Consider the following 54,668-nt stretch of genomic DNA (forward strand, 5'->3'; position numbering starts at 1 on the left):
CCGAAAGATCCCACGGTCGGGACGAAGAGCTGGCCTGCAATCGAACAAAGAGCTGATCATAAATCTTGACACACCAAACCCCCATGTGAGCAATCCAGAATCCTTCCTTGGAGGCAGCCTGATTGCTTCGTCGCTTCGCTCCTCGCGATGATGAGGAGAGATTTTACGCCGGCGTCAGCTTCGCAACTTCCCCCTTCATGTCCTCCAGCACACCCGAGATCGCCGCGGTCAGTTCGTCGATTTGGGCCCTGGTGGCGATCAGCGGCGGGCAGATGGCGATGGCATCGAGCATGTTGCGGGAGATAACGCCGCGCTCCTGCAGCATGCGGCTGGCGATGCCGCCGACGGCGCCGGGCGTAGCGGCTGCGGTCTTGCGCTCCTTGTCGAGCACGAGCTCGAGGGCGGCAATCATGCCGACGCCGCGGACCTCGCCGACCAGCGGACCGCTGGCGAGCTCGCGCAGCTTGCCTTGCATGTAGCCGCCGAGTTCGGCAGCATGCGCGACCAGGCCGCGCTCCTCGATGATCTTCAAATTCTCAAGCGCAATCGCCGAGCCGACGGGATGACCGCCCGCGGTGAAGCCGTGGCCGAGCACGCCGATCTTGTTGCTCTCGTCGGCGATCGGCTCGAACATGCGGTCGTTCAGCAGGATCGCCGACAGCGGGAAATAGCTCGACGTGATCTGCTTGGACACCACGATCGCATCGGGCTTGATGCCGTAGGTCTCGCAGCCGAACATCTTGCCGGTGCGCCCAAATCCGCAGATCACCTCGTCGGCGACCAGCAGGATGTCGTACTTCTTCAAGACCTTCTGGATCTTGTCCCAATAGGTCGCCGGCGGAACGATGACGCCGCCCGCACCCATCACCGGCTCGCCGAAGAAAGCCGCGATCGTATCCGGGCCCTCCTTCTGGATCAGCGCGTCCAGTTCCTCGGCCCGGCGCGTCGCGAACGCCTCCTCGCTCTCGCCGGGTGCGCCGTCCTTGTAGAAATGCGGCGAGCCCGTGTGCAGGATGTTCGGCAGCGGCAGGTCGAACGAGCGGTGATTGTTCGGCAGGCCCGTGAGGCTGGCCGAGGCGATGGTGACGCCGTGATAGGCGCGCAGGCGGCTGATCACCTTCTTGCGCTGCGGCTGGCCCAGCGCGTTGGAGCGGTAGGCGATCAGCTTCAGCACCGTGTCGTTGGCTTCCGAGCCGGAATTGGTGAAGAACACCTTGCTCATCGGCACCGGCGCGAGCGCGACCAGCTTCTCGGCGAGATCGATCGAGGGCCCGTGCGATTTGGCCGAGAAAGTGTGATAGAACGGCAGCGCCTGCATCTGCTTGTGCGCGGCGTCGACCAGACGCTTCTCATTGAAGCCCAGCCCGACGCTCCACAGGCCGGCCATCGCCTCGAAATAGCGATTGCCCGCGGCATCGAACACGTAGGGACCCTCGCCGCGCTCGATCACGAGAGGACCGGCCTGCTGATGGGTGCGCGCGTTGGTGTAGGGATGGAGCTGGTAGGCCACATCCCGGGCCTCTTGCGAATTCGGCAGCATGGACATTTGCAGGGATCCCTAAAGTCGTGACGTCGCCAGCACAGCCAGCATCATCACTTGATGATCAAGTTACTTGGCTATTTCGATGAGACAAAGCTTGCAACGCCAATCCGTCGGCAGCAAGCGCTCAGCAGCGTTGCACAAAGCCGCATATCGGGATTGGGCGGCTTTTTAGGCCGCGTCGTCGTCATCCCCGTCTTCAGCGGTGGCGGCCTCCCTCACCTCGACGAGCGCCATCGAGAGCAGATAGACCGTCGTGGGCAAGCCGACGCGGCGCGCCGTCTCGACGGCACGCGACAAATCGCTTGCCAGCTCCTTGAGGTGTTCTCCCCGGGACAATGTCTCAACCCCACCCCGCCGATCGCGGCCGCCTACACCGCAACGGCGCCGCTGGTTCTGATCAGTTCGGCGCTGGAATGGATTGTAGCAAAATTCCCGATGACATTCACTACGGCACGCTTGTAGGCGGCGGCATCACCCGTGCCGGGCTGCCGGCAGGCCACGGCGTCAGTGATCACCTCGTAGCGATGGCTGCGGTGAAACCCGTCCACGGCGGTGGCCAGGATGGTCTCGTCCAGGGAAAATCCGGCCAGCACGCAGCGCACATTGTGGATATTGGACATAAAGTCCACAAACCGCGACGAGCTGTAGGCGGACGGCAGCGGATGCTCGAACATCATTTCTCCCGGACGCGGCTTTGCCTCCGCGATCCAATCGGTCAGCCTCGATGCCGGATTGAACCAGGCCGCCTGCGCGATGCGCTTCAAATGCATCACCGGCCAGAGATTGCTGCGCCACAGCGTCAGCAGTTCCAGGCAGCGTGCGGTGGCGGCATCGCCGCCGAGGATGACGTGGCGGCGCCCAGGGGTCAGATATTCGACCTGCAGGTCCGCGCAGACCAGGATCGGCGGATCATCGTGGATGGAAACCGGCATTGTCTTGCGCGCAGTTGCACCTAGCTCAGTGATCGGCGGCCGCGAGGTGCCGCAGCGGCGAGGTCACCGCCCGCCCCGCCGAGGCATCGAGCACGCCCGGCCGGTCCCAATCGCCTTCGGGCCGGATGATCACATAGGGATCGCTGTCCAGCGTGATGGCGTTCGGGCCCGGCTCGATCTCCAGCAGCATCTCGGTGTAGGAGAAATCGGAGAAGGTGATCTTGCGATTGTGGCCGAGCGGCTTGGCGCCGAAATGGGCCCAGAAATCCACCAGGCGGTCCTGCGCCTGGCCGTAAATCTTGCGGAAGCCCTTGCGCTTCACATAGTCGACGCTCGCCTGCACCAGCTTGAACGAGACGCGCGAGCGCCGGTACTGGTGACGCACCGCAAGCCGCTCCACCTTGGCGAAATCGCCGAAGAAGCGCACCCGCAGGCAGCCCGCGGGCTCACTACCGACGAAGCCGATGAAATGCGCGGCGACCATGTCGTTGCCGTCGAACTCCTCCTCGAACGGACAATTCTGCTCGGCGAGATAGACTGCGGAACGGATCGCGGTGACCAGCATGAGATCGCTGGGATCGCGCGCAAGGCGAATGGTAACGGCGCGGGAATCGGGCTTGGAGAGAGGAGTTCTAGTACCGTGCATCTGCAAAACTCCTTGCTTGGATGATCGCACCGGGCATGCGCATCGGCCGGCGATGCCAGGGGCGCTCGTAGCACCAGAGGTCGGGTTGGAAGCTCGGAACGGGGGCAAAGCCGGTCGCTCTCATGATGTCGCGTCCGGCCACGGTTGACGGCTGCGCATAGCAATCGGCGCCGCGAAACCTTAGCTGTCGCAGATGAGCCGCGGCCTTGCCGAGACCGGCGATGCCGCGCCCCGTCGCCGCGATCGCCCAGATGTAGATGGCCGCAACGTCGTCCTTCGCTGAAGCGAGATGGCGCGTCTCCGGTGCAGTCAGGCAGATCTCGTCGAGCAGCAGCGCATCGTGCCCGCGATCATTGAGGAACAGGAAGGCCATGCCGCCGAGCAGACGTCCTTTCCGGCTGAAAGTCAGGATGCTCTGAGGATCGAACGTGAGATATTTCGAAAGCTCCGCCGCCTCGATCCGCACGCCCGGCACCAGCCGATGCGCCATCTCCGAAAGCGCCGCGATTTCGGAAGATTGCGCACAACGGACATCGACGTCCGGACTCAGCGGCAGCGCATCGAAATCATGCCGTGCGTCAAACGAGCCCCTTTCCATACCGATATCGCCTCTCTATCGTTTGCCGCTTTCGTACCCCGCTATGAGGACGAGCTTAGCGGTTGGGGACCAAGAGTATGCAGCAGTTATTGCACCGGGGTGCTGCGATGATGCAGCACCGTGAAGAAGCCCTGGGCGCGTCCTGGGACGATTTGAAGCTGTTTTTAGCGTGCGCAAAATATAAAAGTTTTCGCAATGCAGCCGAAGAGCTCGGGCTCACCTCCACCACCTTGATGCGCAGGATCGACCGGCTCGAAGAGAGCATCGGCTGCAAGCTGTTCCTGCGCGACCAGAGCGGGCTCACGCTCAGCGATGAAGGCACCGCGATGATCGCCGACGTCGCGCATATGGAGCGTCACGCCTTCAACGTCTTCCGTCGCGCCTCGCGTTCGTCGAACGACACTGCCGGTACCGTGCGCGTCGCGGTGACGGAGGGGCCCGGCAATTTCTGGATTCTGCCGCGGCTGATCGATTTCCAGAAGACTTATCGCAAGATCACCGTCGATCTGCGCTGCGCGATGGAGCAGGCCGACGTCGCCCGCCTGGAATCCGACATCGCGATCCAGCTCGAGCCACCGACCAATCCGGATCTGATCGTCGCCAAGCTGGGCCGGCTGCACATCTATCCGTTCGTCTCCAAGGAGTACGAGAGCCTCTACGGCGTCCCGGCAACGCTCGCCGAACTCAAGAACCACCGCATCATCAAGCAGAGCGCGCCGCAAGTCGACGACGGCGCCTATGCCCGCGTGCTCGGGCTGACGTCGCTGGAGGGCATCGTCGGCATCAAGATCAACTCCTCGGTCGGCGCGCTCTATGCCGTCGAACGCGGCGCCGGCATCGGCTTCCTGCCGACGGTTTCGATCGCGCTTGGTGCGCCGCTCGTCGCCGTCGATCTCGGCGTCAGCCACCACGCCGATCTCTGGCTCACCTATCACAAGGAGTTCCGCACCTCCGAGCGGCACAAGATTGTGGTCGACTGGCTGAAGAAGATCTTCGATCCCAGGACCTATCCCTGCTTCCGCGACGAGTTCATCCATCCGAACGCGCTGGTGCCGATGATGACGGCCGCGCGCGACGGATTTGGGCTGACCGGCTATGTTGCGACAACACCCGCATAAACTTCAGCTCACCATTTGTATTCGAAGCCGACCGTGCCCTGGTGCGACGTGAGCTCGTTGCGGAGCTTGCCGTCGTAATTGACGTAGAGCCGCGCGACGCTGGTCAGGCTGAGCGAGGCCGAGGCGCCGGCATCCATGCCGTAGCGACTCTCGCCGATGCCGGGGACGACGATGCTCTGGGTGCCCAGGCTGACCTGGATCGATCCGAGGTCCTGGTGGAAATTGTCGACGAACTTGCCGTGGGCGGACAGGTCCAGGATCTTCTGGTCGATGACGAAATAGCGGCCGATCTCGGCCCCGATCATGATACGCGCACGCGACAGCGCTGTTGCGCCGACGTTGATCGGATCGAGGCCGCCGGCCTCCTGGAACGCCGCGCTGGTGGCACGCACATATTCGACCGCGCCCTTCGGCACGATGCGCATCTGGTCCTTGGTCCAGTAATAGCTGATCTCGGTCAGCGCGCCGTCGACCGCGGCGCTGTAGCCCGCCCGCGCAAGCCCAAGGCCGGTATCACGGCTGGAACGGACCTTGCCAAAGCCGTGCACCACCGCAAAGGCCCAGGTCCAGGGCCCCTTGTCGACGGAGCCATTGAAGCCGATTTGGGTGAGGTCGAGTGTCGCGGACTGGAGCGCCAGGGGCACGTCGATGTCGGTGTGGCTCTGGTCGACCGAAAAGCCGATACTGACACCCGGCGCGAGACGTGCGCCGATGCCGGCGACGCCGCCAAAGGTCTTGCGCTTGTCGCCGACGAAGTCTCCTTGCGCATCGGTGCGGACCGAGATGCCGTAGCCCTCGAACCAGGTGCGGTAGCGCGGATCTTCGGTGCTCGCCGATGCGCCGCCGCCGCCGGGATTGGTTCGCAACGCCCGGTTGAAGCCGCTCGATGCCTGGTTGCCGAGGCGCTCCAGGAAACCTGAGCCGAGATTGAGCGTGCTGTTGCCGGCCGACTGGTCATAATTGGCCGAGGTCGGCATCGGGACCGGGGTCGGCGACGGCGTGGGTGTCGGGGTCGGCGTCGGCGTTGGCGTGGGACTTTGCGCGAGGACGGGCGTAGCCGCCGACATCGTCACGATGAGCGCAAACGCCATAAGTGTGAAGGTCGTGGCGACCGCTGCCGCGAGCCGGCGGACACGGTTCAGCCCGATCGTCTGCCGTGTCCCTGGTGGCTGCGCAGTGCAGCGCATGACGACAAAACCCGAAGCAAATGGCGGCGCGCAAAAATGCAACATGAGCGGCACACCCATGAGCTGATTTGCGCCGAACTGTTACGGAGGGTCAACCAGCTGACGCCTCCAGATAAGGGGGATTGCTCCTGATTGTGGTTCCCCGGCCACAGGTCGAAATTGGGCCCGGGCACGTCCGGGGCGATCTTGAAATTCGTGCTCTGCTTGCTAACGCACGGTTTTCATGTTGCAATATTGGCCACAACGGAATTGGCCGCTGGCTGTGCGTTTCGCGACATTGAGACTCAAGACTCGACAGACTTTCGGAAGGCCGTTTGTGGCGTGGCACGCGAAAAAGCGGCCGCGTCTTTTTTCTATCTAGTGGAGGAGACTAGCGATGCCACAAAAGGGCACCGTCAAATGGTTCAACCCGACCAAGGGCTATGGGTTCATCAAGCCGAACGGCGGCGACAAGGACGTGTTCGTCCACATCTCCGCCGTCGAGCGCGCCGGACTCTCGACCCTCAACGAGAACCAGGTGGTTGAATACGACCTCGTGGAGAACCGCGGCAAATCATCCGCGGAGAACCTCAAGGTCTCCTGATGCCTCTCACGACACGCGAGAGATCATGACGTTGCCCCCGGCTCTGCCGGGGGATTTTGTTTGGGACACGTAATCGAACGGGTAGCGGGTGAGCCCGGGACCGTCTTTTACCCCACCACAGGCGCAATCAGAAAATTCTCCGACGCCGCGCTGCCCACCGTCCTGCACACATCACCCTCGATCCGGACCTTGCCGGTCGCGAGCAGCCGCAGCGCCTCGGGATAAATGCGGTGCTCGATTTCGAGGATGCGCTCGGACAGCGTATCCACCGTGTCGTGATCGCTGACCGGGACGGCGCCCTGCATCACGATCGGGCCTGCGTCGGTCTCTGGAATGACAAAGTGCACCGTCGCACCGGATAGCTTGACGCCGGCACGCAGGGCCTGGCCGTGCGGATCGAGACCGGGGAAGGACGGCAGCAGCGACGGATGGATGTTGAGCATCCGCCCGTACCAGGCCTTGGTGAAATCCGCCGTGAACAGGCGCATGAAGCCGCCCAGGCAAATCAGCTCGATGCCGTGCCGGTCGAGCGCGGCTTGCAATACTTTCTCGAAGCCGGCGCGATCCTTGCCGAACGGCTTGCTCTCGATCACCTCGGTCGTCACGCCGCTCGCCCTGGCCCGTTCCAGCCCCGGCGCACCGGTCTTGTTCGAGATCACCAGCGAAATCTCCGCCGGAAAATCCGCCGAGCTTGCTGCCTTGATCAGCGCGGCCATGTTGGAGCCGCGGCCGGAGATCAGGATGGCGACGCGGCGCTTCATCACAGCGCCAGGTCGAGATGGCCGTTATAGACGACGCGGTGCTCGCCCTCGGCGGGAATCACGGTGCCGAGCTGCGCCACGGTTTCGCCGGCATCGGTGAAGACCTCGACCACCTGGTCGACCTTGTCGGGCTCGACGATCGCGATCATGCCGATGCCGCAATTGAAGGTGCGCAGCATTTCGAGCTCGGTGATGCCAGCCTGCGCGGCCAGCCATTTGAACACCGGCAGCACCGGCAGGCGTGCGAGGTCAATGCCGACGCCGAGGTTCTTCGGCAGCACGCGCGGAATGTTGTCGGTGAAACCGCCGCCGGTGATGTGGGCTAGCCCCTTCACCGCGCCGGTCTCGCGGATCGCACGCAGGCAGGATTTGACGTAGAGCCGCGTTGGCGTCAGCAGCGCGCCGCCGAGCGTCATGACCGGCGCAAACGGCGCCTGCGCCTGAAAGCCGAGACCGGATTGTTCCACGATCTTGCGCACCAGCGAGAAGCCGTTGGAATGCACGCCCGACGACGCGAGCCCGATCACGGCGTCGCCTGCCGCGATGTCCGGGCGCGGCAGGAGCGTACCGCGTTCGGCGGCGCCGACTGCAAAGCCGCCGAGGTCGTAATCGCCGTCTTTGTAGAGGCCGGGCATCTCGGCCGTTTCGCCGCCGATCAAGGCGCAGCCGGATTCGCGGCAGCCCTCCGCAACACCCGCGACGATCGCGGCGGTGGCCTCCGGATCGAGCTTGCCGCAGGCGAAATAGTCCAGGAAGAACAGCGGCTCGGCGCCCTGGACCACGAGGTCGTTGACGCTCATTGCGACAAGATCGATCCCGATGCCGCCATGCAGCCCGGTCTCGATCGCGATTTTGACCTTGGTGCCGACGCCATCGGTGGCGGCGACCAGGACGGGGTCCTTGAAACCGGCCGCCTTGAGATCGAACAGGCCGCCGAAACCGCCGATCTCGGCGTCGGCGCCGGGCCGCGCGGTGGCGCGCACCATCGGCTTGATCAGGTCGACGAGACGGTTGCCCGCGTCGATATCGACGCCTGAATCGGCGTAAGTGAGGCCGTTTTTGCGGTCGGTCATGCCCGATTTCCAGTGGGTTTGCGGCTGGTTACGTCGAATTCCGGGGACACGCAATGGCAAGCGTGGCGCCCCGCGCTATAGTATGTAGATATCAACCGGTTCAGCCTCCCTAGGGGCCGGATCCGAGGTCAGGCCGGGTGCCGGGAAGCGCCGCGTGAGTATTCCGAATATCATTACCCTGGGCCGCATCATGCTGGTCCCGATCATCGTCTGGGCCATCGTGTCGAGCCAAATGGAGGTGGCGTTCGCGGTCTTCCTGATCGCCGGTATCAGCGATGCCGTGGACGGTTTCCTGGCCAAGCGGTTCAACATGGCGAGTGAGCTCGGCGCCCTGCTCGATCCGCTCGCGGACAAGGCGCTGCTGGTCTCGATCTACATGGCGCTCGGCATCTGGGGGGCGATTCCGCGCTGGATCGTCATCCTGGTGGTCTCGCGCGACATCATGATCGTCACCGCCGTGATCGTATCCTGGCTGTTCGACCGGCCGGTCGAGATGAAGCCATCAAAGGTGTCCAAGCTCAATACTGTGGCACAAGTGGCATTCGCGGCGCTGGTGCTGGCGGCGCTTGCCTTCGGCTTCAAGCCGGCACCCTATGACATGATCCTGATGGGCCTCGTCGCGGTATTCACGCTCTCCTCGGTGTCGCTCTATCTCGTCGAGTGGCTGCGGCACATGAGCACGATTGAGGCCAAATGAGTGGATGTGGCCCCGCAAAAGGCCAACTCCCGCTCGAAAGTCGAATCTTTTCAGACGAGGCCGGGACGCCGGCACGGAGCAAGGCAAGCGTGGCAGGCCGCGTTCATCCCCGACAATTGGCGTTTTCGCTGCCGCATGCGGAAAGCCTCAGCCGGGACAATTTCCTTGAGGGTCCCGCCAACGCGGTCGGTCTAGGCCTGATCGACGCCTGGCCGGAATGGCCGAACCGGATCATGTGGTTGACCGGCCCCGAAGGCAGCGGCAAGAGCCATCTCGCCGCGATCTGGGCCGAGGTATCAGGCGCCCGCTCGACCACGGCCGATGCGCTGACCGCCGCCGCGGTCCCGGGCGCGCTCGCGACCGGAGCGCTGGTGGTCGAAGATCTCAAGGCAAAAGAGTTTGACGAGCGCGCCCTCTTCCACCTGATGAATCTCGCCCGCGAGGATGGCGCCTACGTCCTCTTCACCGGGCGCGAGGTACCCGCATCGCTCGAGATCGAGCTTCGCGACCTGCGCTCGCGTCTGCGCGCCGTGCCGGTGGTCGCGTTGCTGTCGCCGGACGACCAGCTTTTCCGCGGCCTGATCGTCAAATTCTGCGCTGACCGCCAGCTCACGGTGGATGAGAGCGTCGTCAGCTACCTCGCGACCCGGCTGGAGCGATCCTCGGCCGCCGCCCGGCGGGCGGTAGAATTGCTCGACAGCGAGGCCCTGCGGCTTGGCCGCCCCGTCACCCGGGCGCTGGCGGCTGAGCTGCTTCGGGACGTCTGACCCGTCCGCCGGCACCAGCCGCTTGACGCGGTGGAACGGCGGAACATCAATGTCATCGAGATGAATACGCCGGTAGCGTTACAACCCGACGATGGCCAAATCATCCTTTTGGACCGCTGGCGAGTTACGTTATCGGCAACGTCATCGAAACGTCATCGCTCTAACACATGCTCCCGCCGATTTTGCGCGTAAGTCGCAATTGGGGTGAACTGGATGGATCGACTTCTCATGGACTCTGCGCAAGCTGTTGAAATCAAAGAAAAAGCCCCGGAAACGGAGAGCCTGCCGGCGATCGCTTCGAGCCCCGAACGGTTCATCAACCGCGAGCTGTCCTGGCTGCATTTCAACCGCCGCGTCTTGGAGGAATCGGTCAATCCCAGCCATCCCATGCTGGAGCGGGTGCGATTCCTGTCGATCTCGGCAAACAATCTCGACGAGTTCTTCATGGTCCGCGTCGCCGGCATCAAGGCCCAGGTACGCGAGGGCATTGCCGAGCGCAGCCCAGACGGTCTGACCCCGTCGGAGCAGCTTGCGTTGATCAATCGCACCGTCTCCCAACTTGCCTCCGACCAGCAGGCGATCTGGCGCGACCTGCGCGGCACGCTCGCCGAGGTCGGCATCGTCCTGGTCGACGGCAAGGACGTCACCAAGCCGGAACGGAGCTGGATCGAGGACTACTTCCTCAACAACGTGTTCCCGCTGCTGACGCCGCTCGCAATCGATCCGGCCCACCCCTTCCCGTTCATTCCGAGCCTCGGCTTCACCATCGCGCTCCAGCTCACGCGCGCTGCCGACGGCAAGCAGATGAACGCCCTGATCCGCATGCCCGGCAAGATCGACCGCTTCATCCGCCTGCCGGCCGAAGGCAAGGCCGTCCGGCTGATTTCGCTGGAACAGGCAACCGCCCTGTTCATCAATCGTCTCTTCCCCGGCTACAATCTGCACGGCCAGGGCGCTTTCCGCATCATCCGCGACTCCGAGCTCGAAATCGAGGAAGAGGCCGAAGACCTGGTCCGCCTGTTCGAGACTGCGCTGAAGCGGCGGCGGCGCGGGTCGGTGATCCGTCTCGAGATCGACGCCAAGATGCCGGAGCAGCTGCGCAGCTTCGTGCAGCATGCGCTGTCGACGGCTGACGACGAGGTGTTTCTGGTCGACGGCGTGCTCGCCATGAACGAGCTTTCGCAGCTCACTCGTCTCGACCGTCCCGACCTCGAATTCACCCCTTACGTGCCTCGCCATCCCGAGCGGGTGCGCGAGCATGCCGGCGACGTCTTCGCTGCGATCCGGCAGAAGGATCTCATCGTCCATCACCCCTACGAGTCCTTCGACGTGGTGGTGCAGTTTCTGCAGCAGGCCGCGCGCGACCCAGATGTAGTCGCGATCAAGCAGACGCTCTACCGCACCTCCAACAACTCGCCGATCGTGCGCGCGCTCGCCGAAGCCGCCGAGGCCGGCAAGTCGGTCACGGCGCTGATCGAGCTGAAGGCGCGCTTCGACGAAGAGGCCAACATCCGCTGGGCGCGCGACCTCGAGCGCGCCGGCGTGCAGGTCGTCTACGGCTTTCTCGAACTGAAGACGCACGCAAAGCTCTCGATGGTGGTGCGCCGCGAGGGCGGCAGCCTCACGACTTACGTGCATACCGGCACCGGCAATTATCACTCGGTGACCGCGCGCATCTACACCGACCTCTCCTACTTCACATCGGACCCGACCATCGGCCGCGACGCGGCTCGCGTGTTCAATTTCATCACGGGCTATGCCGCGCCGAGCGATCTGGAGAAGATGGCGGTGTCGCCATTGACCTTGCGCAAGCGCATCATCGAGCACATCCAGGGCGAGACCGCGCATGCACGGCACGGCCGGCACGGCGCGGTCTGGATGAAGATGAACGCGCTGGTCGACCCCGACATCATCGACGCGCTCTACGAGGCCTCGCAGGCCGGCGTCCAGGTCGAGCTCGTCGTGCGCGGCATCTGCTGTCTCAGGCCCGGAATTCCCGGTCTGTCGGAGAACATCCGCGTCAAGTCGATCATCGGACGTTTCCTGGAACACGGCCGAATCTACTGCTTCGGCATGGGCCAAGGCCTGCCGAGCGCAAAAGCGGCTGTGTATATCTCCTCGGCCGACATGATGCCGCGCAACCTCGACCGCCGCGTCGAGGTGCTGTGTCCGCTGCAAAATCCCACGGTGCATCAGCAGGTTCTCGAACAGATCATGGTCGCGAACCTGAAGGACAATGAGCAGAGCTGGCAATTGTTGCCGGACGGGTCCTCAACGCGTATGAAAGCCGCGAAGGGCGACGAGCCTTTCAACGTCCACAACTACTTCATGACGAATCCGAGTCTGTCTGGCCGTGGAAAGTCGCTCAAGGAATCCTCGCCGCGCCGTCTCACGCGGCGCAATGAACGTCATCAATCCTGATCCCGGATTCTCAACGTGAAGCAGCCGCGCAAGCGCGGCTCGAGCGTCGCGGTCATCGACATCGGTTCGAACTCGGTCCGCCTCGTCGTCTATGAGGCGCTGGCGCGCAGCCTCATTCCGATCTTCAACGAGAAGACGCTGTGCGGCCTCGGGCGCGAGGTGCAGAGCACGGGCCTGCTCGCGCCCGACGCCGTCGACAAGGCGCTGACCTCGCTGAAGCGGTTCCGCGCCCTGTGCCGCGTGATGCAGGTCGGACACGTGTTCGCGATTGCGACGGCCGCCTGCCGCGACGCCTCCAACGGTCCCGACTTCATCGCGAAGGCCGAGCGCATCTGCGCCGTGAAGATCGAGATCCTGTCGGGCCCGCGCGAAGCGCGGCTGTCGGCGCTCGGCGTGATCTCCGGCGTCCATCATCCCGACGGCATCGTCGGCGATCTCGGCGGCGGCTCGCTCGAGCTGATCGACGTGCGCAGGAACAGCGTGCGCAGCGGCGTGACGCTGCCGCTCGGTGGCCTCGCGCTCCAGGACCTCGCACACAAATCGCTCAAGCGCGCCGACCGCATCGTGCGCGAGGCGCTCGACGAGGTGCCGCAGCTCGCCGCGGGCCGCGGCCGCACTTTCTACGCGGTCGGCGGCACCTGGCGTGCGCTCGCGCGTATCCACATCATCCAGAGCGGCTATTCGCTCCAGGTGATGCACGGCTATTCGATTTCGGCGGCCGAGGCGCTCGACTTCTCGCGGCGTCTGCGCCGGCTTGCGGCCGCCGACATGCTGGCCGATATCGAGGTCGTTGCTGATGCACGCCGCCCCCTCCTCACCTATGCCGCCCTTGTGCTCGAGCACATCATCCGCGTGGCGAAGCCGAAAACCATCGTGTTCTCGACCTTCGGCGTGCGCGAGGGTTTGTTGCACGAGAAGCTCTCGGATTCCGAACGCAACAAGGACGGGCTGATCTGCGCCGCAGAGGAGCTCAACCAGCTGCTGTCGCGCTCGGCGAAGCATGCCCGCGAGCTGATCGCCTGGACCGACCGCCTTGCGCGCGTCGTGAAGCTGCGAGAGACCGAAGAGGACCGCCGCCTGCGCCACACCGCGTGCCTGCTCTCCGACATCGGCTGGCGCGTGCACCCCGATCATCGCGGCGAGCAGACGCTGAGCCTCGTCGTTAATGGCAATTTCGGCGCGATCACCCATACCGAACGCGCCTTCGTCGGCTTGTCGGTGTTCTATCGCTATGCGGGCCTGAGCGAGGAGAACCAGCCGCCGGCTACCATGCAGGGCCTGCTGACGCCGGCGCAGCTCGAGCGCGCCCGCCTCCTGGGAGCAGCGTTCCGCGTCGCGCACCTGATTTCGGCGGCGCGGCCGGGCGTGCTACCCGCCACGCATTTCCGCAGCCAGAGCCGCAAGCTGATGCTGGTGTTCGAACACCGCCTCGGCGACCTCGTCGCCGACCGCGTCGGCAGCCGCTTCCGCCAGCTCGCCCGCCTGATTGGCCGCGCCGGCTCGATCGTCCGGCGCTAAAAACTATTCGACCGAGGCCTTGGCGTGGCGCTCCGAGGATTCGAGCGCGGCCGCGCCCAGGCTGCGCCGGCGCCAGATGGTGCCGACGACCAGCACGACGACGACGCCGAGAAGCGCGCAGAGATATTCGCCGCCTCCGCCGCCATGGGTGAATTGCGGCGGGATGCGAAGTGCGCCGAGCATGCTGTCCAGCGAGGCGCCGAGCGGGCCATCGAACAGCGTGTGCAGCTTCGGCGCGACGCCAGGATCGGTCGCGATCACTTCTCCTGAGATCCAGCCGAGCAGCGCAGCACCAGCCCAGACCAGGACCGGCAGCTTTGCGAGCAGCGCCATGATCAGCGCTGCACCGGCGACAATCAGCGGCACGCTGATGGCGAGGCCGAGGATCAGCAGCGGCACGCTGCCATTGGCCGCGGCAGCGACCGCAATAACGTTGTCGAGGCTCATGATGATGTCGGCGACCACGACGATCTGAATGGCCTGCAACAGATGCGAGGCCGACTCGACGTCATCCTCGTCCTCGTTTTCCGGCACCAGGAGCTTTGCCGCGATCACGATCAGCGCAAGGCCGCCGACGAGCTTGAGATACGGCAGCACCATCAGCGTCGCGACGATGCCAGTGAAGATGATCCGCAGCAACACCGCTGCGCCGGCACCGAAGATCATGCCCCACAGCCGATGCCGCGGGTTGAGGCCGCGGCAAGCGAGCGCGATCACCAGCGCGTTGTCGCCGGAGAGCAGGATATTGATCCAGATGATCTTGCCAACCGCGATCCAGAAAGTCGGCGCAGCCATCTCGTTGCGGAACTGGGTGAAGAATGCCCCGATCGTAGCGGGATCGAAGATCTGCCAGAGCCAGTCCACAATGAGTCCTTTCGCCCGTCTAACCTATCGGCTGATGGATCAGCCGACGATCTCGTTGCCCGAGAAGAACTGCGCGATCTCGATCGCTGCCGTCTCCGGCGCATCCGAGCCGTGCACCGAATTCTCGCCGATCGACTTGGCGTAGAGCTTGCGGACGGTGCCCTCGGCAGCCTTGGCCGGATCGGTCGCGCCCATCACCTCGCGGTATTTGGCGATCGCGCCCTCGCCTTCCAGCACCTGCACCACGACCGGGCCCGAGGTCATGAAGTCGACGAGCTCGCCGAAGAACGGGCGCGCCTTGTGCACGGCATAGAAGGTCTCGGCCTGCTCCTTGGTCATGCGGATGCGCTTCTGTGCGACGATGCGCAGGCCCGCCTTCTCGATCACGGCGTTGACCGCGCCGGTCAGGTTACGCTCGGTCGCGTCGGGCTTGATGATCGAGAAAGTGCGTTCGATGGCCATAAATCTTGTCCTCGGGGAGAATGCGGGGGTTCGCAGTTGCGGGGCTTATATCGGCGCCGTTGCCGGACGGCAAGCGACCGGCGAAACAGCCGCACAGGCGCTTCGCCGCAGGACTCGCAACCCGCGATTCAACATGGATTACAACGATTTCACCCAGATGAACCGAATCTGAAACCCGCATCAGGTTTCGGTTCAGCTTCGCGGGCGTAAGGTCGGGTCTATCGAAACCGAAGCCTGACATTGAGGCAGAGCGTTTCGGCGGCGTTTCCATCGGCGCGATAGCCCCGCGCCGGCAATTGTTGAGGAGATCACCATGTTGAGGAAACTTTCGCTTGCCGCCGTCGCCGCGGTCGCGCTCGGTGCCGCGCTGGCGCCGACCTCCGCTTCCGCCCACTGGCATGGCGGCTGGCACGGCGGAGGCTGGCACGGCGGCGGCTGGCACCGCGGCTGGGGCGGACCGCGCTTCTATGTCGGCGGTCCCGTCTTCTACGGTTATGGCGGCTGCTACGTGCGCCGGCTAGTCCCGACCCCCTGGGGACCCCGCTGGCGGCTGATCAACCGCTGCTACTGAGCCCGACAGCACCTTCCGCAAGCACCTTCCTGAACAAAGGGGTTACCTACGCCCCCAAGGTAACCCTTCAGGAGAGGCCCCGGCGTCCGCGCCGGGGCCTTTTATTTGGGCGGACATGACTGCCATAATACAATTTTGACGAGAATCCCGGGGATTCCCCGCGGGCAGCGAAACCATTTTGGGGGCAATGACTTGGTACCGTGTCCTTACTCTGAGAACACGGAACCGCGCGATGGCTGGCCTTCTTGCCAATGACAGCGAACAGATCGATCGGCGCACCAGCCGCTCGATTCGCGATGCCGTGGGCGAACGGCTTCAGCAGAGTCTGCGCCCCGATCCCCGCCTCCCGACGCACCTCGAGAAGTTGCTCAACGAATTGAGGCAGCGCGAGCGCGAATCGCACTGACGGGAGCATGATCGGAAAAGTGTGAAGCGGTTTTCCGAAAATCACGCTCGAACGACAAGATTGGAAAAACGGGTTGCGTTCGACGCGCCCTGCGGTGACAAGGCCGCATGCTGTCCATCACCGATCTCTCCGTCCGCCTCGCCGGACGCCTTCTGATTGACCAGAGTTCCGTGCAGATCACGCCCGGGTCCCGCGTCGGCCTGGTCGGGCGCAACGGCACCGGCAAGTCGACCCTGTTTAAGGTGATCCGCGGCGAACTCGCGGCCGAGCACGGCTCGGTGACGCTGCCGCCGCGCTGGCGCGTCGGCAGCCTGGCGCAGGAGGCGCCGAACGGCCCCGAGAGCCTGATCTCGGTCGTGCTCAGGGCCGATCTCGAACGCGACGCGCTGCTCGCCGAGGCTGAGCGCGCGACCGATCCGCACCGGATCGCCGAGATCCAGACCCGCCTCGTCGACATCGACGCGCATTCGGCGCCGAGCCGTGCAGCCGCGATCCTCTCCGGCCTCGGCTTCTCCGCCGCCGATCAGCTGCGCCCCTGCGCCGAGTTCTCCGGCGGCTGGCGCATGCGCGTCGCGCTCGCCGCGACGCTGTTCGCGGCGCCCGACCTGTTGCTGCTCGACGAGCCCACCAACTATCTCGATCTCGAAGGCACGCTGTGGTTGGAGGATCACCTCGCGCATTATCCGCGAACGGTGATCGTGATCAGCCACGACCGCGACCTCCTGGACAGCTCGGTCGACCAGATCCTGCATCTGGAGCGCGGCAAGCTCACGCTCTACAAGGGCACCTATTCCTCCTTCGAGGAGCAGCGCGCCGCGCGCGAATTGCTCGATGCCAAGCAGGTCAAGCGCCAGGAGGCCGAACGGGCACGGCTGCAAGCCTTCGTCGACCGCTTCAAGGCCAAGGCCTCCAAGGCGCGGCAGGCGCAGTCCCGCGTCAAGATGCTGGAGCGGCTGAAGCCGATCACGGCGCTGGTCACCGAGGACGTGCGCGAGATCAGCTTTCCGGCGCCGGAGAAGATCCTATCCCCGCCGATCATCGCCGTCGACAACGTCTCGGTCGGCTACGATCCGGAAACGCCTGTGCTGAGCCGCGTCACCTTACGCATCGACAATGACGACCGCATCGCGCTGCTCGGCGCCAACGGCAATGGCAAGTCGACGCTGGTCAAGCTGCTCGCCGGACGGCTCGCTCCGTTCTCTGGCAGAGTGACCCGCGCGGACAAGCTGTCGATCGCCTATTTCGCCCAGCACCAGCTCGACGAGCTGAACGAGGACGCCTCCGCCTACGACCATGTGCGCAAGCTGATGGGCGATGCGCCGGAAGCCAAGGTGCGCGCCCGCGCCGGCGCGATCGGCTTTTCCGGCAAGGCCGCCGACACCATAGTCGGAAAACTGTCGGGCGGCGAGAAGGCACGGCTGCTGCTGGGGCTAGCGACCTTCTTCGGCCCCAACATGATCATTTTGGACGAGCCGACCAATCATCTCGACATCGACAGCCGCGCCGCGCTCGCGGAGGCGATCAACGAGTTTCCCGGCGCTGTGATCATGGTTTCGCACGACCGCTACCTGATCGAGGCCTGCGCCGAGCGGCTCTGGATCGTCGCCAACCGCACCGTGACCAATTACGACGGCGACCTCGACGAGTACCGCCGCCTGGTGCTGTCCGCGCGCAACGCGGAAGCGCCGCGCGAGCGCAGCGTCGCGAGCGAGAAGCCGCAGCGCGTGAGGTCGGACAATCGCGGCTCGCTGAAGAAGCGCATCGCGGAAGCCGAAGCCGAGATCGCCCGCGTGAGCGAGATCATCAGCAAGATCGACACTGCGCTGGCGCTGCCCGACATCTTCACCCGCGACCCCAAGCAGGCTGCGCAACTGTCGAAGGCTCGCGCGAACGCGGCCGACGCATTGGCGCGCGCGGAGGAGCAATGGCTCGAGGCGAGCACGCAATATAATGAGGCGATAATGAGGCGGCGGGGTAACGCCGAAAGGCCCCCTCATCAAAATAGTGAAAACAACCCCATGCACAGTACCGGTATGTAAATACCCGGAAATGAGCCATTGCACTGGATGGTCTTTTGCCGCGCGGTTGGCGCCGCCCGGCGGCGGCACCATTGTGCTGGGATGACTCAGTCGGCGTATTGGCCGGCTGCCTTGATGATCGGCGCCCAGCGGTCGATCTCGCTCGTCAGCATCGCACCCAAGGCCTCGGGCGTCGCCTTGTCCTGCGGGACAGGCTCGGTGTTGATGTCGTTGAACCGGGCGATCAGCGTCGGATCCTTGAGCGCCGTCTGGAGCGCCGCCGCCAGCTTTTGAACGATCGCCGGCGGCGTGCCCTTGGGGGCATAGATGCCGTGCCAGACGCCGAGCTCGAAACCTTTGAGGCCGGCCTCGTCGGCCGTCGGCAGATCGGGCAGACTCTTCAGCCGCTCCTTGGTGGTGATCGCATAGGCCTTGACCTGCTTGGCCGTGATCGGTCCGGTGGTGTTCGTCGCCTGGTCGCAGGTGAGATCGATCTGCCTGCCGAGCAGGTCGTTCATGATGGGCCCGTTGCCCTTGTAGGGCACCGTGGTGAGCTGCTTCTGGATCGCCGTCATGAACAGCATGCCGCAGAGATGCGACGCCGCGCCGAGCCCGGCATTGGCGTAGGTCAACTTGTCGCCCTGCTGCTGAGCATAGGCGACCAGGTCCTTGAGCGTGTCGGCCGGGAAATCCGGACGCGCGATGATGGTCATCGGCGCGTTGGTCACAAGTCCGATCGGCGCAAAAGCTGTCTTCGTGTCATAGCTCAAATTGCGGTAGAGCGTCGCGGCGGTCGAGATGCCGACGTGATGGATCAAGAGCGTATACCCGTCCGGCTGGGCGCGCGCGGCGCGGGTCGTGCCGATGGTGCCGCCGGCGCCGGTCGCGTTCTCGACGATGACCTGCTGTCCCAGGGATTTCGTCATGCCTGCCGCGGTCAGGCGCGCGATGGTGTCGGTCGGTCCGCCGGCGGCGAAGGGCACCAGGATGGTGATGGGCCTCGCCGGATAGTCCTGGGCGACCGCCGCGCCGAGCGGCAGAAGCAGAGCCGATATGAAGGCAATGAACCGCATAGTCTCCTCCAAATTCTTGTAGCTCCATATGAGCGTATTCGTGGCGGCAAGACCATCAGGAAAGCAGGTTCAACAGCCATGTCCCGATCACGATGATGACGCACCGCCGACGCGCGTGCCCCGCTCGCCGAGCGTTACGTCTGCTCCTCGGTCTCGCTCTCGAGCTTCTTGCGTAGTGCCGCGACGATGCGATGGACGGTTTGCAGGTCCTTCACCGCAAGCCCTTCCGAAAGGCTGTTGACCCACGGTGCCTGCAAAGCCATCGCGGCATCGAAAGCGCGCCGTCCCTTGTCGGTGAGAACGACAAGCTGCGCTCGGCGGTGATGCGGGTTGGCTTCGAAGGCGACAAGGCCGTCCGCGTGCAGGTCGTTGACGATCCGCTGTACATTTTGGCGGTTGGCGCCCAGATCGCGGGCGAGCCAAGCCACCGGTTGGGGACGCTCCGCCTGCACAATGGCGCCCAGTATCTGCCAACGGGCGCTCGTAAGTCCGAGCCGGGCCACCAGACGGTCACCCGCGGTCAAGAGCAGGCTGTTCAGCCGGAACAAGTCAAGCATGAGCTTGGTCAAGGCATCGCCGGCCGACGTTCGCTGCGATTTCAACATATCGTCACCATAGACCGTATTGACATCATAATGTCAATTTGACATCCTATCCATAGTACCACACTGACATCATACAACCCAGTTGCCGGAGGCCTTCATGTCGCTGCTACGCCCGCTGGACCCTTCTTTTCCGATCGACCGTCAACTCGGCATCGATGCCGGCCCCGTCGTCCTGGTGAATGTCTTCACCCTCGACAAGGCCGATGAGCAAACCTTCCTCGAGGTCTGGCAGGACGATGCGGTCTTCATGAAGCGGCAGCCCGGCTTCATTGCCACTCAGCTTCATCGCGCGATCGGCGAGAGTCCGACCTATCTGAACTACGCTGTCTGGGAATCGACTGCCCACTTCAGGGCTGCGTTCACGCACCCCGAATTCAAATCAAAGATCGGGGCCTATCCCGCGTCGGCAGTCGCTTCTCCGCATCTGTTCCAGAAGGTCGCGGTGGCAGGCGTCTGCACGGCGTAATCCGCCTCGCGAGCATTCGCGGATGGAGCCGGCAATCAGACCGAAAAGGCGATCAACTTCTTCGGCGCATATGTTCAGCCGAGACGGATGGCAAGAGCCAGCAATGGGACTTCAAATTCAACGGCTTCCTGCCGCATTCATCGGAGCGTTCAGATCGAACGCTTAGACACAGAGAGCAACAGCGACCGCAAGCGTCGGCTCTCCGGAAAACAAGTCATGTCACGCGGCTGCGCTTATGCCGACTTCTTCTTCGGCTTCGGCTTGGTGGCCTTCGGCACCGGCTGCGGCTCGGGATTACCCTCGATCGAGGACAAGCGTCCGGCGGTGAACGTATAGATCCCCGCTCGCGGACCGGTCGTCCAGGTCACCACGGCAACGCGGCGGCCGATGGCGTCGTTGGAGAGATTGACCGACGAAGGCGCGCCGATGCCGCGCACCACGTCGCATTCGGTATGGCCAAGCGCGACCGTGCCGCCCGTCGGCGCGGACGCCGTGCTCGATGCATTGGCATCTGCCGGCCCGGGAGGCGGCGCCATGCCGGGACAGGCACCGTCGGCACTGACGAGATCCTCGGCTCCCACCGGTTTATCAGGCGTGAGTGGCGGCGATTCGATCGAGATGTTCTTGATGAAGAGACGGCCGGGCTTCTGGAACCATTCTGCGTCCTTCGACAACAGATCAGTCCCGCCAGAGCAGCCCGCGACCAGCGGTGCTACGGCAGCCAACGCAATCATGAGCGAGCCGGGAAGCTTTTGATGTCGCACGATAAACTAATTCCCCGCGTGAAGGACCAGCCCTAAACGATTGTCCCAACATCCCTTTGCGGCACGAAGGTGACCGAAGCCAGCATCGTTCGAAAAGTGCAAATTATCATTAATTGCGAGCAGTCTTTAACTCCGCTTCTGCCACCGGCCCCGCTCGTCGGCCTGCCAATAGGTGACATCAAATCCCCGCGCCTTGCAATCGGCCCAGGCACTGCGGGCGAGCGCAAGCGCGTCCGGATCGTCCCCGTTGAACAACAACACCATGCGCTCGTAGCCCTCCGCGTCCTGCGGCAGCGCGGCGTTGTCGACCAGAAAGCGGACATTGGCGCCGTTCGGATTGTCCGCCTCGATCGCCAGCACGATCGGCTGGTCGACGGCATCGTTCACGCGCCATGTCGCGTGCGGCAGGAAGGAATCGTCGCGATAGGTCCACAAATGCGCGTCCAGCGCATCGGCGCGCTCCTCCGACGTCGACTGCACCACGACGCGCCAGCCGCGCTCGAGGGATTTCTCCAGAAGCGGCGGCAACACGTTCTCCACCGTCATGTTTTGCAGATGATAAAACAGCACTTCGGTCATTTGCGCTCGTAATGATCTGCGACCAGACGATCCAGCAGACGGACGCCATAGCCGCTTCCCCAGCTCTGGTTGATGTCGGTCTTCGGCGCGCCCATGGCGGTGCCGGCGATGTCGAGATGCGCCCAGGGCACATCGTCGACGAAGCGCTGCAGGAACTGCGCCGCGGTGATCGAGCCGCCGTGACGGCCGCCGGTGTTCTTCATGTCGGCGAACTGGGAATCGATCAGCTTGTCGTATTCGGGACCGAGCGGCATGCGCCAGACCTTTTCCCCGCTCTCGAGGCCGGCCGCGATCAGCCGGTCGGCGAGCTCGTCATTGTTGGAGAACATGCCGGCGTGCTCTGTGCCGAGCGCGACCATGATGGCACCGGTCAGCGTCGCCAGATCCACCATGAATTTGGGCTTCACCTTCTTCGCCACGTACCAGAGCACGTCGGCGAGCACGAGGCGGCCTTCGGCATCGGTGTTGATGATCTCGATGGTCTGGCCCGACATTGAGGTGACGATGTCGCCCGGCCGCTGCGCATTGCCGTCGGGCATGTTCTCGACGAGACCGATGGCGCCCACCACGTTGACCTTGGCCTTACGAGCCGCGAGCGCATGCATCAGGCCGACGACACAGGCAGCTCCCCCCATGTCGCCCTTCATGTCCTCCATGCTGCCGGCGGGCTTGATCGAGATGCCGCCGGTGTCGAAGCAGACACCCTTGCCGACGAAGGCGACGGGCGCCTCGCCCTTCTTGGCCCCGTCCCAGCGCATGATCACGGTGCGGCTGGGCCGCGTCGAGCCTTGGCCGACGCCGAGCAGCGCGCCCATCCCGAGCTTCTGCATCGCTTTGACGTCGAGCACCTCGACCTTGACGCCGAGCTTGCGGAGCTGGCCGGCGCGGCGCGCGAATTCCTCGGGGAAAAGCACGTTCGGCGGCTCGTTGACGAGGTCGCGCGCCATGATCACGCCATCGACGACGTGACCGGCCGCGGCGAACGCCTTCTTCGCAGCAGTGGCATCGCCGACCGCAAGCGAGATGTCGGCGCGCGAGCCGCCCTCCTCGCCGTCCTTCTTCTTGGTCTTGTAGCGGTCGAACTTGTAGGCGCGTAAGCGAAGGCCCGAGGCGACCGCGACCGCCTGCTCGCTGGTCATGGCGCCATCGGGCAGCTCCGCCAGGATCGTCATGGCTGCGGTCCCGGCCGGAAGCTTGCTTGCCGCCACGCCGCCGAATTTGAGGAAATCGTTCGCCTTCAGGCTGGCCGCCTTGCCTGCGCCGATCACGATCAGGCGGGTGGCCTTCACACCCTCAGGTGCCAGGATGTCCAGCGCGGCCCCGCTCTTCCCCTTGAAGGCGGCCGCGGAGGCCGCCCGCTTCACGAGGTCAGCGGCGCCGCCGAGCGCCTTCGCCGTCGCGGGGCCGAGCTTCAGGCCATCGTCGCAGAACACAACCAGGATGCCACGGGGGGCGGCAGACAGCGGGACAAAGCCGACCTTGATGGCATCGGACATGGGTAACTCCTCCAAAACATGGGGCTTTTCGCCGTTCCGCGGTCCTGGCCAAGGGCCGGAGCTGAACGGCGATTCACTGAGGCTTCCGTACTATGGGCCAGCGGCCCGCCAAATGCCAACGCCGCCGTGGCCGTCAGGCCACAACGAGCGAAATATTAACCATATATTGAGGGTGCCACGGGGCAGCCATTTTGTTGATGGATCAAAGGGATGCTAGTGAGAGAGTAAGCTGGCGGAACCGATGGCTGGCCGTCCCTCGGGGATCCCGTTTCGGGATTGGGTCGGGCAGCGGGATTCCGGCGGCATGGGGCGTGGTGGGAATTCGTGCGGTAGCGCATGGGGTCGATCGATAAGTATATCTTCCGCACGACGCTCGCGTCGTTTGCGCTGGTCCTGGTCAGCCTCACCGGCGTGATCTGGATTACGCAGGCGTTGCGCGGCATTGACCTGATGACGAGCCAGGGTCAGACCATCCTCACCTTCCTCGGCATCACCAGCCTCGTCATCCCGGCCCTGGTCCTGATCATCTCGCCGATCGCGTTGATGATCGCGATCTCGCACACGCTGAACAAGCTGGCGACCGATTCCGAGATCATCGTGATGAATGCGGCGGGCTTCTCGCCGTTCCGCCTGTTCTATCCGTTCTTCTACGCCACCTGCGTGGTGGCGCTGCTGGTCGCCTTCATCGCGGCCTATCTCGCTCCCGACGGCATGCGGCGGATCAAGCAATGGGACGCCGAGATCACTGCCGACGTGCTCACCAACATCCTCCAGCCCGGCCGCTTCGCCCAGCTCGACAAGAATCTGACGATCCGGATCCGCGAGCGTCAGCCCGGCGGCATCCTCGCCGGCATCTTCATCGACGATCGCCGCGATCCGAACGAGCGCGTCTCGATCGTGGCCGAGCACGGCGAGGTCGTGAAGAACGAGACCGGATCGTTCCTGGTGCTGGAGACGGGCAATCTCCAGCGCTTCGAAGCCGGCAAGCGCGACCCGGCGCTGGTGGCGTTCGGCCGCTATGGCTTCGACATGTCAAAATTCTCGGGCCAGGGCCGCGACGTCACCCTCGGCATCCGCGAACGCTATCTCTGGGAGCTGTTCTCGCCGTCCGAGGACGACCCGGTCTACAAGCAAATTCCCGGCCAGTTCCGTTCGGCCCTGCACGACAGCATCTTGGCGCCGATCCATCCGTTCGCCTTTGCCGTGCTGACCTTCGCCTTCCTGGGTGCGCCTCGCACCACCCGCCAAAGCCGCAATTTCTCGATCGGCTCCTCGATCCTCGCGGTGTTCGGCCTGCGCATGGCCGGTTTCGCCTGCTCGGTGATGGCGGTGAAATCGCCGGGGGCGGTGCTGGTGCAATACGCGATGGTCGTGGGCGCCATCGGCGTCGGGCTCTGGATGATCATCGGCGGCGTCGTGGTCGAGCCGCCTCCCCGCCTCATGGAGGCCATCAACAGATCGAACGCACGGATCGCGCGGCTGTTCAGACGGCCGGCCATCGCATGAGCATGCTCACCAACACACTCGGGCGCTATTTCGCCGGCCGCTTCGTGGTCGCCGCGCTCGGCGTGTTCGCCAGCATCTTCCTGCTGCTGGTGCTGGTCGACTATATCGAGATGGTGCGCAAGACCTCGGGCCTTGCATCCGCCTCGGCGATCATGGTGGCCGAGACCTCGCTGTTCCGGGTGCCGCAGCTCCTGGAGAAGCTGACGCCGTTCTGCATGCTGATCGGCGCCATGACCTGCTATCTCGCGCTCTCCCGCCGGCTCGAGCTCGTGGTCGCGCGCGCTGCCGGCATCTCCGCCTGGCAGTTCATCTCGCCGGCGCTCGGCAGCGCGCTCCTGATCGGGGTGATCGCCACCGTCGCCTACAATCCGATGTCGGCCAACTTGCGCGAACTCTCCAAGCGCATGGAGGCGGAGCTGTTCGGCTCGGCGCCCGGCGGCGGCATCCAGGATGCGTCCGGCTTCTGGCTCAATCAGGTGACCAGCGACGGCCAGACCATCATCAATGCGGCGCGCAGCGAGCAGCAGGGCATCCGGCTCACCGGCCTCACCCTGTTCCGGTTTGATACGGAGCAGCACTTTAAGGAACGGATTGAGGCGCGCGAGGCGACGCTGGAGGCTGGCCGTTGGCTGTTCAAGGGCGTCCGCCGCTTCTCGCTGGACTCCCCGCCAGTCGACCAAGCCCGCCTCGAGATCCCGACGACACTGACCGAGGCGCAGGTCCGCAACAGCTTTTCCACACCAGAGACTGTGTCCTTTTGGCAACTACCGAGCTACATCCGCTCCTCCGAAAGCTCGGGCTTCGCGACAGCAGGATACCGACTCCAGTATCAGAAGCTTCTGGCACAGCCGTTTTTGCTGGCGGCCATGGTGATGCTGGCGGCCTCCGTGTCGTTGCGCTTCTTCCGGATGGGCGGCGTGCAGAAGATGGTTTTGAGTGGCGTGGGCGCAGGCTTTCTGCTCTACGTCCTGTCGAAAGTAACTGAGGATTTGAGCAAGGCTGAGTTGATGCATCCGATCGCTGCGGCGTGGTTGCCCGTTGTGGTGGGCGGCCTCACCGGCTTTTTGGCCTTGCTCTATCAGGAGGACGGATAGTGACTGCCGTCCACCGAGGGCTCGTGCCTCGTTCGACGCGGCGCACATTGGTGCGCGCGAACGGGCGCGGTTGGTCCGTTCGCAGGCTCCTGCTCACAGTGGCCGCTGCCGCTTCGCTCGGCGCGCTGATCAACCTTGCCGCAGTGGTGCCCGCCTCCGCCCAGTACACCTATAATCCGCTGCCGCCGCGTCCGAAGCCGCAGAGGGGCCCCAACGACAACCAGATGCTGGTGCAGGCGACCGAGGTCGACTACGACTACAACAATTCGCGCGTCTCCGCGGTCGGTAACGTCCAGCTGTTCTACAACGGCACCAGCGTCGAGGCCGACAGGGTCATCTACGACCAGAAGACCAAGCGGCTCCATGCCGAAGGCAACATCCGCATGACGGATGCCGACGGCAAGATCACCTATGCCGAGATCATGGATCTGTCCGACGATTACCGCGACGGTTTCGTCGATTCGCTGCGCGTGGACACCGCCGACCAGACCCGCATGGCCGCGAGCCGCGCCGACCGCTCCAGCGGCAATTACACCGTGTTCGAGAACGGCGTCTACACCGCCTGCGCACCGTGTAAGGACGATCCGAAGAAGCCGCCGCTGTGGCAGGTGAAGGGTGCGCGCATCATCCACGACCAGCAGGAGAAGATGCTGTATTTCGAGACGGCACAGCTCGAATTTTTCGGCGTGCCGCTCGCCTACATGCCCTATTTCTCGACGCCCGACCCGACCGTGAAGCGCAAATCCGGCTTCCTGATGCCGGGCTATTTCCCGGGCACGACGAACACCGGCTTCGGCGCCGAAATTCCCTATTATTGGGCGATCGCGCCCGACATGGACGCAACCATCACCCCCCGCTTCATGACGCGGCAGGGCGTGATGCTGCAGGGCGAATTCCGGCAGCGCCTGATCGACGGCGCCTACCAGATCCGCGCTTATGGCATCGACCAGCTCGATCCCGGAGCGTTCGCCGGGCAGCCCGGCGACCGTCAGTTCCGCGGCGCCGTCGACACCAAGGGCCAGTTCGCGCTGAACGACAAATGGGTCTGGGGTTGGGACGGCGTCCTGATGTCCGACTATTATTTCTTCTCGGACTACCGGCTTTATCAATACCGCGACCCGCTCGGCTCGTTCCTGCTGCTGCCAACGGAAGCGCTGTCGCAGCTTTATCTGACCGGCGTCGGCAATCGCAGCTTCTTCGATGCGCGCACGATGTACTGGCTGAGCTATTCGGGTAACCAGAGCCAGGTGCCGATCGTCTATCCGGTGATCGACTATTCGAACGTGCTCAACTATCCCGTCTTCGGCGGCGAGTTCAGCTACAAGACCAATTTCGTGAACCTGTCGCGCGACGGAGCGGTGTTCGATCCGATCACGACGGTCGCCAATACCAGCAGCCTGTGCACGACGGCATCGGCCGATCCGCTGGCCCGTACGCCCTCGCAGTGCCTGCTGCGCGGCTTCCCCGGCACCTACACCCGCCTGACCGCAGAAGCGCAGTGGCGCAAGTCCTTCACCGATCCGTTCGGCCAGATCTGGACGCCGTTCGCCAGCCTGCGCGCCGATGCGATCAATTCCTCGGTCTCCAACCAGCCGGGCGTGTCGAACTACCTGCCCGTCGGCGACACCCAGGCGTTCCGCCTGATGCCGACCGTGGGCCTGGAATACCGCTACCCCTTCATCAACATTCAGCCCTGGGGCTCGACCACCGTCGAGCCGATCGCACAGATCATCATCCGGCCGAACGAGACCTATGCCGGCAAGCTCCCGAACGAGGACGCCCAGAGCATGGTGTTCGACACCTCGAACCTGTTCAGCGTCGACAAGTTCTCCGGCTACGACCGCGTCGAGGGTGGTGGCCGCGCCAATGTCGGCGTGCAATCCACGACGCAGTTCGACAAGGGCGGTGCCGTCAAGGTGCTGTTCGGCCAGTCCTACCACCTGTTCGGCCTGAACTCCTTTACGGTCCAGGACACCCTCAATACCGGCCTCAATTCCGGCCTCGACAAGCCGCGTTCCGATTACGTCACGAGCGCCAGCTACTCACCCAACAGCACGTATACGTTCAGCGTCCGCTCCCGCATGGACGAGCAGACCTGGAACGTCCAGCGTTTCGAAGCGGAAGGCCGCGCCAATTTCAATCGCTGGTCCGTCAGCATGCTGTACGGCAATTACGCAGCGCAGCCGGAACTCGGCTACCTGACCCGCCGCGAGGGCATCCTGACGACAGGCTCGCTGAAGGTCGCCGCCAACTGGGTGGTGTCGGGCTCGGCCCGCTGGGATCTCGAGGCCAACAAGATCAATCAGTATGTGCTCGGTGCCGGCTATGTCGACGATTGCTTCGTGCTGGCGGCGAACTATGTAACTTCCTATAGCTATTCCGCGGGATCCGCACCGCCCGTTCTGAGTCACGCGTTCATGTTCCAGATCGGCCTGCGCACGCTGGCGACCTCGTCGACGACCAGCGGTTCCTCGGGCCTCCAGTGAGCGTTTTGAAGTGCCGGCCGCGCTTGCCCCACCACAGGCTCGGCGCGGCTGACATGCGAGCGATAACCATGACGATTCCGTTGCCGATCTTCCGCCTCCTTCTCGTCCTCGCCGCCCTGTTCCTGGCCGGTGCGCCGGCGCGGGGGCAGAACATCGTCGTCATGGTCAATGGCGATCCCATCACCGATTTCGACATCGAGCAGCGCTCCAAGCTCGACCAGCTCACGACGCAGAAGACCCCGAGCCGCGAGCAGGTCATCAACGAGCTGATCGACGACAAGGTGAAGATGAAGGAAGGCAAGAAGTACGGGGTCGATCCCGGCGTCTCCGACATCAACCAGTCCTATGAGGGGATGGCGCAGCGCATGCGCATCACGCCGGACCAGCTCACCAAGTCGCTCGAATCCAAGGGCGTCCGCCCCGAGACGCTGAAGGGCCGCATGAAAGCCGAGATGGTCTGGACCAGCCTCGTCCGCGGCCGCTACAAGGAGCGCCTGCAGGTCGGCGAGCGCGACGTCGCGCAAGCCGTGCAGGCGCAGAGCGGCGAGAAGCTTCAGGTCGAGGGCACCGAATACAAGATGCAGCCGATCGTGCTGATCGTGCCGCGCGGCTCGTCGCCGGCGTTCGTGGAAACACGGAAGAAGGAAGCCGACACCTACCGCGCGCGCGTCGGAAGCTGCGAGGAAGCCAACTCGCTGTTCCGCTCGACACCGAACGCCACCATCCGCGACACCGTCACCAAGACCACCGCAGAACTGCCCGAGGCGCTGCGCAAGGTGCTCGACGACACGCCGATCGGCCACCTCACCGCGCCCGAAGTGACCAAGGCTGGTATCGAGATGGTGGTGCTGTGCGCGCGCAAGCCGACCATGATCGACACGCCGAAGAAGCGCGAGGTCCGCGAGAAGATGTATCAGGAGAAGTACGAGAAGACCCAGAAGGCCTATCTCGAAGAGCTCCGCAAGGCGGCGATGATCGAATATCGCAACCGCTAATGGCCGAGCCCTCCTCAGCGCGCCCGGTAAAACCCCTCGCCCTGACCCTGGGAGAGCCCGCCGGCATTGGTCCCGACATCACCATTGCGGCCTGGCTCAGGCGCCGTGAGCTGAACCTGCCCGCCTTCTACCTGCTCGGCGACGAGGCGCTGATCGCCCGGCGCGCCAAGGCGCTCGGCGCCGACATCAGGATTGCCGCGGTGAACCCCAGTGAGGCCCACGCCGCCTTCGCGAACGCCCTGCCGGTGGTTGCCACCGGCGAGCGCGCCACGGCCGAGCCCGGCAAGCCCGACGCATCGAGCGCGCCGGCCGCGCTCGCCTCGATCCGCCAGGCGGTCACCGACGTCCGCGAGGGCCGCGCCGGCGCCGTCGTCACCAATCCGATCGCCAAGAGCGTGCTCTACCGCGCAGGATTCCGCCATCCCGGCCACACCGAATACCTCGCCGAGCTCGCCGCGACGGACGGCCACGTCCCGCAGCCGGTGATGATGCTGTGGTCGCCGCAGCTCGCCGTGGTGCCCGTGACCATCCACGTCTCGCTGCGCGAGGCGCTGGCCCAACTCACGAGCGAATTGATCGCCTCGACCGTTCGCATCGTTGCGACCGAGCTCAAATCCCGCTTCGGCATCACGAGGCCGCGCATCGCGGTCTCCGGCCTCAATCCGCACGCCGGCGAGGACGGCTCGCTCGGCCACGAGGAGCAGACCATCATCGCGCCGGCGCTGAAGGCGCTGCGCAACGACGGCATCGAAACCAGGGGTCCATTGCCTGCCGACACCATGTTCCACGAGGCCGCGCGCCAGACCTATGATTGCGCCGTCTGCATGTATCACGACCAGGCGCTGATCCCGATCAAGACGGTGGCTTTCGACGACGCCGTCAACGTCACGCTCGGCCTGCCCTTTATCCGCACCTCGCCCGATCACGGCACCGCCTTCGACATCGCCGGCACCGGCAAGGCCAATCCGGCAAGCCTGATCGCCGCGCTTCGGCTCGCCAGCCGCATGGCGGCTGCGAACCTCTGATGAGCGCGATCGACGACCTCCCGCCGCTGCGCGAGGTCATCCGCCAGCATGCGCTGTCGGCCCGCAAATCGCTCGGCCAGAACTTTCTGCTCGACCTCAACCTCACCGCGCGCATCGCGCGCGCCGCCGCGCCGCTCGAGGACTCCACCATCGTCGAGATCGGCCCCGGCCCGGGCGGGCTGACGCGCGCTTTGCTCGCGCTCGGCGCGAGACGCGTCATCGCCATCGAGCATGACGAGCGCGCGATCCCGGCGCTTGGGGATATCGCCGCGCGCTATCCCGGCCGGCTCGAGATCGTGCATGGCGATGCCATGAGTTTCGACCCGCGTCCGCTGCTCGACGGCGAACGAGCAAAAATCGTCGCCAACCTGCCCTACAACATTGCGACCCAGCTCCTGATCAACTGGCTCACCACCGAGCCCTGGCCGCCCTGGTACGAGACGATGGTGCTGATGTTCCAGCGCGAGGTCGGCGAGCGCATCGTTGCGCGCGAGGACGAGGAGGCCTATGGCCGGCTCGGCGTGCTCGCCAACTGGCGCTGCGAGACCAAAATCCTGTTCGACATTTCGCCGTCCGCCTTCGTGCCGCCGCCGAAGGTCACCTCCTCCGTGGTGCGCCTTAAGCCGCGCCCACACCCACTTGCCTGTGATCGCAGGCTGCTCGAGCAGGTCGCCGCCGCCGCGTTCGGCCAGCGCCGCAAGATGCTGCGGCAAAGCCTGAAATCGCTTGGCGTCGATCCGGCGCGGCTGGCGCAAGCCGCCGGCGTCGATGCGACGCGGCGTGCGGAGACCATTCCGATTGCCGGCTTTGTTGCCATGGCCCGTGAATTGGCTGATATACGCAACGAAGCTGAGTAACCAAGAACTCCGGAGGAAAGAAAATGGCGCTGATGCGCAGGCAGTCCCTGGTCAAGTTCGACGCGCCCTTGTGCGAGACCATCGTCGAGACGCCCAAGCCGCAAGGTCGCGAAGTCCTGGTCCGCATCGAGCGCTGCGGCCTCTGCCACTCCGACCTGCACATCCAGGACGGCTATGCCGATCTCGGCGGCGGCAAGAAGCTCGATACCACGCGCGGCATGACGCTGCCCTTTACGCTCGGCCATGAGATCGCCGGCGTCGTCGACGAAGTCGGCCCCGACGTTCCCGCCGGACTCGTCGGCGCGAAGAAGGCGGTATTCCCGTGGATCGGCTGCGGCCAGTGCCGCGACTGCCAGAACGGCGACGAGAACCTCTGCGTCAAGCAGCGCTTCCTCGGCGTCTCCATCGACGGCGGCTTTGCCACCCACGTGCTGGTGCCCGACGCCAAATATTTGCTCGATTACGATCCCCTTCCCGTCAACCAGGCCGCGACGTTAATGTGCTCCGGCGTCACCGCCTATGGCGCGCTCAAGCGCCTGGTCGACCGTCCGCGCCAGCGTAACCTCCTGCTGATCGGGCTCGGCGGCGTCGGCATGATGGGCCTGTCGTTCGCGCAGGCGATGTTCAAGCAGCCGATTACGGTCGCCGACCTCTCGCCAGCCGCGCGCGAGACCGCACTGAAGAACGGTGCTGCCGTCGCCTACGATCCGGCCGAGCCCGACGTGATCAAGCGCATCCTGAAAGAGAGCGAGGGCGGCTTCGACGAGATCGTCGATTTCGCCGGCAACGAGAAGTCGATGGCGTTTGCCGTCGCGGTCGCCGCGCGCGGCGGCAAGATCGTCGTCTCCGGCCTCATGGGCGGCCAGTTCACGCTGCCGATGGTGCAATGGGTCTACAAGCGCATGACCATCGAGGGCTTCATGGTCGGCACGCTCGCCGAAGCCCACGAGCTGATGGCGCTCGCACGCGCCGGCAAGATCAAGCCGACGCCGATGCGGGAGGAGCCGATGGGCGACGTCCAGAAATGGATCGACGAGCTCCGCGCCGGCAAGGTGGTCGGCCGCATCGTGCTCAAGAACTGACCGAAGCGCGACGGGCCTGACGCAAGTCTCGCCCGCCCGTACGGAACACCTGCGGCCGCGCCGCGTTGGCAGCGCATGTCGATCCGTTGCACCGTCGAAAGCGCATTCTTCATCGCCTGGAGCTGCCTGGAGAAGAGCGGCGAGCTCGGTCCTGCGGACGAGAGCGCCAATGTCATTCTCGATGCCATCGAAGCGCAGCTTCGAACAGGGGAGCGCCGGCAGTTGATGCTCGCCAACAGGGCGATCGACGCTTACCGCCTGCATGCGGCGAGGAGCAACGCCGCCGCGCAACGTGAAGCGCGCCTTGGATGATGGTGTTCGGCGGCTACCCGGCGTATCCGAGACGCCGGTTGGCACGCGTTCACTCCTGTATGTTCACTCCTGAACACGCGGGCACGCTCAGCCGGTGCCCGTAGTTCTCCGGCGGAGAACAGAGTTCAATGGCATCTGGAACGTAACGGCACCATTTGGAACGCCGCGAACGTTCATTGCATTGATGCCGCATCAGCAACGATGGAGTTAATGCGGATGACAAAGCCCTGGGCGAAACGGTGCGATCGGTTCCCAAGCAGAACCGGAGTCCCACGGCGGCCGGTCGCGCGCCGTCAGTTCCCGCGATGACGAGAAGCAGGACATTCGCGAGCAGGATGCGCATGGCAAACTCACCCAGAACACCAGCAACAGGCACATGGGATAGACGATGAGGGGAATGTTGGATGTGACGAGTCTCGGCCGATGGTACGATCCCATCTCGGAGCGCTGGGTTGAGCCGCGCGACACGCCGACCGCGACATCGCCTCGGACGGAGGATGACGCCGTCTTCGAACGTCAACGGAAATTGCAGGCCGAACGTATCTGGCGCGCGCTGGTCGATTGCTGCGCGCGCGAGTGAGACAATTGCAAGTCATACACAATATGTCTGCAAGATGTCTGCAAGGCCGGCGCCGTGGATGGCGCCGGCCCTTATTTTTTCTTGCCGTCGGTCCCGTTCTCTTGTTTGGACGCATCGGTCATGCCGGGCCGATTTGCCCGATTTGCATTCATGCCGGTGGTATCCATCGTCCCCTTCTCCGTGGCGCCGTTGGTGTTCTCCGGCCTTTCCATGCCGCTCTGTGGAGCGGGCCCGGTATTCTGGGCGATGACGGGCCCGGCCATGGCTGCAAATGTAATTGCTGCGATGAGTGCTTTCATGGGCATCTCCCTCGTCCCATGGATGACGTGCCCGCGACAGAGTTGTTCCCCACTCTCGAGCCGGACCTCGCGCTGACGTGCGCTGCCGCTTGCGGCGGCGACTGACGCTTCTGGTGCAGATAGGCCGGGTTGAAATCCCCGAGCCGCTGCAACTCGCGCCATTTCAGCACGATTAGCTCGCCATCGCGAAGATCCATGGCCCCGCTCCGCCTGAGATCGGCGAGCGTCCGGTTCACGGTCGCGATCGCCATGCCCAGCGTCTCGCCGAGCTGCGCCAGGCTGATCGGCATGCGGCAGCGATTGCCGCGGACCAGTTGCGCGGCGCGGGCGCGATAGAACAGCTCGCAGAACAGGTGCGCCATGCGCGCCTGCATGGGACGGGCGCTGTTGTTGGTGATGGCTTCGCGAAAGATCGCGGCGTCGAGCAGCGTCTCGCGCCAGACGGCCATTCCGAAAAGCGGTCGCCGCCTGAACGCGGCGAACAATTCGCGATGCGGGATGAAGGCGACCGAAGCAGGCCCCAACGCACTCAGCCCATGGTCCATTTGGTCGATGAACAGGCCTTGCGCGTCCGGCAGGTCGCCGGTCAGATGGAACGCGAGATATTGCCGCCGCCCGCTGCCAAGCAGATGGTAGCGCGCGACCATGCCCGACACGACCAAGACCGAATGTTCAGGTTCGTCGCCCTGACGGATGAAATCCTCGTTCGGCGCATAGTCGCGCACCGTGAAGGTGAGTGTGCGGATCTCGGCAATATCCTCCTCTGCGAGCACGGTGTGCTCGCAGAGGTTCCGGATCAGCACCTCGTGGGCTTTTTCCATACCGCCGCCAAAAATCGCACTGGTTCTATCAAATGATACATCTGACTTGTATCCAGCGGATTAGAACGCGAGGCGGAAGCACAGGTTGCTAACCGGTTTGCGATGGCACCGGTTTGCTTCAACTCGATCACCGCCGAACCGAGCCGGCCTTCTCATGAGCCCTATCACGATCCTTGAGCGCATCCGCCACCTGTTCGCATCGGAGCGAAGCGAGCACCCAAGAAGCGAGTACTTGGACAGCATCAACCACGCCTTCCTGAAGGGAACGCTGAACGAGCCGGTCCGGCCGATGTCGGATCAGGAACTCGCCCACGCTATCCGCGAGTTCCGCGCTGTGCCCGTCTCCGACTGGACCGTCGCAAAGCTCTCGCGGCGCTTTGTCGAAGTGCCCCGTGACGACTGAAGTCTCATGCCGCATTCGAAGTTCATCGCGCGCCTCGATGCCATAGAAGGCCTTTCCGAGGACGAACGCCGGCAAATCGCCGGCTTGCCATCTACGCTGCGCCAGGTCGCGGACGGCGAGATCGTGCTGCGCCAGGGCGAGGCCGCCACGCGCTGCGTCTTTGTTGTGAGCGGCTTCTTCTATCAGGCCCGCATGGTCGGTGATCGCAGCCAGATCCTCGCATTCCACGTGCCCGGCGACATGCCGTGCCTGCACACGCTGCTGGTCTCAACCATGGATGCGGACCTCGTCGGCCTCGGGCCAAGCATCGTCGGCACCGTCGCGCACAGTCAGCTCAGGCAGCTTCTCGATGGCTCCGTCCACCTGACCCGCGCGTTCTGGCGCGAGACGCTGATTGACGCGGCGATCTCGCGGCAATGGATCGCCCGCCTCGGCGCTCAGGCAGCGCTGCCGAAGGTAGCGCATCTCATTTGCGAGCTCGCCGCGAGGCTGGAGATCGTCGGGCTCGTCACCGACGGCTGCTTTCAGATGCCGATGACACAGCGGCACGTGGCGGACGCCTGCGGACTGTCCATCGTCCATGTCAATCGCACCATCCAGGAGCTGAGACATCGCGGATTGATCGCGTGGGAAGGCAGCGAGATCGAGCTGTTGCAGCCCGAAGAGCTGCGAAGGCTTGCGGATTTTGCGCCTGACTATCTGAGCTGAACGCAGCCAGTGAACGCATGCTCGAGCTGGGGGCCGAACGCATTACCCTCTCGCTCGCGGCTTGGTCCGCCATGATTTGAGCAGCGGGCCGTTGCGTCCCAGCACCGGATCGGCTTTCGGCCTGCGCACCTTGGTAATGCGTTTGATGGCGTCTGGACGCTCCCTTGTGTCGGTGCACTCGTCATACGTTCCGTCCCGCGGATACGCTCCGACGACCAGAAAGTCCCGGCTGGCCTCAATGAGCCGGTGTCCGGTGCCTGCGGGAAGCACCAGAACGTCGCCGGCCTTCACGCGCAGAACCCGCCCCTTGATCCCGCCGCACTCGATCCTGGCCGTGCCGCGCGCCACGCCCATCACTTCATGGACTTGCGAATGATAGTGCACAAAGTCGTACACGGTATCGCGCCATGACCGGCCCCAGCCGTTCGCATCGAACAGCGTGTCGATGATGACCTCTGGCGCAAAACGCCGAGGCTTGAGGTTCACCGCCCCGCGATAGAGCAAGAGCGGAAAATGCGGGTTGTTCGGCACGACGCCGTCATCCCTGAAATGGATGGCCACCGGCTTCCGAGCCCGCACCAGCGCCCGCAGTGTCGCCGCGTCGGGATGCTCCTCCACCAGCTTCTTGGCGAGATTCTTGATCTGGTCCTTAACCGGCATAGCGTCGCCTCAGCCGCGATTCAACGGCTGCGGAGATGATAAGTTTCCAACGGAGAACCTGCGCAGCCCGCCATTTGATTTCTATTCCGGTGCGTTGCGCAGCCGCCGCAACAGCCGCCGAAAACCGGTAGACCTTCGATGCAATTGGCCTGAGCCCGTGCGAGGCGCTGCATCAAGGGCGATAGTCCGGAATTGTCTGGGGCGAAGACGTTGGCCGCAACCTTTCCAGTCACGACGGGATACGTTCGGATTGTTCCCATCACGACCAACAGAAGGAGCGCCCACGAAACGAACGCTGCCAGTACGTAGCCGCTTCGGCTCCGCCTGCTTGCAAATGACGTAGAATCCGAGACGACGGGCGGCGGGGTTGATGTGGCCCCGGGGGCGTCGGGCAAAACACCTCGTCAAGCACTCACCCCAAAAAGATTTTTCTTTTCCGAATTTCGGATTTGTGGCATACACACTCTTCGTAGCGCACGAACATGCGGGTGCCGCCGGCGCCCGGCCTTCCCTGCGCCCTTTGGCCATCATTGGGCGATGAGAGCAGAGCAAGACGCGGGCGAACGCGCCGCGGGAGCGCGCCGCTATGCTCCTTCTGTCTCGATACGCAAGCCAGACCGTCGACCAAGACGACGGCGTGACCTTCACCGGCTCCGGCCGCCTCGGCGCCCGCAGTGGTTCCAGCTGCGGCGGAACCTGGAGTTCGGCGGAGCATAGCTACGCGAATAGGCCCAATTTCGCGGCGGAACAAACGCGCTGCGAGCCCGATTCAAGCCACATCCTCTCCGGATTTGCGGCTCATTGCCACCCAAGTCTTTGACGACAAAGGGCGAGTAAGAGTTGCGTCATGCGTAACCGGGAGACCAGGATGGGCAACCGCACCGCAAAATTCATATCCGCGCTAGTCGGCAGCATCATTGCCGGCGCGCCACTGGCCGCCGTGTCGCAGAACGCACAGAACGCGCCGAGCACGGCCAACGCGGCCGCCGACTGCCTCGTCTCGCCCAAGGGCGCCGCGCCGCAGGGGCAGCACTGGTACTATCGCATCGAGCGTGGGACCAAGCGGCAGTGCTGGTATCTGCGCGCCGCCGGCGACAAGGACGGCGCGAAGTCCGTGCAGAGCGCGCAGGCTACGAGCGATACGCCGACCGGAGTCGCGCCGGCGCAGCAGCAACACCCGACGCAGGATGCGCGCGCCGAGTATCTGACATCACGGAGCGGTGACGCCGCCAAAGCACCAAACGCAACTGCGCAACCCGCAGGCGCGACACGGGCGCAACCATCTGCAGATCAGGCCGCTGACGGCAACGCGCAACAATCCGCCACGCCGTGGCCCGATGTCTCCGCAACCTCCGCCCCGCCCGCGCCGCAGCCGGCGCCTGCCGTTGTCGCGGCAGCCGCCCAGCCGAGCGCAAAGCCGTCAAAATCCCCTTCCTCCCCGGCACCCGCCGCGGCAGACAGCACGACCGACAAGCCGACCGGCTCGGTCCAGATGCTGCTGCTCGTGATTGGCGGTGCGCTGGCCCTCGCGGGAATCCTCGCCAGCCTCATCTACCGCTTCGCCGGCGCGCGCGTCCGGGTCCAGTCCGCCGACCGCCGCACACATTGGGACGATTGGGAGCCGCAGAAACAGGACGCAAGCCGCGCGCCCTGGCTCGATGCGACGTCGGCCAACGCCCAGCCGTCGCGCCCCATCGACTTCGATGCGCCGCGTCCTCAAGCGACGAAACAAGCGACAAAACTTGCCGCGATCGGCCGCGAGATCGATCTGATCGACGCGCGCAAGTCGCGTGCCGCGATCCCTGCCGCAGAACCTGACGAGGTCAGGCCCGCCGAGGCCAAGATCAAGATATTCGACCGGGATTTCGAAATCGAGGCCGCTGCGCCCCGGCTCGCCGCCAACGAGATCGGCAAGGATCGCGATGAGGCGCCTGCAGGCCGCCACGAGGATGCGGTCGACGTCGACGTCATCACGACGATGCTGGAACAGCTGGTGAAGGAAGGGCCGCGCCTGTCGCGGTCTAACCTTGAAGCTGACCTTGCAAACTTCGCACGAAGCCTGCGAGGCCAATCCGCCGCTCGCGCTTGAGACGCTCGGCCTTCAGGATCGACTGCACTTCGCCGAAGGCCTCGTCGACGTCGTGGTTGATCACGATGTAGTCGTACTCGGCCCAGTGGCTCATCTCGTGACTGGCGCGGCTCATCCGCTTGCGGATCACGTCGTCGGAATCCTGCGCGCGCGAGTGCAGGCGCTTCTCGAGATCGGCCGCCGAGGGCGGCAGGATGAAGACGCTGACGACATCGGCGCGCGCCTTCTCGCGCAACTGCTGCGTGCCCTGCCAGTCGATGTCAAACAGCACGTCCTGCCCGGCCGACAGCGCCGCCTCGACCGGGCCGCGTGGCGTACCGTAGCTGTTGTCGAACACCGTCGCCCATTCCAAGAGCTCGCCAGCCTTCACCATCGCTTCGAACGTGGCCTTGTCGACGAACGAATAATCCTTGCCGTTGACCTCGCCCGGCCGCATCTCGCGCGTGGTCGCGGAGACCGACATCTTCAGGCCCGGCATTCGCTCGATCAGGAGACGCGACAGCGTCGTCTTGCCCGCGCCCGAGGGCGAGGACAGCACGAACATCAATCCGCGGCGCTCGACACCGTCAGTTCCGTGACCGCCCGTCGTCATCGATCACTCCAGATTCTGGACCTGCTCGCGGAACTGCTCGACCACATTCTTCATGGCGAGTCCCGTATTGGTGAGCTCGATGTCATTCGACTTCGAGCAGCAGGTATTGACCTCGCGGTGAAACTCCTGCGCCAGGAAATCGAGCTTGCGGCCGATCGGACCGCCCTTGCCGATCAGCTCGCGCGCCTGCGCGATGTGGGAGGCGATGCGATCGAGCTCCTCGCGGATGTCGGCCCTGGTCGCGATCAGGATCGCTTCCTGCATCAGGCGATCGGCATCGAAACGATCGGAGGTGTCGAGCAGGGCCGCGATCTGCTCTGCCAGCTTCGCCTTGATCGCCTCCGGCTTGCGGCCGGGCGCAGCCTCCGCTTTCTTCGCCAATTGCTCGATCTCGTCGACGCGCTGGGTCAGGATCTGCCCCAGCGAGGTGCCCTCGCGTTTGCGCATCTCGACGAGATCGGCAAGCGCTTTGTCGAAGGCCTCCGCCACGGCGGCGCGTGCGGCCTTGTCCTCCTCCTCGTCGCCGTCGGGCTCGGCGACCTCGACGACGCCCTTGATGGCGAGCAGGCCGTCGACGCTCGGCGCCACCGCATCGACCTTGCCGGCGATCAGCGCCGCCGCCTTCAGCACGGCGTTGAGCACGTCCTCGTTGATGCGGACCGCGGCCGCGGCGTTGGTGCGCTTGACGTTGAGATTGGCGTAGACCGTGCCGCGCGACAACAGCTCGCCGGCGCGCTTCTTGGCGTGCGCCTCGAGCTCATCGAATCCCTGCGGCAGCCGCACCCTGAGGTCAAAACCCTTGGCGTTGACCGACTTCAATTCCCATTCGAACGTGTACGGCCCGCTTGCGCCGTTGCTTCGGGCAAACCCGGTCATGGACGACAGCGCCATCGGTTGAGATTCTCCAGAAACGCGGGATTCGCGAGGCCATCAAGCCACGCGAATCTTAAGACTATTTTGCCGGAAAGTGGAATCCGCAAAGAGCATGGACGGCGCTGCGCGCAGCCCCGGCCTAGCGCTGGACCACCGGCGGCGAGGGCTGCACCGCGCCCTGCCGGGCCGGCGCGGGATTGGCTGGATTGGCCGGCCGGACCGCGGGCGGCTTTTTCTGCTGGTTGGGCCGTGCCGGCGTGGTCGCGGTCGGTGTATCGGCGGCGCCGGGCGCAGCAGCGGCCGGTGGCTGCGCGTCCTCGGCCGGCTCGACCGTGTCGTTCTGGATCTGCTTCTCGATCGCACGAAGCTTCGCGACGTTCTTCTGATGCGCGTCGTAGGTCTCGGTGAAGGCGTGCCCGCCGCTGCCGTCCGCGACGAAATAGAGATCGCGGGTGCGGGCCGGGTTGGCGGCGGCCTCGAGCGAGGCGCGGCCCGGATTGGAGATCGGCCCCGGCGGCAGGCCCTCGATCACATAGGTGTTGTAGGGAGAGGGCTGCGTGATCTCGCTGCGCTTGATCGGACGGCCCAGCGTGCCCTTGCCGCCGACGAGGCCGTAGATGATCGTGGGATCGGACTGCAGCTTGATCCTCTGCTTCAGGCGGTTGACGAACACCGCCGCGACGCGGCTACGCTCGTCCGGCTTGCCGGTCTCCTTCTCGACGATGGACGCCAGCGTCACCAGTTGCTCCGGCGTCTTGACCGGAATGTCCTGGTTGCGGCGTTCCCAGATCTCGGCCAGCACCCGCTTGTGTGCCTGCTGCATGCGCTGGATCACCTGCTCGCGCGTGGTGCCGCGCGGGAACTTGTAGGTCTCCGGCAGCAACGTGCCCTCGCGCGGCAGCTCGCGCACGCTGCCGGTGAAGATGTCGTTGTCGGACAGCCGCGCCACGATCTGCTCGGAGGTCAGGCCTTCCGGGATCGTCACGGCATGCTGCACCACCTTGCCCTCGACGATGGTGGCGATGACGTCGCGCAAGGATGCGTTCTTCTGGAACGAATACTCACCGGGCTTGAGGTCCGAGCTCGCCTTCAACGCGGCGACGCTGGCGATGAACACCCACGGATTGACGTCGGTTACGCCTTCCCGGTTCAGCGTCTCGGCGATGTCGCGCTTGCCCGCGCGCTGCGGGATATTGACGATCTTGTCTTCCTTCAGCGGTCCCGGCGCCTCGAGCACCTGCCGGCCGTAATAATAGACGCCGCCGGCACCGAGCATGGCGAGCAACAGCAGCGTGATGATCGCGTTGCCAACCACCACGAAGGGATTGCGCGCACGGTCCGATCGCTTGGGCGGCGGCGGGACCTGCTCGGGCTCGAGTGCAGCCCGCGGACTCCGGGGCGAAATGGGCGGCCTTTCACTCATCGAAGCAACCTGAATCCTGCCGGTTCAATCGCGGCCTGACAATGACTTGCCGAGCCAAATGCACGCGCCCACTTCTATGACTATCGCCGAATACGGCAAAACGGTGGATTCGTCTCAAAGGCAAACTAATTGGCCAAGCGCCGCACGATCACCGACGCATTGGTGCCACCAAAACCAAAAGAGTTCGACAATGCGACATTGACCTCACGCTTCTTCGCCATGTGCGGCACGAGGTCAATCGCAGTCTCGACCGACGGATTGTCGAGGTTGATGGTCGGCGGCACGACATTATCGCGAATCGCGAGAATGGCGAAGATCGCCTCGATCGCACCGGCCGCGCCGAGGAGATGACCCGTCGACGATTTGGTCGAGGACATCGCAACCTTGGAGGCAGCGTTACCGAGCAGGCGCTCCACCGCACCGAGTTCGATCTCGTCGCCGAGCGGTGTCGAGGTGCCGTGCGCATTGATGTAGTCGAGATCGGATGCCGTGAGACCGGCGCGCTTGAGCGCGGCCGCCATGCTGCGGAAGCCTCCATCGCCATCGGGCGACGGCGAGGTAATGTGATAGGCATCGCCGGAAAGGCCGTAGCCGATCACCTCGGCATAGATCCTCGCGCCGCGGCGCCTGGCGTGCTCGAGCTCCTCGAGCACCAGGACGCCGGCGCCCTCACCCATCACGAAGCCGTCGCGGTCCTTGTCATAGGGACGCGAGGCCTTTTCGGGCGTCTCGTTGAAACCGGTGGACAGCGCGCGCGCGGCATTGAAGCCGGCAATGCCGATGCGGCTGATCGGCGATTCGGCACCGCCGGCAACCATGACGTCGGCATCGCCGAGCGCAATCAGGCGAGCGGCATCGCCCACCGCGTGCGCGCCGGTCGAGCAGGCTGTGACCACCGAATGGTTCGGTCCCTTCAGCCCGTGCGCGATCGACACGTAGCCAGAGGCGAGGTTGATCAGACGCCCCGGAATGAAGAACGGCGACACTCGGCGCGGCCCGCGCTCCTTGAGCAGAATCGCGGTGTCGGCAATGCCGTTGAGACCCCCGATGCCGGACCCGATCATGGTGCCGGTCGCGCACTTGTCCTCTTCGGTCTCGGGATGCCAGTTGGCATCGTCGAGCGCCTGGCCGGCTGCGGCCATGCCGAAGATGATGAAGTCGTCGACCTTGCGCTGGTCCTTCGGCTCCATCCACTTGTCAGGATTGAACGTGTCGTTCGACCCGTCGCCGCGCACGACCGTGCAGGCGATCTTGGTCTGAAGATCGGAGACGTCGAAGCTCTCGATTCTGCGCGCACCGCTCTCGCCGTTGAGGATGCGCTTCCAGGTCGGCTCGACGCCACAGCCGAGTGGCGACACCATGCCGAGACCCGTGACGACGACCCGCCTCATATCCGAAAACTCCGTATCGACAGATTCACGGCCAATAACAAGAAACCGGCTGACCGCTGCGAAGCGGCCCGTCCGGTTTCAATGTTGTCCCCGCGAAATTGAAGAGCCTTAGCTCTTCGCGTTCTTCTCGAGAAACTTCGTAGCGTCGCCGACGGTGAGAATCGTTTCCGCAGCGTCGTCCGGAATCTCGCAACCGAATTCCTCTTCGAACGCCATCACCAGCTCGACGGTGTCCAGACTGTCGGCGCCGAGGTCGTCGATGAAGCTCGCGTTGTCGACAACCTTCTCGGGTTCAACACCAAGGTGTTCGACCACGATCTTCTTAACCCGCTCGCCAATGTCACTCATTGCTTAACCTCGTGTTGTTCCCTGTAGACCCGACCCCCCGGGACGATACGAGCCGTCGTGGTCGTTTGACTGCCTTCGCTTACGAACTTTGATTTGGCCCATCCTAACCGATGCAGGCCCCGGCGAACGACGGCCAAAGGCTCCGCATCGCCAATATACAGGGTTTCAAAAACCTGCAATGGCGTTCTTTGCCCATCCGTTGTAGGTCCGGTTATCATACTTCAATTGCCTTGACTACAAGCCTCATTTCGCTCCGGAAACGGCCGTTTGCCGCATCCGGCACCGGCCTGACCGGCGGTGCGGCACGAGGCGTCAGATCATGGCCATGCCGCCGTTGACGTGGATGGTTTGCCCGGTGACGTAAGCCGCTTCGTTCGAGCTCAGGTAGACGGCGGCTGCCGCGATGTCTTCGGGCGTCCCCAGGCGCGCAGCCGGAACCTTGGTCAGAATCGTTTCGCGCTGCTTGTCGTTGAGCGCATCCGTCATCGGCGTCTTGATGAAGCCGGGCGCGATGCAATTGGCGGTCACGCCGCGCTTAGCGTATTCGGCGCCGAGGGTCTTGATCATGCCGATCAGGCCCGCTTTCGATGCTGTATAATTGCCCTGCCCCGGATTGCCCGTGACGCCGACCACCGAGGTGATGGCGACGATGCGGCCGAAGCGCTTGCGCATCATCAATTTGGTCGCCGCGCGCGCCAGGCGGAAGGTCGCGGTCAGATTGACGTTGATGACCTCCTCCCAATCCTCGTCGCGAAGCTGCACGAAGAGATTGTCGCGGGTGATGCCCGCGTTGGCGATGAGGATGTCGACTTGTCCCATCGCGGCTTCCGCGGCGGGCACCAGCGCTTCGACCTCATCGGCCTTGGAGAGGTTGCAGGGTAGCACAAAGGCGCGCTCGCCGAGCCTGCCGGCAAGCTCGTCCAGCACGTCCTTGCGCGTTCCGGAAATCGCAACGGCAGCGCCCTGCGCATGCAGCGCCTGCGCGATCGCGCCGCCGATGCCGCCGGTCGCGCCGGTGACGAGCGCCTTTCTGCCAGTCAGATCGAACATGAAGTACTCCTCTAAGCCTGCTTGGCAGCGGCCAGTGCATCCTTGGCGGCAGCGATATCGCTCGGACCGCCAACCGCAACGCCGACGGCACCGTCCGCAATGCGCTTGACGAGTCCCGTAAGCACCTTGCCCGCGCCGATCTCGAAGAAACGGGTGACGCCCTGCGCTGCCATATAGGCAACCGATTCACGCCAGCGCACCGTGCCCGTGACCTGCTCGATCAGGCGGCGACGGATCTCGTCGGGATCGGTGATGGCGCTCGCCAGCACATTCGACACCAACGGCACGGCCGGCGCCTTGATCGTGACCATCGAGAGCGCCTCCGCCATGGCGTCGGCGGCCGGCTGCATCAGCTTGCAATGAAACGGCGCCGACACCGGCAGCAGCATCGCGCGCTTGGCGCCCTTGGATTTGGCGATCTCGACGGCGCGATCGACCGCCGCCTTGTCGCCGGAGACCACAACCTGCCCCCCGCCATTGTCGTTGGCGGCCTGGCAGACCTGCCCCTGCGCCGCCTCTTGGGCGACCTCGATGGCGGCCTCGTAGTCGAGGCCAAGCAGCGCGGCCATTGCACCGGCACCGACTGGCACGGCTTTTTGCATTGCGAGACCGCGGGTGCGAAGCAGCCGAGCGGTATCGGAGATGCTCAGGCTGCCGGCCGCAGCCAGCGCCGAATATTCACCAAGCGAGTGGCCAGCGACGAAGGCTGCGTCCCGCCCGACGGAAAAACCGGCTTCACTCTCCAGCACGCGCAGGGTTGCGAGGGAGACCGCCATCAGAGCTGGCTGGGCGTTTTCGGTCAGCTGAAGGGTCTCGGCCGGACCATCCCAAATGGTCGCCGTCAATTCCTCCCCAAGCGCGGCATCGACCTCATCGAACACGGCGCGCGCCGCCGGAAAGGCGTCGGCGAGGGCCTTGCCCATGCCAACCGCCTGGGACCCCTGCCCAGGAAATGTAAATGCTGCCGTCATCGGCGCTCCCTGCATGTCGGGCGTGATCCTCACGAGAACCGGCAGCCGACTACGCGCGGCCTCAGCCCAAGGTTCCGGATTACGCTCCAAAGGGGGCCGTAGACACTGTCCGGGGTCGGACTGTCAAGCCAAGATGGGAACCCCGGCCAGCATTCAACCAGGGATGTGGCTTTCCTAGAATCCGCCGGCTGTCTGGTTGACGTCGACCTCTGCCCCCGCCCGCGCGCGGCGCGCGCTGTTGACCAGCTGCCCCGGCCGATCGTCCTGATTCGGCTTCGCGGTGGCAAGCCGCAGCACCGCGGCATAGCCCGGCTGCACCTCCATGCGGTCGGCATGCAGGCTGGCGCTCAGCAGGCGATGCACCTTCGGCAAATTGTAGCAGGGCACATAGAACAAGAGGTGATGCTCGAGATGATAATTCACGTAGTACGGGGCGATGAACAGGCGCTCGAGAAAATTGGCATGCGTGGTCCGAGTGTTGCGCAATGGGTCATTGCCGTCAGGGACGACGGCGTGCTCGGCGATGTTGCGGATGCGGGTGATGACCATCATCCAGGTCAGCAGCGGCACCAGCCATAGCAATAGATAGGCCCACCACACGCCGGCCGCCGCGAGCGCAGCAAACATTGCGGCATTGACGACGCATTGTGGGCCGAGCTTTTCCCAGAAATGCGCCGCACGCTGCCGCCATGCCCAGTCCTTTGGCCCGAGCGCGTTGAGCAATTGCGCCTTGCGCTGTTGGTAGCCGGTCTGTCCGCTGATATCGCGAATGAACTTGCGGCGATAACTAAGCTTGGTGATCGGAAACGGCGCCGACAGCACCAGATCGGGATCGTCGTCCTGCTGGGTGCGCGCGTGATGCTGCAAGTGATAGCGCCGGTAGCTCCGCGTCTCCGCAAACAGCGGATGGGCACAGAACCATTGGCTCAGCGCCAGATTGGTTTTCTCATCGGCGGACAAGCAGCCATGCGCGCCGTCATGCATGAGGATGGCAAGTCCAAGCTGGCGCGAGCCGATGATGGCGACGGCGAGAATGTACGTCAGCGGATTGGGCCACCACGCGACCAGAGCGATCGCACCGATGATGAGCGCCCAGGCGTGCGCGATCAGCGCAACGCCTTTCCACGTCACGCGCTGGCGCACGTCGGCCAATTGATCGTCGGTCAGGAAATCGCGGGCACGCATGCGAAGCGCGGTCATGGCCTAACTCTCCTCATCCGAATTGCTCGGCGCATCGCGCTGCTCGACCAGACGCAGGCGCGCAGCCTCGCCTGTGGATTTCGCCTGCTCACCGAGCACGCGCAGCATCTCGCTGCAGAGCTCCTCCGGCGATCGGCCCATGGCGTAGCCTTCGAGAATGACGCCGATAGCGACGGCCCAGAACCGCCGCGAGCTTTCATCGGGCGCGCGCAACGAGCGCCAGCCGTGTCGTGCGACCTGGCTTGCATAGGCCCGCGCGCCTTCGCTGTGCAGCCGTTCGATGGTGCGCTCAACCAGCGGCGCCAGATCCTGCCGCCGCCGCGTCAGTGTCAGGGCTTCGGCGAAGAAGGCGACCGAATCACTCGCCGTGACCGTCTCCGCCAGCGCGTGCGTGTATTCCTGCGGCGTGCGCGTCCTCAGCGCCGCCTGTTCCGTCGCGTGCGCCAGATACAGCAGCTCGCGGCAGGCACATTCGACGAACAGCGCCTCCTTGGTGCGGAAGTAGTAGGTGATCTGGCTCGGGAACGCGTCCGCCGCGGCCGCGATGTCGGTGATCGACGTGCCCGACAGCCCCCGCTCCCGGAACAGCGGGCTTGCCGCATCCAACAGCAGCGACCGCATCTTGCGGCCGGCCGTGCGTGTGGCGCGCGCGGCGTGCTTGGGGTCGCTGGCGCCCGGTTCGAACGGAGCATGGGCAGAATTGTCTGCCATTGGATCCTCCCGCTGACTTCTTTGTATGCTATACAAACAAGCAGGTCAAGCTAGTTCGATTTGCGAGCCGACCGCCACCCGGCTTCGGTTGTGCGAGCCGAGACTTGGCCCCCAACCTTGCAAAGCCGGCCAAAATCCGTATAAGGCGCCCATCCGCAGACCCCGGCCGGGAGCTGAACGGACGGTCTCAGCAAATCATCCGTGATTTTGGTGTGGCAGGGCCAGTCGGCCCGTCGTCCCGTGTTTCCGCCTTCTGAGCTTAATCCCAGAGTCCTTTCCGAAGGTCTCTTAAGGGCTTGACGCCGGGCGATGCGCCAACATGAGGAAAGGACTTCCATGCCTCTTTACGAGCATGTTTTTCTCGCGCGTCAGGACGCGAGCCCGCAGCAGGTCGAAGAGCTGACTGCGCAAATGACCGGTATCGTCGAGGGTCTCGGCGGCAAGGTTACCAAGACCGAGAATTGGGGCGTTCGCTCCCTCACCTATCGCATGAACAAGAACCGCAAGGCGCATTTCGTGCTGCTCAACATCGATGCGCCGTCCGCGGCGATCGCCGAGATCGAGCGCCAGGAGCGCATCAGCGAAGACGTGATCCGCTATCTCAGCGTCCGCGTCGAAGAACTCGAGGAAGGCCCGTCCGCGATGATGCGCAAGGCCGATCGTGATCGCGAGCGTGACGACCGCGGCGGTGGCTTCCGCGGCGAGCGTGAAGGCGGCTTCCGTGGCGACCGCGAGGGCGGCTTCCGCGGTGACCGCGGCCCGCGCCGTCCGCGCGAAGAAGCTGAAACCACTGCGGATGCGGAGTAAGATCAATGGCTGAAGCTGGTGCACGCCGTCCGTTTTTCCGTCGTCGCAAGAGCTGCCCGTTCACGGGCACCAATGCTCCCAAGATCGACTACAAGGACTCCAAGCTGCTGATGCGTTACGTCTCCGAGCGCGGCAAGATCGTGCCGAGCCGCATCACCGCGGTGTCCGCGAAGAAGCAGCGTGAGCTCGCCCGCGCCATCAAGCGCGCGCGGTTCCTGGGCCTCTTGCCCTACGTCATTCGCTGACGCGACCAATTCGACCGGCGGCCGCTGAGCCGCCGGTCCTCGCGTTCTGAACTCATAAGGCCTCCGGGTCGTCCGGTCGCCGATGGTTGGGGCAAACGACGCCTCTAACCGCTCGAAGGGAGCGGGACAGCTGATGATGGCCTTTGGACTGATAGCCCTGATCGCCGGCGCCGCGTCGGCGCTGATGTTCGCCTCGATCATCTCGGGCGCGCTGATCTCGCTCGTCCTGTTCTATCTCGCACCGCTGCCTCTGATGGTCGCCGCGATCGGCTGGGGGCCGCTTTGCGCGAGCCTCGGCGGCATTGCCGCCGCAATCGGCCTCGGCGCGCTGTTCGGCGTGCCCTACTGCATCGCCTTCGCCGTCACCGTCGCATTGCCGGCCTGGTGGCTCGGCCATCTCGTCCTGCTTGGCCGGCCGGTGGGAAGCGTCGCACCAGACGCCTCCGCGTTCGAGCCGCAAGCCGAGCCCGAGGTCGAGTGGTATCCGGTCGGCCGCATCCTGCTCTGGATCGCAGGCTTCGCCGCGCTGACCACCATTGCCGCCCTGCTCACGCTCGGCACCGACGCCGACACCATCAGCCTCACGCTGCGGCGAGGCCTGATGCGCCTCCTCCGCGCCGCCGATCCGCAAACTTCGGGTGAAGCCAGCCAGTTCGTCGACGCACTCGTGCGCATTGCACCGGCCGCCGCCACCATCGTCGCGATGATGACGCTGACTCTCAGCCTCTGGCTCAGCGCCAAGGTGACCGCGACGTCGGGCCGGCTGCGTCGCCCTTGGCCGGACCTGAAAACGGCCGAGCTGCCGCCGATGACGCTCGTGGCACTCTGCATCGCGCTCGCCTTCTGCTTCACCGGCGGGCTGCTCGCGATCGTCGCGCAGATCACCACGGCCGCGCTGATGATGGGCTATGCGCTGACCGGTTTTGCCGTGCTGCATACGCTGACGCTGGCGCTGAAGAGCCGCACCTTCTGGCTCGGCTCGACCTACGCCGTCGTCGTCGTGTTCGGATGGCCCGTCATCGCGATGGTGATCCTCGGTCTTGCGGATGCCGTGTTCGGCTTCCGCGAGCGCTTCCTGCGCAGCCGGCAGCCGCCGCCGCTGCCAACCTCTTAAGTCCAACCCCGGAAACTGAAACAGATCCCTTCAAAGGAGAACGAATATGGAAGTCATTTTGCTGGAACGCGTCACCAAGCTCGGCCAGATGGGCGAAGTCGTGAAGGTTCGCGACGGCTATGCCCGCAATTTTCTGCTCAAGCGCGGCAAGGCGCTGCGCGCCACCGCCGACAACCGTGCCAAGTACGACGGCATGAAGGCTGAGCTCGAGGCGCGCAACCTCCAGGCCAAGGGCGAAGCATCAAAGGTCGCCGAAAAGATCCAGGGCAAGAACATCATCGTGATCCGCCAGGCCTCCGAAGCCGGCCAGCTGTTCGGCTCGGTCACCGTGCGCGACATCGTCATGGCGTTCGAAACCGACGGCGTCCATCTTGACCGTCCGCAGGTGCAGCTCGACGCACCGATCAAGACCATCGGCAAGCACACGGTCACCGTCGCCGTTCACCCGGAGGTCGAGGTCGACATCACCGTGACGGTCGCGCGCAGTCAGGACGAGGCCGAGCGCATCAACCGCGGCGAGGACATCTCGACCCGCAACGAGGACCGCGACGCGGCCGCCGAGGCAATCGCCGCGGCCGGCGAGTTCTTCGATCCGGAAGCCCAGCACGACGAGGTCGAGCCGGCGCCGGCTACGGAAGAGAAGTAATTCCAATGTCGTCATTCCGGGATGGTCCGAAGGACCAGACCCGGAATCTCGAGATTCCGGGTTCTCGCTTCGCGAGCCCCGGAATGACGAGCTCAAAATCAGCCCGGTCGCCTCAGGCGGCCGGGCTTTTCGTTTTCGCGGCGACGTCCTCGCTCAACATCGAAATCGAGGCCAGCGCCGTTGCCGTGTGCTTCTCGACGCCGTCGCTGACGCAGAATACGTCGGCCGCAACCACCGAGACCTGACGGCCCGGCTTGATTACGCGGGCACGGCAGATCAGCTTCTCGCCGACTGCAGGCGACAATAAATTGAGCTTGTACTCCGCCGTCAGCGCCGGCTGGCCACGCGAGGTCGCGGCTGCGATCGTTGTGGCGTTGTCGATCAGGAAGGCGGTGACGCCGCCGTGGAAGAAGCCGTGCTGCTGTAGCAGTTCCGGCCGGCGATCCACGGCGATGGTGCAGGTGCCGCGCGACAAGTCCGAAAGCTCGGCGCCGACCAGGTTCATGAAGCCCTGCCGGCCGACATTGGCGTGGATGCGTTCGGCAATCGGTGCGAACTCCGGATCAGCTGCGGCTGACATGCACTCTCTCCTGTTGCTCGTTGATGCGGTCGAACGGCCTTAGCGCCCGAATGGCGCAGGCGATCAGCATCTCGGCCTCCCCGCGAGGATCGGTGTGGTCACGTCCCGACAGGAAGGCGCGGCAGAAGATCTGCGCCGGCCCGATCAGTTGGCTGATGAACATTGCCGCCGTCATCGGCAAGAGCTCACCGCGTGCAACCAGCGGCGCGCGCCAGCGGTCGATGCCGTCGGCGAGGCGCGCGTTCTGCGCGCGCTGGGCTTCGCGAACCTCCTCGCCCCACTCGCTGCGGGAAATCTCGAAGAGGTAGCGCGCCTCGCGCCGGCTGGTCACGACCCACTCAAGATGCGCCCGGATCAGCCGATCGATGCCCTGCTCCGCACCGGGGACGGGATTGAGCGCGGTCAGCATTGCGGCGTGATAGTGCCGCAGGACCTGCAGGAACAGCGCACCGGCGAGCTCCTTCTTCGAGCCGAAGGCGTGAAAGAAGCTGCCATTGGAGGCGCGCGCGCGGGTGCGGATCGCAGTCACCGTCGCGGCTTCGAAACCAACGCGGTCGAACACGATCAGCCCGGCCGCCAACAGCTCGTCTCGCACGCTCGCCGTCATTGCCGCCTCCTAGAGCATTACTCTAGAGTGGCACTCTAGGCCTCGTCAATTCAATGCGGAGGCCGCGATCAAAGCGGTCGCGCATGTCCATCAAAACCAGGCTGGTTAGCGCGAGATCGGCGGCGTCGGCGGACCGGACGACTCGGCTGGCGCGGCAGGCGGAGCTGCAGCGGTTGCGGGAGGTGCCGGCGCCTTGGCCGGTTCGGAGCTGGCAGCAGGCGCAGTCGGCGTCGGAGCCGCCTCTCCCGTCGCTCTGGGCGCGGCCGGCTCGATCGGCGTCACGGTGGCTGGTGCAGACGGCATCACCTGCGGCACCGGATCGGGGCGCAGCGGCGGAGCTTCACTGCCGCGCGGCTCGACCTTCGCGGTATCAGGCATGGCGTCGGCGGGCTTCTCCGATGCCTTACCACTGTCGGGCTTGGTCTCGTCACGACCCGGCTCGACCTTGGCGCTGTCGGGCTTGGCCGTCTCAGGCTTCGGCTCGCTCTTCTTGTCTTCAGTGGCCGGCGCGGCGGCGTCGACCTTCGGTGCTTCCTCAGTGCCGGGCCTGCCGCGGCGCTTGGCTTTGCGCCCCTCGGGTGCTGCCTGGCCTTCGGATTTCATGCCTTCGTCAGCCGGCCGCGCAGCCCGCTTCTGGCGCGGGCCCTCGGCCGCAGGAGCGGACCCCTCGCCCTCCGGCTTGGCGGCCTCCTGCGAGCGCTGGCGGCGGCCCTGATGTTCGGACTGGCCCGGAGCTGTATTGGCTTCTCGCTCCCTGGCGCCGTCCTTCTTGTCCCTGCCGTCCTTGGCCTGATACCGGGCGTCGGTGGCACCATTGGAGACGAGGTAGGAGGCGAGGATACCCGCCATATCCGAGCTCGTGGTGTAGTGCTGGCGCAGGAAGCCCGGCAGCGAACTCGGCGCCACGGACTTCAGAAGTCCCCGCGGGCTCCTGTGGCAGGCATTGCAGGTCTGCGCGAAGAGCTGGGACGGAGTCTTGCCGGCCTCGAGGTTCGTTGCCTGCGCAAGCACGGTATCGGTTGCGCCGAAGCCGATCAGAAGCAGTACCGTCGCGAGACTGAACGCTCGGCTCGACATTTCCCATCATCTCCACTGAAATCCGAGAGGTGCAGCCGGCATCCCGCGCGGCGGCGGTCACCTTTTATCCGATTGAGCCGCGAATGGAAGCAGGCCCGCGCGCAAGGATGTGATTAAGCGCTTTTCGAATATCGGCTTTGAGCACAGCGCAATGGCGGAGCCGGAACTGGCTCGCTAGATTTTAGATGCAAACGCATAGGAACCGCTGCGGCGCCTGGGCGTCAGATATGAAGGCCGGGCTAGTCGCAAACTTTCGGGTCCGCTCGAGAGGAAATGCCGATGGACCGCTTGTTGCATAAGTTTCTGTCTCAATTCATCCGGCGCGGGTCGATGACGGTGACCAGCGCAAGCGGGAGGACGTTCACCGTCGGCGACGGCTCCGGCGCCCCGGTCGCAGTCCGTTTCGTCACGAAAGACGCAGAACGAAAAATCCTCATCAACCCCGAGCTCGGGCTTGGCGAAGCCTATATGGATGGCGAGTTCGTCGTCGAACACGGCACCATAGCTGATGCCCTCGCGATCCTGCTGGATCAACCCGACCTATTGCCGCAGTGGGCCAAACCGTGGTGGCACCTGCGCTATCTGACCCGCCACCTCAAGCAGTTCAATCCGCGCTCGCGCTCCCGCAGGAACGTGGCGCACCACTACGATCTCGACGCCCGGCTCTATTCGCTCTTTCTTGATGCTGACAAGCAATATAGCTGCGCCTATTTCGAGACGCCGGAGACCACGCTCGATGACGCGCAGCTCGCCAAGAAGCGGCACATCGCCGCGAAGCTGCTCGTCGGGGCGGGCCAGCGTGTGCTCGACATCGGCTCGGGCTGGGGCGGGCTCGGGCTCTATCTTGCCGAGATCGCGGGCGCCGACGTCACCGGCATCACTCTGTCCACCGAGCAATTGCGAATCGCCAATGCGCGCGCCGCCGAAAAGGGGCTGACGGGGTCGGCCAAATTCCTGCTGCAGGACTACCGCGACATCGAAGGCCCATTCGACCGCATCGTCTCGGTCGGCATGTTCGAGCATGTCGGCGCCCGCTTCTACGACACCTACTTCCAACGCTGCGCCGAGCTGCTGAGCGAGGACGGCGTCATGCTGCTGCACTCGATCGGCCGTTCGCAGGGACCGGACTCGACCAATCCCTGGATCGCCAAATACATCTTCCCCGGCGGCTACATCCCCGCTCTCTCCGAGGTGCTGCCGTCGATTGAGCGGGCGGGCCTATTGGTCTGCGACATCGAGATCCTGCGCCTGCACTACGCCGAGACGCTCAAAGCCTGGCGAGAGCGCTTCATGGCGCGGCGCGAGGAAGCCGTGCAGCTCTACGACGAGCGCTTCGCGCTGATGTGGGAGTTCTACCTGGCGGCCTGCGAAATGACCTTCCGCAAGCAGGCAATGATGAACTTCCAGATCCAGCTCACCCGGCGCCAAGGCGTCGTGCCGATGACGCGCGACTACATCGCGCGCGAAGAGGCCCGGCTGCGGGCCAACGAGGGCGGCGCCAAGCCCAGGCTGAAGCTTGCAGGTGAATAAGCCCTAATGATGCAGGCCGGAAATCTGGGAAAGCCGCAAGGAGGCGGTTAGCGCCAGTTGCGTCCGTAATTCCAAAAGCACTTCAGGTGCAACCGGCTGACGCCGCACTTCAGGCCGCTCGGCGTGCTCCATGGCCGCGATCAGTCCGGCTAGCCAAAGCCGGCTGCCTGCCTCGCTTCGCCACATCTGCTGCTGCCGTTCTGGCCGCATCGCTTGCGTCTCCCTGCTGGCGAGTCGGGGACAACCCCCTGCCCGCCGGCCTGTTCCGGCTCTACCCGAAAGAATCCGGGAAGATGTGATCTGCTTCACACAAAACTGGTCGGACTTGGCTTAGATCGTCGCCATGCGCAAAGAGACCCAAACCGCATTCGACGTGCAAAACGACCTCCGCACCGATTACGCCCTGATCGTCACCGGCATCGGGGCGGCCTTGGCTGCGCTGGTCTACCTCCTGCTGGTCTGAATCCGAGCCGAAAGCTCCCAGCGTGCGTCAATTCGCGCGTTCTTCGATAGGTCTGCGCGCCAATCCATAAGGTTCACGCCTTCAGGCTTTTTGCACGGCGCGGGTGCGTCCGCTCCCAAGCCGCACCCGGTTCCGCGAAAATCCGTCAAGCGCGGGGCGTGCTGCGGCGGCCAATCATCCACCATTTTCACTGAACGGTTGATAGCGGTCAGCTTTTGCTTCCGCTTTCGCCTGCAGCGGCGCTTTATCCCCGCCCCGCATCCGCCCTAGAAAATTGCTAAGCACGTCCGACCATGGCCCTGACTGATTCGAACGTTCTCAAACTCGCGCCCGACGCCGGAACGCCCGCCTATCGGAGCGCGCCACACAATATCGAGGCGGAACAGAGCCTCCTGGGCGCGATCCTCGTCAACAACGACGCCTTCTATCGCGTATCCGATTTCCTGGAGGCGAAGCATTTCTTCGAGCCGCTACACCAGACCATTTTCGAGACCGCCGGCAGCCTGATCCGAATGGGCAAGATCGCGACGCCCGTCACGCTGAAGACGTTCCTTCCCGCCGATACCGATGTCGGCGGCATGACCATCGGGCAATATCTGGCGCGGCTCGCCGCCGAAGCGACCACCATCATCAACGCCCAGGATTACGGCCGCACCGTCTACGACCTGTCGCTCAGGCGCGACCTGATCGGCATCGGCGAGGACATGGTCAATGTCGCATACGACGCGCCCGTCGATTTTCAGCCGCGGGCGCAGATTGAGGACGCCGAACGCAAGCTCTACGAACTTGCCGAGTCTGGCCGTTATGACGGCGGTTTCCAGAAATTCTCGCAGGCGCTGACGGTCGCCGTCGATCTTGCGGCGAAGGCGTTCCAGCGCGACGGAAAGCTGTCGGGCATCTCGACGGGCCTGCGCGATCTCGACACCAAGATGGGCGGCTTGCAGCATTCCGACCTCATCATCGTGGCGGGACGTC

General features: G+C 64.5%; 58 protein-coding genes and 1 pseudogene (1 of these 59 running past the window's edge). 28 read left to right on the plus strand and 31 right to left on the minus strand.

Annotated features, from left to right (window positions below):
• Positions 1-163: 163 nt before the first annotated feature.
• From IVA98_RS18105 to IVA98_RS18125, 5 genes are all read right to left on the minus strand, one after another.
• Positions 164-1,546, minus strand: a complete 1,383-nt coding sequence (locus tag IVA98_RS18105) for an aspartate aminotransferase family protein (protein WP_247304230.1) — start codon at positions 1,544-1,546, stop codon at positions 164-166.
• Between the two features lie 165 nt (positions 1,547-1,711).
• The gene (locus tag IVA98_RS18110) at positions 1,712-1,879 is read right to left on the minus strand and encodes a hypothetical protein (RefSeq protein WP_247304231.1); all 168 of its coding nucleotides are present in this window, start codon (positions 1,877-1,879) and stop codon (positions 1,712-1,714) included.
• Positions 1,880-1,911: 32 nt separating this feature from the next.
• Positions 1,912-2,475 (minus strand): isochorismatase family protein, encoded by a 564-nt coding sequence (locus tag IVA98_RS18115; protein WP_247336414.1) that lies wholly within the window; start codon positions 2,473-2,475, stop codon positions 1,912-1,914.
• A 25-nt stretch (positions 2,476-2,500) separates the two neighbouring features.
• The gene (locus IVA98_RS18120) at positions 2,501-3,121 is read right to left on the minus strand and encodes a GNAT family N-acetyltransferase (protein WP_247304233.1); all 621 of its coding nucleotides are present in this window, start codon (positions 3,119-3,121) and stop codon (positions 2,501-2,503) included.
• The gene (locus tag IVA98_RS18125; RefSeq protein WP_247304234.1) at positions 3,108-3,719 is read right to left on the minus strand and encodes a hypothetical protein; all 612 of its coding nucleotides are present in this window, start codon (positions 3,717-3,719) and stop codon (positions 3,108-3,110) included. Before IVA98_RS18125 ends, IVA98_RS18120 begins: the two co-directional genes overlap by 14 nt.
• A 77-nt stretch (positions 3,720-3,796) precedes the next feature.
• Between IVA98_RS18125 and IVA98_RS18130 the strand changes: the two genes are divergently transcribed.
• On the plus strand, positions 3,797-4,837 hold the full coding sequence (locus IVA98_RS18130) for a LysR family transcriptional regulator (RefSeq protein ID WP_247304235.1): 1,041 nt from the start codon (positions 3,797-3,799) through the stop codon (positions 4,835-4,837).
• 8 nt (positions 4,838-4,845) lie between these two features.
• Here the strand turns inward: IVA98_RS18130 and IVA98_RS18135 are convergent, their stop codons facing one another.
• Positions 4,846-6,024, minus strand: a complete 1,179-nt coding sequence (locus tag IVA98_RS18135) for an autotransporter outer membrane beta-barrel domain-containing protein (RefSeq protein WP_247304236.1) — start codon at positions 6,022-6,024, stop codon at positions 4,846-4,848.
• 376 nt (positions 6,025-6,400) lie between these two features.
• Between IVA98_RS18135 and IVA98_RS18140 the strand changes: the two genes are divergently transcribed.
• The gene (locus IVA98_RS18140) at positions 6,401-6,607 is read left to right on the plus strand and encodes a cold-shock protein (protein ID WP_008551638.1); all 207 of its coding nucleotides are present in this window, start codon (positions 6,401-6,403) and stop codon (positions 6,605-6,607) included.
• A 107-nt stretch (positions 6,608-6,714) separates the two neighbouring features.
• On the opposite strand, the gene purN is transcribed toward IVA98_RS18140, so the two are convergent.
• Both purN and purM read right to left on the minus strand, forming a co-directional pair.
• Positions 6,715-7,368: a phosphoribosylglycinamide formyltransferase gene (gene purN / locus IVA98_RS18145; protein WP_247304238.1), complete on the minus strand. Its 654-nt coding sequence runs from the start codon at positions 7,366-7,368 to the stop codon at positions 6,715-6,717.
• The gene (gene purM / locus IVA98_RS18150; protein WP_247304240.1) at positions 7,368-8,441 is read right to left on the minus strand and encodes a phosphoribosylformylglycinamidine cyclo-ligase; all 1,074 of its coding nucleotides are present in this window, start codon (positions 8,439-8,441) and stop codon (positions 7,368-7,370) included. Before purM ends, purN begins: the two co-directional genes overlap by 1 nt.
• Before the next feature lie 154 nt (positions 8,442-8,595).
• On the opposite strand from purM, the gene IVA98_RS18155 reads away from it, so the two are divergent.
• From IVA98_RS18155 to ppx, 4 genes are all read left to right on the plus strand, one after another.
• Positions 8,596-9,138 (plus strand): CDP-alcohol phosphatidyltransferase family protein, encoded by a 543-nt coding sequence (locus tag IVA98_RS18155; protein WP_247304242.1) that lies wholly within the window; start codon positions 8,596-8,598, stop codon positions 9,136-9,138.
• An 89-nt stretch (positions 9,139-9,227) separates the two neighbouring features.
• Complete coding sequence (locus tag IVA98_RS18160) at positions 9,228-9,905, plus strand: P-loop NTPase family protein (RefSeq protein WP_247304244.1); 678 nt, start codon at positions 9,228-9,230, stop codon at positions 9,903-9,905.
• 228 nt (positions 9,906-10,133) lie between these two features.
• A complete protein-coding gene (locus tag IVA98_RS18165) occupies positions 10,134-12,326 on the plus strand; it encodes an RNA degradosome polyphosphate kinase (protein WP_247304604.1) in 2,193 nt (730 codons plus the stop codon).
• A 15-nt stretch (positions 12,327-12,341) separates the two neighbouring features.
• Positions 12,342-13,844, plus strand: a complete 1,503-nt coding sequence (ppx, locus tag IVA98_RS18170; RefSeq protein WP_247304246.1) for an exopolyphosphatase — start codon at positions 12,342-12,344, stop codon at positions 13,842-13,844.
• Positions 13,845-13,847: 3 nt separating this feature from the next.
• On the opposite strand, the gene IVA98_RS18175 is transcribed toward ppx, so the two are convergent.
• Both IVA98_RS18175 and ndk read right to left on the minus strand, forming a co-directional pair.
• Complete coding sequence (locus IVA98_RS18175) at positions 13,848-14,708, minus strand: TerC family protein (RefSeq protein ID WP_247304248.1); 861 nt, start codon at positions 14,706-14,708, stop codon at positions 13,848-13,850.
• Positions 14,709-14,747: 39 nt separating this feature from the next.
• Positions 14,748-15,170 carry a nucleoside-diphosphate kinase gene (gene ndk, locus IVA98_RS18180; protein ID WP_035715388.1) on the minus strand — a complete coding sequence of 141 codons (423 nt, stop codon included), beginning with the start codon at positions 15,168-15,170 and terminating at the stop codon, positions 14,748-14,750.
• Positions 15,171-15,483: 313 nt separating this feature from the next.
• Here ndk and IVA98_RS18185 point away from each other — a divergent pair, with 313 nt between their 5' ends.
• The 3 genes and pseudogenes from IVA98_RS18185 to IVA98_RS18195 form a co-directional block, all read left to right on the plus strand.
• Positions 15,484-15,741, plus strand: coding sequence for a sulfur globule protein precursor (locus IVA98_RS18185; protein ID WP_247304250.1), 258 nt, complete (start codon positions 15,484-15,486; stop codon positions 15,739-15,741).
• 232 nt (positions 15,742-15,973) lie between these two features.
• Positions 15,974-16,147: a hypothetical protein gene (locus IVA98_RS18190; RefSeq protein ID WP_247304251.1), complete on the plus strand. Its 174-nt coding sequence runs from the start codon at positions 15,974-15,976 to the stop codon at positions 16,145-16,147.
• A 107-nt stretch (positions 16,148-16,254) separates the two neighbouring features.
• A pseudogene (locus IVA98_RS18195) lies at positions 16,255-18,105 on the plus strand (ABC-F family ATP-binding cassette domain-containing protein); the annotation flags it as partial.
• A 167-nt stretch (positions 18,106-18,272) separates the two neighbouring features.
• Here the strand turns inward: IVA98_RS18195 and IVA98_RS18200 are convergent.
• Together IVA98_RS18200 and IVA98_RS18205 are read right to left on the minus strand one after the other, a co-directional pair.
• On the minus strand, positions 18,273-19,238 hold the full coding sequence (locus IVA98_RS18200) for a tripartite tricarboxylate transporter substrate-binding protein (RefSeq protein WP_247304253.1): 966 nt from the start codon (positions 19,236-19,238) through the stop codon (positions 18,273-18,275).
• 134 nt (positions 19,239-19,372) lie between these two features.
• Positions 19,373-19,843: a MarR family winged helix-turn-helix transcriptional regulator gene (locus IVA98_RS18205; RefSeq protein WP_247281686.1), complete on the minus strand. Its 471-nt coding sequence runs from the start codon at positions 19,841-19,843 to the stop codon at positions 19,373-19,375.
• Positions 19,844-19,940: 97 nt separating this feature from the next.
• Between IVA98_RS18205 and IVA98_RS18210 the strand changes: the two genes are divergently transcribed.
• Positions 19,941-20,309: an antibiotic biosynthesis monooxygenase family protein gene (locus IVA98_RS18210; protein WP_247304254.1), complete on the plus strand. Its 369-nt coding sequence runs from the start codon at positions 19,941-19,943 to the stop codon at positions 20,307-20,309.
• Between the two features lie 233 nt (positions 20,310-20,542).
• On the opposite strand, the gene IVA98_RS18215 is transcribed toward IVA98_RS18210, so the two are convergent.
• The 3 genes from IVA98_RS18215 to IVA98_RS18225 form a co-directional block, all read right to left on the minus strand.
• Positions 20,543-21,034 carry a hypothetical protein gene (locus IVA98_RS18215; RefSeq protein WP_247304606.1) on the minus strand — a complete coding sequence of 164 codons (492 nt, stop codon included), beginning with the start codon at positions 21,032-21,034 and terminating at the stop codon, positions 20,543-20,545.
• A 165-nt stretch (positions 21,035-21,199) separates the two neighbouring features.
• Entirely contained in the window at positions 21,200-21,652 is a 453-nt protein-coding gene (locus IVA98_RS18220) for a DNA polymerase III subunit chi (RefSeq protein ID WP_247304255.1), read from the minus strand.
• Positions 21,649-23,148 carry a leucyl aminopeptidase gene (locus tag IVA98_RS18225; protein WP_247304256.1) on the minus strand — a complete coding sequence of 500 codons (1,500 nt, stop codon included), beginning with the start codon at positions 23,146-23,148 and terminating at the stop codon, positions 21,649-21,651. Before IVA98_RS18225 ends, IVA98_RS18220 begins: the two co-directional genes overlap by 4 nt.
• Before the next feature lie 336 nt (positions 23,149-23,484).
• On the opposite strand from IVA98_RS18225, the gene lptF reads away from it, so the two are divergent.
• The 9 genes from lptF to IVA98_RS18270 all read left to right on the plus strand — a co-directional run bounded on the left by lptF (position 23,485) and on the right by IVA98_RS18270 (position 33,085).
• Positions 23,485-24,654: an LPS export ABC transporter permease LptF gene (gene lptF, locus IVA98_RS18230; protein WP_247355294.1), complete on the plus strand. Its 1,170-nt coding sequence runs from the start codon at positions 23,485-23,487 to the stop codon at positions 24,652-24,654.
• Positions 24,651-25,748, plus strand: coding sequence for an LPS export ABC transporter permease LptG (lptG, locus tag IVA98_RS18235; protein WP_247304260.1), 1,098 nt, complete (start codon positions 24,651-24,653; stop codon positions 25,746-25,748). Before lptF ends, lptG begins: the two co-directional genes overlap by 4 nt.
• Positions 25,748-28,234: an LPS-assembly protein LptD gene (gene lptD / locus IVA98_RS18240; protein WP_247304262.1), complete on the plus strand. Its 2,487-nt coding sequence runs from the start codon at positions 25,748-25,750 to the stop codon at positions 28,232-28,234. The genes lptG and lptD overlap by 1 nt, the downstream gene beginning before the upstream one ends.
• 68 nt (positions 28,235-28,302) lie before the next feature.
• Positions 28,303-29,229, plus strand: a complete 927-nt coding sequence (locus IVA98_RS18245) for a peptidylprolyl isomerase (RefSeq protein WP_247304264.1) — start codon at positions 28,303-28,305, stop codon at positions 29,227-29,229.
• Positions 29,229-30,254, plus strand: coding sequence for a 4-hydroxythreonine-4-phosphate dehydrogenase PdxA (pdxA, locus tag IVA98_RS18250; protein ID WP_247336398.1), 1,026 nt, complete (start codon positions 29,229-29,231; stop codon positions 30,252-30,254). The genes IVA98_RS18245 and pdxA overlap by 1 nt, the downstream gene beginning before the upstream one ends.
• Positions 30,254-31,111 (plus strand): 16S rRNA (adenine(1518)-N(6)/adenine(1519)-N(6))-dimethyltransferase RsmA, encoded by an 858-nt coding sequence (gene rsmA, locus IVA98_RS18255; RefSeq protein ID WP_247355295.1) that lies wholly within the window; start codon positions 30,254-30,256, stop codon positions 31,109-31,111. Before pdxA ends, rsmA begins: the two co-directional genes overlap by 1 nt.
• 23 nt (positions 31,112-31,134) lie before the next feature.
• Positions 31,135-32,193 carry an alcohol dehydrogenase gene (locus IVA98_RS18260; RefSeq protein ID WP_247304271.1) on the plus strand — a complete coding sequence of 353 codons (1,059 nt, stop codon included), beginning with the start codon at positions 31,135-31,137 and terminating at the stop codon, positions 32,191-32,193.
• A gap of 75 nt (positions 32,194-32,268) precedes the next feature.
• Positions 32,269-32,505, plus strand: a complete 237-nt coding sequence (locus IVA98_RS18265) for a hypothetical protein (protein ID WP_247304273.1) — start codon at positions 32,269-32,271, stop codon at positions 32,503-32,505.
• 397 nt (positions 32,506-32,902) lie between these two features.
• A complete protein-coding gene (locus IVA98_RS18270) occupies positions 32,903-33,085 on the plus strand; it encodes a hypothetical protein (protein WP_247355296.1) in 183 nt (60 codons plus the stop codon).
• Positions 33,086-33,156: 71 nt separating this feature from the next.
• On the opposite strand, the gene IVA98_RS18275 is transcribed toward IVA98_RS18270, so the two are convergent.
• Both IVA98_RS18275 and IVA98_RS18280 read right to left on the minus strand, forming a co-directional pair.
• Positions 33,157-33,384, minus strand: coding sequence for a hypothetical protein (locus tag IVA98_RS18275; protein ID WP_247304277.1), 228 nt, complete (start codon positions 33,382-33,384; stop codon positions 33,157-33,159).
• A complete protein-coding gene (locus tag IVA98_RS18280; RefSeq protein WP_247304279.1) occupies positions 33,381-34,205 on the minus strand; it encodes a Crp/Fnr family transcriptional regulator in 825 nt (274 codons plus the stop codon). The genes IVA98_RS18275 and IVA98_RS18280 overlap by 4 nt, the downstream gene beginning before the upstream one ends.
• A 232-nt stretch (positions 34,206-34,437) precedes the next feature.
• On the opposite strand from IVA98_RS18280, the gene IVA98_RS18285 reads away from it, so the two are divergent.
• Both IVA98_RS18285 and IVA98_RS18290 read left to right on the plus strand, forming a co-directional pair.
• A complete protein-coding gene (locus tag IVA98_RS18285) occupies positions 34,438-34,608 on the plus strand; it encodes a hypothetical protein (protein ID WP_247304281.1) in 171 nt (56 codons plus the stop codon).
• Between the two features lie 6 nt (positions 34,609-34,614).
• Positions 34,615-35,316, plus strand: coding sequence for a Crp/Fnr family transcriptional regulator (locus tag IVA98_RS18290; protein ID WP_247304283.1), 702 nt, complete (start codon positions 34,615-34,617; stop codon positions 35,314-35,316).
• A 42-nt stretch (positions 35,317-35,358) separates the two neighbouring features.
• Here IVA98_RS18290 and IVA98_RS18295 read toward each other — a convergent pair whose 3' ends face one another.
• Both IVA98_RS18295 and IVA98_RS36980 read right to left on the minus strand, forming a co-directional pair.
• Positions 35,359-35,976, minus strand: coding sequence for a cupin domain-containing protein (locus IVA98_RS18295; RefSeq protein ID WP_247304285.1), 618 nt, complete (start codon positions 35,974-35,976; stop codon positions 35,359-35,361).
• A gap of 20 nt (positions 35,977-35,996) precedes the next feature.
• Positions 35,997-36,371: an MAPEG family protein gene (locus IVA98_RS36980; protein ID WP_256466511.1), complete on the minus strand. Its 375-nt coding sequence runs from the start codon at positions 36,369-36,371 to the stop codon at positions 35,997-35,999.
• A gap of 473 nt (positions 36,372-36,844) precedes the next feature.
• On the opposite strand from IVA98_RS36980, the gene IVA98_RS18305 reads away from it, so the two are divergent.
• A complete protein-coding gene (locus tag IVA98_RS18305; RefSeq protein WP_247336393.1) occupies positions 36,845-38,065 on the plus strand; it encodes a hypothetical protein in 1,221 nt (406 codons plus the stop codon).
• On the opposite strand, the gene gmk is transcribed toward IVA98_RS18305, so the two are convergent.
• The 9 genes from gmk to IVA98_RS18350 form a co-directional block, all read right to left on the minus strand.
• Complete coding sequence (gene gmk / locus IVA98_RS18310) at positions 37,998-38,657, minus strand: guanylate kinase (protein ID WP_247304288.1); 660 nt, start codon at positions 38,655-38,657, stop codon at positions 37,998-38,000. The genes IVA98_RS18305 and gmk overlap by 68 nt on opposite strands.
• A 3-nt stretch (positions 38,658-38,660) precedes the next feature.
• On the minus strand, positions 38,661-39,548 hold the full coding sequence (locus IVA98_RS18315; protein WP_247304290.1) for a YicC/YloC family endoribonuclease: 888 nt from the start codon (positions 39,546-39,548) through the stop codon (positions 38,661-38,663).
• A gap of 121 nt (positions 39,549-39,669) precedes the next feature.
• The gene (gene mltG, locus IVA98_RS18320; protein WP_247304293.1) at positions 39,670-40,953 is read right to left on the minus strand and encodes an endolytic transglycosylase MltG; all 1,284 of its coding nucleotides are present in this window, start codon (positions 40,951-40,953) and stop codon (positions 39,670-39,672) included.
• 125 nt (positions 40,954-41,078) lie between these two features.
• A complete protein-coding gene (gene fabF / locus IVA98_RS18325; RefSeq protein WP_247304294.1) occupies positions 41,079-42,344 on the minus strand; it encodes a beta-ketoacyl-ACP synthase II in 1,266 nt (421 codons plus the stop codon).
• Between the two features lie 108 nt (positions 42,345-42,452).
• Positions 42,453-42,692, minus strand: coding sequence for an acyl carrier protein (locus IVA98_RS18330; protein ID WP_008551805.1), 240 nt, complete (start codon positions 42,690-42,692; stop codon positions 42,453-42,455).
• Positions 42,693-43,004: 312 nt separating this feature from the next.
• On the minus strand, positions 43,005-43,742 hold the full coding sequence (gene fabG / locus IVA98_RS18335) for a 3-oxoacyl-[acyl-carrier-protein] reductase (RefSeq protein ID WP_247304295.1): 738 nt from the start codon (positions 43,740-43,742) through the stop codon (positions 43,005-43,007).
• An 11-nt stretch (positions 43,743-43,753) separates the two neighbouring features.
• Entirely contained in the window at positions 43,754-44,713 is a 960-nt protein-coding gene (gene fabD, locus IVA98_RS18340; protein ID WP_247304296.1) for an ACP S-malonyltransferase, read from the minus strand.
• A gap of 174 nt (positions 44,714-44,887) precedes the next feature.
• A complete protein-coding gene (locus IVA98_RS18345; RefSeq protein WP_247355297.1) occupies positions 44,888-45,913 on the minus strand; it encodes a fatty acid desaturase family protein in 1,026 nt (341 codons plus the stop codon).
• A 3-nt stretch (positions 45,914-45,916) separates the two neighbouring features.
• Positions 45,917-46,624, minus strand: coding sequence for a TetR/AcrR family transcriptional regulator C-terminal domain-containing protein (locus tag IVA98_RS18350; protein WP_247304298.1), 708 nt, complete (start codon positions 46,622-46,624; stop codon positions 45,917-45,919).
• Between the two features lie 336 nt (positions 46,625-46,960).
• Here IVA98_RS18350 and rpsF point away from each other — a divergent pair, with 336 nt between their 5' ends.
• From rpsF to rplI, 4 genes are all read left to right on the plus strand, one after another.
• Positions 46,961-47,431, plus strand: a complete 471-nt coding sequence (rpsF, locus tag IVA98_RS18355; RefSeq protein ID WP_247281622.1) for a 30S ribosomal protein S6 — start codon at positions 46,961-46,963, stop codon at positions 47,429-47,431.
• A 5-nt stretch (positions 47,432-47,436) separates the two neighbouring features.
• Entirely contained in the window at positions 47,437-47,676 is a 240-nt protein-coding gene (rpsR, locus tag IVA98_RS18360; RefSeq protein ID WP_212371059.1) for a 30S ribosomal protein S18, read from the plus strand.
• Positions 47,677-47,809: 133 nt separating this feature from the next.
• On the plus strand, positions 47,810-48,790 hold the full coding sequence (locus tag IVA98_RS18365) for a DUF2232 domain-containing protein (RefSeq protein ID WP_247304299.1): 981 nt from the start codon (positions 47,810-47,812) through the stop codon (positions 48,788-48,790).
• A 46-nt stretch (positions 48,791-48,836) separates the two neighbouring features.
• Positions 48,837-49,436, plus strand: coding sequence for a 50S ribosomal protein L9 (rplI, locus tag IVA98_RS18370; RefSeq protein ID WP_247281624.1), 600 nt, complete (start codon positions 48,837-48,839; stop codon positions 49,434-49,436).
• A gap of 112 nt (positions 49,437-49,548) precedes the next feature.
• On the opposite strand, the gene IVA98_RS18375 is transcribed toward rplI, so the two are convergent.
• From IVA98_RS18375 to IVA98_RS18385, 3 genes are all read right to left on the minus strand, one after another.
• On the minus strand, positions 49,549-50,016 hold the full coding sequence (locus IVA98_RS18375) for a PaaI family thioesterase (protein WP_247304300.1): 468 nt from the start codon (positions 50,014-50,016) through the stop codon (positions 49,549-49,551).
• Positions 50,000-50,623 carry a TetR/AcrR family transcriptional regulator gene (locus IVA98_RS18380; protein ID WP_247304302.1) on the minus strand — a complete coding sequence of 208 codons (624 nt, stop codon included), beginning with the start codon at positions 50,621-50,623 and terminating at the stop codon, positions 50,000-50,002. The genes IVA98_RS18375 and IVA98_RS18380 overlap by 17 nt, the downstream gene beginning before the upstream one ends.
• A gap of 105 nt (positions 50,624-50,728) precedes the next feature.
• Positions 50,729-51,700: a hypothetical protein gene (locus IVA98_RS18385; protein WP_247304304.1), complete on the minus strand. Its 972-nt coding sequence runs from the start codon at positions 51,698-51,700 to the stop codon at positions 50,729-50,731.
• Positions 51,701-51,979: 279 nt separating this feature from the next.
• On the opposite strand from IVA98_RS18385, the gene IVA98_RS18390 reads away from it, so the two are divergent.
• Both IVA98_RS18390 and IVA98_RS18395 read left to right on the plus strand, forming a co-directional pair.
• Positions 51,980-53,230, plus strand: a complete 1,251-nt coding sequence (locus tag IVA98_RS18390; RefSeq protein WP_247304306.1) for a cyclopropane fatty acid synthase — start codon at positions 51,980-51,982, stop codon at positions 53,228-53,230.
• A 756-nt stretch (positions 53,231-53,986) separates the two neighbouring features.
• Positions 53,987-54,668, plus strand: the start of a protein-coding gene (locus IVA98_RS18395; RefSeq protein WP_247281630.1) for a replicative DNA helicase. 824 nt of this gene lie beyond the right edge of the window; the window shows 682 of its 1,506 coding nt (coding positions 1-682); the start codon lies at positions 53,987-53,989; its stop codon lies off the right edge, out of view.

This window comes from Bradyrhizobium sp. 160 (assembly GCF_023073735.1).
GTDB lineage: Bacteria > Pseudomonadota > Alphaproteobacteria > Rhizobiales > Xanthobacteraceae > Bradyrhizobium.

Excerpts from the sequence above, each read along its gene's own strand:
- IVA98_RS18105 (WP_247304230.1), bottom strand. The coding sequence starts at position 1,546 with ATGTCCATGCTGCCGAATTCGCAAGAGGCCCGGGATGTGGCCTACCAG.
- IVA98_RS18115 (WP_247336414.1), bottom strand. The coding sequence starts at position 2,475 with ATGCCGGTTTCCATCCACGATGATCCGCCGATCCTGGTCTGCGCGGAC.
- IVA98_RS18120 (WP_247304233.1), bottom strand. The coding sequence starts at position 3,121 with ATGCACGGTACTAGAACTCCTCTCTCCAAGCCCGATTCCCGCGCCGTT.
- IVA98_RS18125 (WP_247304234.1), bottom strand. The coding sequence starts at position 3,719 with ATGGAAAGGGGCTCGTTTGACGCACGGCATGATTTCGATGCGCTGCCG.
- IVA98_RS18130 (WP_247304235.1), top strand. The coding sequence starts at position 3,797 with ATGCAGCAGTTATTGCACCGGGGTGCTGCGATGATGCAGCACCGTGAA.
- IVA98_RS18135 (WP_247304236.1), bottom strand. The coding sequence starts at position 6,024 with ATGCGCTGCACTGCGCAGCCACCAGGGACACGGCAGACGATCGGGCTG.
- IVA98_RS18140 (WP_008551638.1), top strand. The coding sequence starts at position 6,401 with ATGCCACAAAAGGGCACCGTCAAATGGTTCAACCCGACCAAGGGCTAT.
- purN (WP_247304238.1), bottom strand. The coding sequence starts at position 7,368 with ATGAAGCGCCGCGTCGCCATCCTGATCTCCGGCCGCGGCTCCAACATG.
- purM (WP_247304240.1), bottom strand. The coding sequence starts at position 8,441 with ATGACCGACCGCAAAAACGGCCTCACTTACGCCGATTCAGGCGTCGAT.
- IVA98_RS18165 (WP_247304604.1), top strand. The coding sequence starts at position 10,134 with ATGGACTCTGCGCAAGCTGTTGAAATCAAAGAAAAAGCCCCGGAAACG.
- ndk (WP_035715388.1), bottom strand. The coding sequence starts at position 15,170 with ATGGCCATCGAACGCACTTTCTCGATCATCAAGCCCGACGCGACCGAG.
- IVA98_RS18185 (WP_247304250.1), top strand. The coding sequence starts at position 15,484 with ATGTTGAGGAAACTTTCGCTTGCCGCCGTCGCCGCGGTCGCGCTCGGT.
- IVA98_RS18190 (WP_247304251.1), top strand. The coding sequence starts at position 15,974 with ATGGCTGGCCTTCTTGCCAATGACAGCGAACAGATCGATCGGCGCACC.
- IVA98_RS18200 (WP_247304253.1), bottom strand. The coding sequence starts at position 19,238 with ATGCGGTTCATTGCCTTCATATCGGCTCTGCTTCTGCCGCTCGGCGCG.
- IVA98_RS18205 (WP_247281686.1), bottom strand. The coding sequence starts at position 19,843 with ATGTTGAAATCGCAGCGAACGTCGGCCGGCGATGCCTTGACCAAGCTC.
- IVA98_RS18210 (WP_247304254.1), top strand. The coding sequence starts at position 19,941 with ATGTCGCTGCTACGCCCGCTGGACCCTTCTTTTCCGATCGACCGTCAA.
- IVA98_RS18220 (WP_247304255.1), bottom strand. The coding sequence starts at position 21,652 with ATGACCGAAGTGCTGTTTTATCATCTGCAAAACATGACGGTGGAGAAC.
- IVA98_RS18225 (WP_247304256.1), bottom strand. The coding sequence starts at position 23,148 with ATGTCCGATGCCATCAAGGTCGGCTTTGTCCCGCTGTCTGCCGCCCCC.
- lptF (WP_247355294.1), top strand. The coding sequence starts at position 23,485 with ATGGGGTCGATCGATAAGTATATCTTCCGCACGACGCTCGCGTCGTTT.
- lptG (WP_247304260.1), top strand. The coding sequence starts at position 24,651 with ATGAGCATGCTCACCAACACACTCGGGCGCTATTTCGCCGGCCGCTTC.
- IVA98_RS18245 (WP_247304264.1), top strand. The coding sequence starts at position 28,303 with ATGACGATTCCGTTGCCGATCTTCCGCCTCCTTCTCGTCCTCGCCGCC.
- pdxA (WP_247336398.1), top strand. The coding sequence starts at position 29,229 with ATGGCCGAGCCCTCCTCAGCGCGCCCGGTAAAACCCCTCGCCCTGACC.
- rsmA (WP_247355295.1), top strand. The coding sequence starts at position 30,254 with ATGAGCGCGATCGACGACCTCCCGCCGCTGCGCGAGGTCATCCGCCAG.
- IVA98_RS18260 (WP_247304271.1), top strand. The coding sequence starts at position 31,135 with ATGGCGCTGATGCGCAGGCAGTCCCTGGTCAAGTTCGACGCGCCCTTG.
- IVA98_RS18265 (WP_247304273.1), top strand. The coding sequence starts at position 32,269 with ATGTCGATCCGTTGCACCGTCGAAAGCGCATTCTTCATCGCCTGGAGC.
- IVA98_RS18270 (WP_247355296.1), top strand. The coding sequence starts at position 32,903 with ATGTTGGATGTGACGAGTCTCGGCCGATGGTACGATCCCATCTCGGAG.
- IVA98_RS18275 (WP_247304277.1), bottom strand. The coding sequence starts at position 33,384 with ATGAAAGCACTCATCGCAGCAATTACATTTGCAGCCATGGCCGGGCCC.
- IVA98_RS18280 (WP_247304279.1), bottom strand. The coding sequence starts at position 34,205 with ATGGAAAAAGCCCACGAGGTGCTGATCCGGAACCTCTGCGAGCACACC.
- IVA98_RS18290 (WP_247304283.1), top strand. The coding sequence starts at position 34,615 with ATGCCGCATTCGAAGTTCATCGCGCGCCTCGATGCCATAGAAGGCCTT.
- IVA98_RS18295 (WP_247304285.1), bottom strand. The coding sequence starts at position 35,976 with ATGCCGGTTAAGGACCAGATCAAGAATCTCGCCAAGAAGCTGGTGGAG.
- IVA98_RS18305 (WP_247336393.1), top strand. The coding sequence starts at position 36,845 with ATGGGCAACCGCACCGCAAAATTCATATCCGCGCTAGTCGGCAGCATC.
- gmk (WP_247304288.1), bottom strand. The coding sequence starts at position 38,657 with ATGACGACGGGCGGTCACGGAACTGACGGTGTCGAGCGCCGCGGATTG.
- IVA98_RS18315 (WP_247304290.1), bottom strand. The coding sequence starts at position 39,548 with ATGGCGCTGTCGTCCATGACCGGGTTTGCCCGAAGCAACGGCGCAAGC.
- mltG (WP_247304293.1), bottom strand. The coding sequence starts at position 40,953 with ATGAGTGAAAGGCCGCCCATTTCGCCCCGGAGTCCGCGGGCTGCACTC.
- fabF (WP_247304294.1), bottom strand. The coding sequence starts at position 42,344 with ATGAGGCGGGTCGTCGTCACGGGTCTCGGCATGGTGTCGCCACTCGGC.
- IVA98_RS18330 (WP_008551805.1), bottom strand. The coding sequence starts at position 42,692 with ATGAGTGACATTGGCGAGCGGGTTAAGAAGATCGTGGTCGAACACCTT.
- fabG (WP_247304295.1), bottom strand. The coding sequence starts at position 43,742 with ATGTTCGATCTGACTGGCAGAAAGGCGCTCGTCACCGGCGCGACCGGC.
- fabD (WP_247304296.1), bottom strand. The coding sequence starts at position 44,713 with ATGACGGCAGCATTTACATTTCCTGGGCAGGGGTCCCAGGCGGTTGGC.
- IVA98_RS18345 (WP_247355297.1), bottom strand. The coding sequence starts at position 45,913 with ATGACCGCGCTTCGCATGCGTGCCCGCGATTTCCTGACCGACGATCAA.
- IVA98_RS18350 (WP_247304298.1), bottom strand. The coding sequence starts at position 46,624 with ATGGCAGACAATTCTGCCCATGCTCCGTTCGAACCGGGCGCCAGCGAC.
- rpsF (WP_247281622.1), top strand. The coding sequence starts at position 46,961 with ATGCCTCTTTACGAGCATGTTTTTCTCGCGCGTCAGGACGCGAGCCCG.
- rpsR (WP_212371059.1), top strand. The coding sequence starts at position 47,437 with ATGGCTGAAGCTGGTGCACGCCGTCCGTTTTTCCGTCGTCGCAAGAGC.
- IVA98_RS18365 (WP_247304299.1), top strand. The coding sequence starts at position 47,810 with ATGATGGCCTTTGGACTGATAGCCCTGATCGCCGGCGCCGCGTCGGCG.
- rplI (WP_247281624.1), top strand. The coding sequence starts at position 48,837 with ATGGAAGTCATTTTGCTGGAACGCGTCACCAAGCTCGGCCAGATGGGC.
- IVA98_RS18375 (WP_247304300.1), bottom strand. The coding sequence starts at position 50,016 with ATGTCAGCCGCAGCTGATCCGGAGTTCGCACCGATTGCCGAACGCATC.
- IVA98_RS18380 (WP_247304302.1), bottom strand. The coding sequence starts at position 50,623 with ATGACGGCGAGCGTGCGAGACGAGCTGTTGGCGGCCGGGCTGATCGTG.
- IVA98_RS18385 (WP_247304304.1), bottom strand. The coding sequence starts at position 51,700 with ATGTCGAGCCGAGCGTTCAGTCTCGCGACGGTACTGCTTCTGATCGGC.
- IVA98_RS18390 (WP_247304306.1), top strand. The coding sequence starts at position 51,980 with ATGGACCGCTTGTTGCATAAGTTTCTGTCTCAATTCATCCGGCGCGGG.